50 protein-coding genes and 1 pseudogene (2 of these 51 only partly in view) are annotated in these 57,671 nt (G+C 41.0%); 20 read left to right on the plus strand and 31 right to left on the minus strand.

The window, feature by feature from the left end:
- The 5 genes from ACMH5P_RS11040 to ACMH5P_RS11060 all read right to left on the minus strand — a co-directional run.
- Nucleotides 1-359: the beginning of a histidine kinase dimerization/phosphoacceptor domain -containing protein gene (locus tag ACMH5P_RS11040; RefSeq protein ID WP_459494426.1), read on the minus strand. 1,558 nt of this gene lie to the left of the window's left edge; the window shows 359 of its 1,917 coding nt (coding positions 1-359); the start codon lies at nt 357-359; its stop codon lies beyond the left edge, outside the window.
- Between the two features lie 98 nt (nt 360-457).
- The gene (locus ACMH5P_RS11045; protein WP_459494427.1) at nt 458-1,465 is read right to left on the minus strand and encodes a LamG domain-containing protein; all 1,008 of its coding nucleotides are present in this window, start codon (nt 1,463-1,465) and stop codon (nt 458-460) included.
- Nucleotides 1,466-1,468: 3 nt separating this feature from the next.
- Nucleotides 1,469-2,461, minus strand: coding sequence for a hypothetical protein (locus tag ACMH5P_RS11050; protein ID WP_459494428.1), 993 nt, complete (start codon nt 2,459-2,461; stop codon nt 1,469-1,471).
- 11 nt (nt 2,462-2,472) lie between these two features.
- On the minus strand, nt 2,473-3,129 hold the full coding sequence (locus tag ACMH5P_RS11055; RefSeq protein WP_459494429.1) for a hypothetical protein: 657 nt from the start codon (nt 3,127-3,129) through the stop codon (nt 2,473-2,475).
- 81 nt (nt 3,130-3,210) lie between these two features.
- The gene (locus ACMH5P_RS11060) at nt 3,211-5,046 is read right to left on the minus strand and encodes a glycoside hydrolase family 13 protein (protein ID WP_459494430.1); all 1,836 of its coding nucleotides are present in this window, start codon (nt 5,044-5,046) and stop codon (nt 3,211-3,213) included.
- Between the two features lie 271 nt (nt 5,047-5,317).
- Between ACMH5P_RS11060 and glmS the strand changes: the two genes are divergently transcribed.
- A complete protein-coding gene (gene glmS, locus ACMH5P_RS11065; protein ID WP_459494431.1) occupies nt 5,318-7,153 on the plus strand; it encodes a glutamine--fructose-6-phosphate transaminase (isomerizing) in 1,836 nt (611 codons plus the stop codon).
- Here the strand turns inward: glmS and ACMH5P_RS11070 are convergent.
- The 19 genes from ACMH5P_RS11070 to ACMH5P_RS11160 form a co-directional block, all read right to left on the minus strand.
- A complete protein-coding gene (locus tag ACMH5P_RS11070) occupies nt 7,136-8,149 on the minus strand; it encodes an STELLO glycosyltransferase family protein (RefSeq protein WP_459494432.1) in 1,014 nt (337 codons plus the stop codon). The genes glmS and ACMH5P_RS11070 overlap by 18 nt on opposite strands.
- A gap of 4 nt (nt 8,150-8,153) precedes the next feature.
- Nucleotides 8,154-8,885, minus strand: coding sequence for a glycosyltransferase (locus tag ACMH5P_RS11075; protein WP_459494433.1), 732 nt, complete (start codon nt 8,883-8,885; stop codon nt 8,154-8,156).
- Between the two features lie 219 nt (nt 8,886-9,104).
- Nucleotides 9,105-10,001, minus strand: coding sequence for an NAD-dependent epimerase/dehydratase family protein (locus tag ACMH5P_RS11080; protein WP_459494434.1), 897 nt, complete (start codon nt 9,999-10,001; stop codon nt 9,105-9,107).
- Nucleotides 9,982-10,815, minus strand: a complete 834-nt coding sequence (locus ACMH5P_RS11085; protein WP_459494435.1) for a galactosyltransferase-related protein — start codon at nt 10,813-10,815, stop codon at nt 9,982-9,984. The genes ACMH5P_RS11080 and ACMH5P_RS11085 overlap by 20 nt, the downstream gene beginning before the upstream one ends.
- A gap of 27 nt (nt 10,816-10,842) precedes the next feature.
- On the minus strand, nt 10,843-11,934 hold the full coding sequence (locus tag ACMH5P_RS11090) for a hypothetical protein (RefSeq protein WP_459494436.1): 1,092 nt from the start codon (nt 11,932-11,934) through the stop codon (nt 10,843-10,845).
- Nucleotide 11,935: 1 nt separating this feature from the next.
- Complete coding sequence (locus ACMH5P_RS11095) at nt 11,936-12,640, minus strand: FkbM family methyltransferase (RefSeq protein ID WP_459494437.1); 705 nt, start codon at nt 12,638-12,640, stop codon at nt 11,936-11,938.
- Nucleotides 12,641-12,648: 8 nt separating this feature from the next.
- The gene (locus ACMH5P_RS11100; protein ID WP_459494438.1) at nt 12,649-13,797 is read right to left on the minus strand and encodes an adenine nucleotide alpha hydrolase family protein; all 1,149 of its coding nucleotides are present in this window, start codon (nt 13,795-13,797) and stop codon (nt 12,649-12,651) included.
- Nucleotides 13,794-14,504, minus strand: a complete 711-nt coding sequence (locus tag ACMH5P_RS11105) for a HisA/HisF-related TIM barrel protein (RefSeq protein WP_459494439.1) — start codon at nt 14,502-14,504, stop codon at nt 13,794-13,796. Before ACMH5P_RS11105 ends, ACMH5P_RS11100 begins: the two co-directional genes overlap by 4 nt.
- Nucleotides 14,505-14,507: 3 nt before the next feature.
- Nucleotides 14,508-15,098, minus strand: coding sequence for a glutamine amidotransferase-related protein (locus ACMH5P_RS11110; protein WP_459494440.1), 591 nt, complete (start codon nt 15,096-15,098; stop codon nt 14,508-14,510).
- A complete protein-coding gene (locus ACMH5P_RS11115; RefSeq protein ID WP_459494441.1) occupies nt 15,095-15,991 on the minus strand; it encodes a glycosyltransferase in 897 nt (298 codons plus the stop codon). The genes ACMH5P_RS11110 and ACMH5P_RS11115 overlap by 4 nt, the downstream gene beginning before the upstream one ends.
- A 44-nt stretch (nt 15,992-16,035) precedes the next feature.
- Nucleotides 16,036-17,016, minus strand: a complete 981-nt coding sequence (locus ACMH5P_RS11120; protein WP_459494442.1) for a glycosyltransferase — start codon at nt 17,014-17,016, stop codon at nt 16,036-16,038.
- Nucleotides 17,016-18,092, minus strand: coding sequence for a glycosyltransferase family protein (locus ACMH5P_RS11125; RefSeq protein ID WP_459494443.1), 1,077 nt, complete (start codon nt 18,090-18,092; stop codon nt 17,016-17,018). The genes ACMH5P_RS11120 and ACMH5P_RS11125 overlap by 1 nt, the downstream gene beginning before the upstream one ends.
- A complete protein-coding gene (locus ACMH5P_RS11130) occupies nt 18,089-19,228 on the minus strand; it encodes a DegT/DnrJ/EryC1/StrS family aminotransferase (protein ID WP_459494444.1) in 1,140 nt (379 codons plus the stop codon). The genes ACMH5P_RS11125 and ACMH5P_RS11130 overlap by 4 nt, the downstream gene beginning before the upstream one ends.
- On the minus strand, nt 19,203-20,222 hold the full coding sequence (locus ACMH5P_RS11135; RefSeq protein WP_459494445.1) for a Gfo/Idh/MocA family protein: 1,020 nt from the start codon (nt 20,220-20,222) through the stop codon (nt 19,203-19,205). The genes ACMH5P_RS11130 and ACMH5P_RS11135 overlap by 26 nt, the downstream gene beginning before the upstream one ends.
- Nucleotides 20,223-20,226: 4 nt before the next feature.
- Entirely contained in the window at nt 20,227-20,667 is a 441-nt protein-coding gene (locus ACMH5P_RS11140; RefSeq protein ID WP_459494446.1) for an acyltransferase, read from the minus strand.
- The gene (locus tag ACMH5P_RS11145; RefSeq protein WP_459494447.1) at nt 20,664-21,479 is read right to left on the minus strand and encodes a hypothetical protein; all 816 of its coding nucleotides are present in this window, start codon (nt 21,477-21,479) and stop codon (nt 20,664-20,666) included. Before ACMH5P_RS11145 ends, ACMH5P_RS11140 begins: the two co-directional genes overlap by 4 nt.
- A gap of 340 nt (nt 21,480-21,819) precedes the next feature.
- A complete protein-coding gene (gene glf, locus ACMH5P_RS11150) occupies nt 21,820-22,917 on the minus strand; it encodes a UDP-galactopyranose mutase (protein ID WP_459494448.1) in 1,098 nt (365 codons plus the stop codon).
- Nucleotides 22,907-24,160: an oligosaccharide flippase family protein gene (locus tag ACMH5P_RS11155; protein ID WP_459494596.1), complete on the minus strand. Its 1,254-nt coding sequence runs from the start codon at nt 24,158-24,160 to the stop codon at nt 22,907-22,909. Before ACMH5P_RS11155 ends, glf begins: the two co-directional genes overlap by 11 nt.
- Before the next feature lie 34 nt (nt 24,161-24,194).
- Nucleotides 24,195-24,740: an ArsR family transcriptional regulator gene (locus tag ACMH5P_RS11160; RefSeq protein WP_459494449.1), complete on the minus strand. Its 546-nt coding sequence runs from the start codon at nt 24,738-24,740 to the stop codon at nt 24,195-24,197.
- A 169-nt stretch (nt 24,741-24,909) separates the two neighbouring features.
- Between ACMH5P_RS11160 and ACMH5P_RS11165 the strand changes: the two genes are divergently transcribed.
- The 5 genes from ACMH5P_RS11165 to ACMH5P_RS11185 are packed head-to-tail and all read left to right on the plus strand — an operon-like array spanning nt 24,910 to nt 29,900.
- Entirely contained in the window at nt 24,910-26,487 is a 1,578-nt protein-coding gene (locus ACMH5P_RS11165; protein WP_459494450.1) for a hypothetical protein, read from the plus strand.
- 31 nt (nt 26,488-26,518) lie between these two features.
- The gene (locus tag ACMH5P_RS11170) at nt 26,519-27,427 is read left to right on the plus strand and encodes an ABC transporter ATP-binding protein (RefSeq protein WP_459494451.1); all 909 of its coding nucleotides are present in this window, start codon (nt 26,519-26,521) and stop codon (nt 27,425-27,427) included.
- The gene (locus ACMH5P_RS11175) at nt 27,424-28,269 is read left to right on the plus strand and encodes an ABC transporter permease (RefSeq protein ID WP_459494452.1); all 846 of its coding nucleotides are present in this window, start codon (nt 27,424-27,426) and stop codon (nt 28,267-28,269) included. The genes ACMH5P_RS11170 and ACMH5P_RS11175 overlap by 4 nt, the downstream gene beginning before the upstream one ends.
- The gene (locus ACMH5P_RS11180; RefSeq protein ID WP_459494453.1) at nt 28,269-28,907 is read left to right on the plus strand and encodes a hypothetical protein; all 639 of its coding nucleotides are present in this window, start codon (nt 28,269-28,271) and stop codon (nt 28,905-28,907) included. Before ACMH5P_RS11175 ends, ACMH5P_RS11180 begins: the two co-directional genes overlap by 1 nt.
- A gap of 42 nt (nt 28,908-28,949) precedes the next feature.
- A complete protein-coding gene (locus ACMH5P_RS11185; RefSeq protein WP_459494454.1) occupies nt 28,950-29,900 on the plus strand; it encodes a phytanoyl-CoA dioxygenase family protein in 951 nt (316 codons plus the stop codon).
- 449 nt (nt 29,901-30,349) lie between these two features.
- Here the strand turns inward: ACMH5P_RS11185 and ACMH5P_RS11190 are convergent, their stop codons facing one another.
- Nucleotides 30,350-31,261, minus strand: a complete 912-nt coding sequence (locus ACMH5P_RS11190) for a sugar phosphate isomerase/epimerase family protein (protein WP_459494455.1) — start codon at nt 31,259-31,261, stop codon at nt 30,350-30,352.
- A 78-nt stretch (nt 31,262-31,339) separates the two neighbouring features.
- On the opposite strand from ACMH5P_RS11190, the gene ACMH5P_RS11195 reads away from it, so the two are divergent.
- The 5 genes from ACMH5P_RS11195 to ACMH5P_RS11215 all read left to right on the plus strand — a co-directional run bounded on the left by ACMH5P_RS11195 (nt 31,340) and on the right by ACMH5P_RS11215 (nt 36,804).
- Complete coding sequence (locus ACMH5P_RS11195; protein WP_459494456.1) at nt 31,340-31,633, plus strand: MmcQ/YjbR family DNA-binding protein; 294 nt, start codon at nt 31,340-31,342, stop codon at nt 31,631-31,633.
- A 375-nt stretch (nt 31,634-32,008) separates the two neighbouring features.
- Nucleotides 32,009-32,512: a transposase gene (locus tag ACMH5P_RS11200; RefSeq protein WP_459494457.1), complete on the plus strand. Its 504-nt coding sequence runs from the start codon at nt 32,009-32,011 to the stop codon at nt 32,510-32,512.
- 341 nt (nt 32,513-32,853) lie between these two features.
- Complete coding sequence (locus ACMH5P_RS11205) at nt 32,854-33,909, plus strand: glycoside hydrolase family 130 protein (protein WP_459494458.1); 1,056 nt, start codon at nt 32,854-32,856, stop codon at nt 33,907-33,909.
- 367 nt (nt 33,910-34,276) lie between these two features.
- The gene (gene gloA2 / locus ACMH5P_RS11210; RefSeq protein ID WP_459494459.1) at nt 34,277-34,660 is read left to right on the plus strand and encodes an SMU1112c/YaeR family gloxylase I-like metalloprotein; all 384 of its coding nucleotides are present in this window, start codon (nt 34,277-34,279) and stop codon (nt 34,658-34,660) included.
- Nucleotides 34,657-36,804 (plus strand): DUF4954 family protein, encoded by a 2,148-nt coding sequence (locus ACMH5P_RS11215; protein ID WP_459494460.1) that lies wholly within the window; start codon nt 34,657-34,659, stop codon nt 36,802-36,804. The genes gloA2 and ACMH5P_RS11215 overlap by 4 nt, the downstream gene beginning before the upstream one ends.
- A 498-nt stretch (nt 36,805-37,302) precedes the next feature.
- Here ACMH5P_RS11215 and ACMH5P_RS11220 read toward each other — a convergent pair whose 3' ends face one another.
- Nucleotides 37,303-38,901: a M28 family peptidase gene (locus ACMH5P_RS11220; protein ID WP_459494461.1), complete on the minus strand. Its 1,599-nt coding sequence runs from the start codon at nt 38,899-38,901 to the stop codon at nt 37,303-37,305.
- Nucleotides 38,902-39,006: 105 nt separating this feature from the next.
- On the opposite strand from ACMH5P_RS11220, the gene gcvP reads away from it, so the two are divergent.
- The 4 genes from gcvP (at nt 39,007) to rocD (ending at nt 47,287) form a co-directional block, all read left to right on the plus strand.
- Complete coding sequence (gcvP, locus tag ACMH5P_RS11225) at nt 39,007-41,883, plus strand: aminomethyl-transferring glycine dehydrogenase (protein WP_459494462.1); 2,877 nt, start codon at nt 39,007-39,009, stop codon at nt 41,881-41,883.
- 178 nt (nt 41,884-42,061) lie between these two features.
- Complete coding sequence (locus tag ACMH5P_RS11230) at nt 42,062-44,464, plus strand: 3-hydroxyacyl-CoA dehydrogenase/enoyl-CoA hydratase family protein (RefSeq protein WP_459494463.1); 2,403 nt, start codon at nt 42,062-42,064, stop codon at nt 44,462-44,464.
- Between the two features lie 2 nt (nt 44,465-44,466).
- On the plus strand, nt 44,467-45,642 hold the full coding sequence (locus ACMH5P_RS11235) for an acetyl-CoA C-acyltransferase (protein WP_459494464.1): 1,176 nt from the start codon (nt 44,467-44,469) through the stop codon (nt 45,640-45,642).
- Between the two features lie 427 nt (nt 45,643-46,069).
- Nucleotides 46,070-47,287, plus strand: a complete 1,218-nt coding sequence (rocD, locus tag ACMH5P_RS11240) for an ornithine--oxo-acid transaminase (RefSeq protein WP_459494465.1) — start codon at nt 46,070-46,072, stop codon at nt 47,285-47,287.
- Here rocD and ygiD read toward each other — a convergent pair.
- Nucleotides 47,284-48,093, minus strand: coding sequence for a 4,5-DOPA-extradiol-dioxygenase (gene ygiD, locus ACMH5P_RS11245; protein WP_459494466.1), 810 nt, complete (start codon nt 48,091-48,093; stop codon nt 47,284-47,286). The genes rocD and ygiD overlap by 4 nt on opposite strands.
- A 1-nt stretch (nt 48,094) precedes the next feature.
- Nucleotides 48,095-49,243: pseudogene (gene rho, locus ACMH5P_RS11250) on the minus strand (transcription termination factor Rho); the annotation flags it as partial.
- 659 nt (nt 49,244-49,902) lie between these two features.
- Here rho and ACMH5P_RS11255 point away from each other — a divergent pair.
- The 3 genes from ACMH5P_RS11255 to bioA are packed head-to-tail and all read left to right on the plus strand — an operon-like array spanning nt 49,903 to nt 52,928.
- Nucleotides 49,903-51,057, plus strand: coding sequence for an aminotransferase class I/II-fold pyridoxal phosphate-dependent enzyme (locus ACMH5P_RS11255; protein WP_459494467.1), 1,155 nt, complete (start codon nt 49,903-49,905; stop codon nt 51,055-51,057).
- Nucleotides 51,050-51,655 (plus strand): dethiobiotin synthase, encoded by a 606-nt coding sequence (gene bioD, locus ACMH5P_RS11260; protein ID WP_459494468.1) that lies wholly within the window; start codon nt 51,050-51,052, stop codon nt 51,653-51,655. The genes ACMH5P_RS11255 and bioD overlap by 8 nt, the downstream gene beginning before the upstream one ends.
- Nucleotides 51,633-52,928, plus strand: a complete 1,296-nt coding sequence (bioA, locus tag ACMH5P_RS11265; RefSeq protein ID WP_459494469.1) for an adenosylmethionine--8-amino-7-oxononanoate transaminase — start codon at nt 51,633-51,635, stop codon at nt 52,926-52,928. Before bioD ends, bioA begins: the two co-directional genes overlap by 23 nt.
- On the opposite strand, the gene ACMH5P_RS11270 is transcribed toward bioA, so the two are convergent.
- Nucleotides 52,917-53,315, minus strand: coding sequence for a nuclear transport factor 2 family protein (locus ACMH5P_RS11270; RefSeq protein ID WP_459494470.1), 399 nt, complete (start codon nt 53,313-53,315; stop codon nt 52,917-52,919). The genes bioA and ACMH5P_RS11270 overlap by 12 nt on opposite strands.
- A 127-nt stretch (nt 53,316-53,442) precedes the next feature.
- On the opposite strand from ACMH5P_RS11270, the gene ACMH5P_RS11275 reads away from it, so the two are divergent.
- Nucleotides 53,443-54,021, plus strand: a complete 579-nt coding sequence (locus ACMH5P_RS11275; RefSeq protein ID WP_459494471.1) for a HupE/UreJ family protein — start codon at nt 53,443-53,445, stop codon at nt 54,019-54,021.
- Between the two features lie 45 nt (nt 54,022-54,066).
- On the opposite strand, the gene ACMH5P_RS11280 is transcribed toward ACMH5P_RS11275, so the two are convergent.
- Nucleotides 54,067-55,047: a ribonucleoside-diphosphate reductase small subunit gene (locus ACMH5P_RS11280; RefSeq protein WP_459494472.1), complete on the minus strand. Its 981-nt coding sequence runs from the start codon at nt 55,045-55,047 to the stop codon at nt 54,067-54,069.
- 91 nt (nt 55,048-55,138) lie between these two features.
- Nucleotides 55,139-55,711, minus strand: coding sequence for a hypothetical protein (locus ACMH5P_RS11285; RefSeq protein WP_459494473.1), 573 nt, complete (start codon nt 55,709-55,711; stop codon nt 55,139-55,141).
- Nucleotides 55,712-55,840: 129 nt separating this feature from the next.
- On the opposite strand from ACMH5P_RS11285, the gene uvrA reads away from it, so the two are divergent.
- Nucleotides 55,841-57,671 carry the 5' portion of an excinuclease ABC subunit UvrA gene (gene uvrA, locus ACMH5P_RS11290; RefSeq protein WP_459494474.1) on the plus strand. It continues 992 nt past the right edge of the window, so the window shows 1,831 of its 2,823 coding nt (coding positions 1-1,831); its start codon is at nt 55,841-55,843; its stop codon lies off the right edge, out of view.

A 57,671-nucleotide genomic window follows, 5' to 3' on the forward strand; every position in this document is an offset into this window, starting at 1 on the left:
TCGGGAACATGCTTTTTATTCCGAAATAAAAACTCAAGAAATGGCAGGCCCTGGGTAAATTTAGCCTGATTGTGATAAACCATCGACAAAGGAATCGCCGCTTTGACCATCAAATCAACCTCATTTTTCTTTCGAGCGGACGCCCAATGCGTTTCTAAGATTCGCTCTAAATCGCCGACATTGGCATAGGAAAAATAATTGGCCTCCTTACGAAAAGCATCATCCCATGTTAACCAGAGAAACTGGGGATTTCGATAACGAATATCACGCGAAAACTTGGTCGGGACAAAGGAATCATCAGCCCGTACCCCAAGGGACAGCAACAACCAAAGACCTAGTAAGGGCCAGAAGCGTTTCATTTGATATCAATTAGAACTAGGGCCTATTCAGGGCTTTGTAAATCCAAGATAGTCGCTTCCAATTAAATTTCAAATGTCAAGGCTCGAATTCCGAAACTTTATAAGCTATAAAGCGTAGATACCTCAGCTTGGGAAATGACGCGGTTATAAATTCTTAACTCATCGATTGATCCATTAAAATATTCCCTCACATCATTCGCGGCTAGGTTAACGACCCGAGCACCGATCGATAAAATAGTGGGATTGACGAACAAAGGACTTGCTGGATGTGACCAGGTATTGATCAACTGACCATTCAGATAATAACGCTCCGTGGCACCGTCATAGGTAATAACGACATGTGTCCAGGCATTTGTATAAAGGTTTCGAGTGAGGGTGAAATCTAAATTCCAGTGATAATGCAACAAACCCGCTGATGGCATCGTCTTCATGTAATTACTTGCGGCTGGAGTACCCGAAGGGCCATAACCAAAAATAGCCATTTCCCTGTTCCACACATTGGCTTTAAACCAAACAGAAATCGAATAGGCTGAGTTATTACTTGGCAAGTTCCTCGGTGAGCTTAAGGTCAAATAACTATTCGACCCATTGAACGCATAAGCTGAATTTCTTACTCCTGTACGTCCAAAGGTTTTCACCGCATTACCCGTCAGATTATTCCCGGTACTTGAATAGTCCTTCGAATCCTCATTCAGGGGCAAATAAGTCACCAAACCATTTGATAAGGATGAATTGCTCGAAGTAAAGAATTCCCGCTGATCGCCATAGGTATAATTACCATTAATTTTAGCAAAGGCACGGACATAATATTTCCGACCCGGTAGCAAATCAAAGAGGTTCACGGAAGCAACATTGACATTGGTTAGGATACTCAAATTATCGATGGTAGGATTTGAATTTAATCCCCAGCAAATCCCCCGCTCTTGTACAACATAGGTCGGCGATAGGTTAGAAATACTAATGCCCGTGGTCGCACGCGTATCTTGTACATTCGTTACGGAACTTGTCGCAACATTGACGAAATTACCTTTTCCTACTGGAATTTCAGGATCCTTCTCGCAAGCTATCAACACGAAAACCAACCAAACAAGAAAGCTATTTCTCATATCTTAAAAATTTAATCCAAAACTTAACCAAACGTCTGAATAAGCTTTGGTATCAGCGGATTTTAAAAGGCCTAAATAATTAATACCTGAGGCAATATGGATTCGTTTGAATATTAAATTAATCCCCCCTTCAAGTTCCAAACCGGATAAACTCGCATAAGAATTTTTAGCCCAGATACTACCTGTTTTCGTTCCGGCAAAATTAAACTCATCCGCTGCCCAGTACAAGGAACGAGAACCATAGCCCATACCCGCTCTCAGGTAAATGTGCTCATTCATTCCATACAGAAAAGAAGGAATGACTGAAAGACGAGTGGTTTTCGTTTCCTTGGTGAATTTATAGTTCGAATTGGGTGTTGTGTATTTATCGATCAAGGTTCCCGTGGCGGTATAATTTGTGGAAGGAGCCCCTTCCAAACCATAAAGCACCGTTAATCCATAGCCCCAACCTCCTTGAATTTTTCCGACATGCGCCGATAACGTTAAATTCGATTGCTCGCCTCCCGGTGAAAACGGACTAATTCCTAGGGTGGCATAGGTCAAATTTTGTTCAATCGGCTTAATCAGTTGGATGGGCTTCCTAGGAACCTCCTCTACCGCAACTTTGACATTCGAACTATCCACCTTTTGAAACTGTCCCCGTTCTAATAAAACCGTAGGTGTTAACTGAAAAACATATTCAGTAGGTGCTAACGTTAAATCGCCAGTCTCCACCTGGAAATAATAATTATAGCCCGCCTTCAGCCCTTTCAAACTTAAACCATGAATTTTAGAGGGATCGATTTGTTTACGAGCACCTTCCGGAAACTCCTGAATATAAAGTCGCAAATCCACCTCCTTTTGAGAAGGTACATCTAAATCGAAATAAACCTCAAAGCGCTTAATGGCCGGAACGTAACCCACCTGTAGATTGGATATTTCCTGAGCCTGTGCGTAATAAGTGCCAACGAGTAGCAGTAAAACGCAACCAAAAAAATGACGACATAAATAAGACATCTTGTTCCGTCTTAAGGTTTTGGAACAACCACACGCTCCGTACGGATTCGAGCACCTAATACATTCACTTTGGCATCCGCATTCTGAGTCCAGACACCCCACTTATTATTGACTAAATATTTAGGGCTAGCAAATACATCAATATCAGGATTCTGATCAACTAATTGATAATTCATCTCATGCATCAAGTTCTTATAAGCGATGTTGTTCCATGTGAGATTATTGACAAATCCAGTTACAGGTAAGGCTATCAAACAAGAAACGCCATAACTAAGCTTGTAGTCATCATAACTTTTAGGTTTATCCTTTAAACCAACATATTTTTGAATCTCATCACCCAATAACAAAGTAGATCCAAGTAAAGTTAAAATTGGGAAAATTCGGGGAACACGACCTAATTCAACGCCATTAAAACGAAATACAAAACCCGTTTTATTTTTGGCTGCGTTACTACTTGTATAAGGAATTCCCATGATAGCATTTCCAGAGCCCGAAATTTCCGGCAACCGCTTAATGTCATATTCCGAGGAATTTCGATTTAATGAAATGTCCGCAAATCCACCCATTCCTGTTTTGATTTGATGGCTACACCCCGAAAACAAGAATGAAGAAAAAATAAATAAGGATGCGATGATAGCACCACCAAAACGAGTAAAGACCTGTTGCATAAAACTATTTTTAGAAACGATACTGTTTCAAAAATAGCCCTACAACAGGTCTCGGAAAAAAGATACTTATCTAACGGTCAATTATTTTACTTCAAACACTAATGCCGACTTCGCTGGTACATCCAACTGACTGCCAAGCACTTGCGATTTCCCCGAAATAACTTCCTGAATCTGCGCGCCCGGCTTAACCAACTCCGCAAAACGATCCATATTCAAATTCATCGTCTTCGCATTCTTATTCATCACCACCATCACTTTCCCCTTCTCCGAATGACGGAAGTATACATAGACCCCATTTTCAGGACCAAAATGCGTCAATTTACCCTCATGAATCACCGCGTTGTTTTTACGCCAGTTCAACAATTTCTTGAAGAAATCTTGCGTACTTTTCTCATCCTCCGTAAATCCGCGCTGCGTTACCGCATCTTTGGCATCGCCGAGCCAACCGCCGTAAAAGTCCCCACGAATCTCCCCATGTTCATTGCTCTTCGGATTCGACATCAAAATTTCGGTTCCATAGAAAATCTGTGGAATTCCACGCGTTGTCATTAAATAGGTAATTCCCATTCGGAATAAAGCCTGATCATGTCTTACCTGCGAATAAAAACGCGACATGTCATGGTTATCTCCAAAGACCACCAAATTATCCGGATTCGCATAAATCAAATCATTCGAAATCACCGAATAAATCTTATTCAAACCTTTGCCCCATTCCTGATCATTCTCGTTCATCGCCTCCGATAAGGCATTCTGCAACGGAAAGTCCATCAAGGCCGGCAAAGACGATTTAAATCCATCGCGATTCACCTTACCCTTTTGCCAGTAAGACGTAATGATCGGGTTCGAAGACCACTCCTCGCCCACCATGTTTAAATTCGGATATTCATCCAATACCGCGTCCGACCATCTGGCCGCAAAATACTTATCCGAATATGGATAGGTATCAATGCGAATGCCGCCTAAATGCGCATATTCAATCCACCAGATCGTATTTTGAATCAAATAATTCGCCATAAATGGATTCTTTTGATTCAAATCCGGCATGGCAGGAACGAACCAGCCCTCCGACTGCATTTTTGCGTCAAATTTAGATACGTGTGGATCCTGAACCGTCTCACGGCGGTGGGTCGTTGAGACAAATTTGCCATCAAAATTGATCCAATCCTTGAACGGAAAATCCTTCATCCACCAGTGACCATCCCCACAGTGATTCAAGACCACATCCATGATAAGTTTAATACCCTTTTGATTCGCTTTCTCAGCTAACTCCTTGTATTGTTGATTCGTCCCAAAACGCGGATCAATCAAGTAATGATCCGTAATCGCATAGCCATGGTAACTCTCCTTCGCTTGGTCATTCGCCATGACCGGCATATTCCAAATCGCCGTAAAGCCCATGTCATGGATGTAAGGCAAACGATCAATGATTCCTTTTAAGTCCCCACCATGCCGACCGTACATTTCATTTCGCGCGGGATTCGGTTCACGGTATCCCGGTTTTGCATCATTGCTCGGATCGCCGTTTGCAAAGCGATCCGGCGTGATTAAATAGATAACATCCTTCGTGCTGTAGGATGGACGATTCGCAGAATTGGGTGTACGCGCCTCAAGTTTGTAATCGATGTGATGAATGACTTTATTATCCTTTTTGATATCTAAAGGATATGTTCCAGCCACCGCATTAGAGGCTACCTCACAATCCACAAATAAGTAATTCGGACTATCTGCTTGATGCACTTTAAGTACCTTTAAGCCCGACTTAGCGGCAATGACATCGGAACCTTGGAGATCCTTTCCGTGAATGAGTAATTGCAATTTGGGGTTCTTCATGCCCACCCACCAGTTCAAAGGCTCCACGCGTAAATCTTGCGCTTGTAAGCTCCATCCTAATAATAGGAATAATATAAGTTTCTTCATGATTTTAGTGTGTTTTTAGCAGGTTGTCGGGGACAGAACCCCAACAACCTAAGCGGCAAAAATAGGCAAAAAAAGAGTGAAAAAGCGCAGAATATGGGGGATTTAAGCGAAAAATATCAGGTTTTAGGTATTGAGACTGGTGAAAAATCTGTTTTTTGCGTAACGCTTTCGGGGGGCAAAACCTCGGTAGCGTTTACCCCCACCACCTTGCATATCCAGCGATATTTCGAGATATTTGTACCCAATTAACGCCCTAAAAACAAGCAATACTATGTGTGGAATCGTCGCCTACATCGGCTCTCAAGCCGCTTATCCCATCATTTTAAAAGGTCTTAAGCGTTTGGAATACCGTGGTTACGATAGCGCAGGTATCGCACTTTATGGCAAAAACATCACCAATTTCAAGAAAAAAGGACGCGTTTCTGAGCTGGAAACGTGGTCGGACGAAATCACCCTGACGGCGTCTGTCGGGATCGGACACACGAGATGGGCGACGCACGGCGAGCCATCCGATGTCAACGCACACCCGCATAAATCGAATTCAGGAAAATTGACTTTGGTGCATAATGGCATCATCGAAAACTATGCTTCGTTGAAGCAGGAGCTGATTCAAAAGGGCTATACGTTTGAAAGTGCGACGGATACGGAGGTATTGGTCAACTTCATCGAAGAGATCCAACAAAGCAACAACTACTCCCTCGAAGAGGCCATGCGCATCGCCTTGAAACGCGTGGTGGGTGCCTATGTAATCATCGTGATGGAGGAAGGATTCCCTAACCGACTGATTGCTGCCCGAAAAGGAAGTCCTTTGGTGATTGGCGTGGGCGATGGTGAGCATTTCTTGGCCTCTGACGCCTCCCCGATTATCGAATATACCAAGAAAGTCATCTACGTGAATGACTATGAATTGGCCATTATTTCCGAAGATGAGATCATCTTGAAAAACCTCGGAAATGAGCCGATTACCCCTTATATCCAACAACTCGACATGGAATTAGCCCAAATCGAAAAGGGTGGCTACGACCATTTTATGTTGAAGGAGATTTTTGACCAACCGGCTTCCTTGACCGATTGCCTACGCGGTCGTTTGGATAGTGAATCCATGACGCTGACCTTGGCGGGTGTCGAGCAACACCTATCCGTTTTTGCGCAGGCAAAACGCATCGTCATCGTGGCCTGCGGAACGAGTTGGCACGCTGGTTTAGTCGCCGAATACATGATTGAAACACTCTGCCGCATCCCGGTGGAAGTGGAATACGCCTCAGAATTCCGTTACCGCAATCCGGTCATCGGACCTGGTGACATCATTATTGCCATTTCCCAAAGCGGGGAAACGGCTGATACGCTCGTAGCGATTGAACGCGCGAAAGAACAGGGAGCCTTTATCTTCGGTGTGGTAAACGCGGTGGGATCATCCATTGCCCGCATCTCACACGCGGGTGCTTACACACATGCCGGACCGGAAATCGGTGTGGCGAGTACGAAGGCATTCACGGCGCAATTGACGGTTTTGGCAATGATGGCGATGAAGATTGGTAAAGCGAAGGGAACTTTGGCGACGGGAGAATACGACCGATTAATCGCGGAATTGGCCTTGATTCCGGAAAAGGTTAAGACGACTTTGGCGACCCATGAGGCCATCAAGGAAGTAGCGAGGCATTATGCAGACGCGCGGGATTTCTTATTCTTGGGCCGTGGCTATAATTTCCCGGTGGCCCTGGAAGGCGCATTGAAACTGAAGGAAATCTCTTATATCCACGCGGAGGGTTACCCAGCCGCGGAGATGAAACACGGACCAATTGCCTTGGTGGATGAGAACCTGCCGGTTTTATTCATCGCGACCAAAGACGCCTACTACGAAAAAATTGTGAGTAATATTCAAGAAATCAAGGCACGCAAGGGCATGGTCATTGCGGTGATTTCGGAGGGAGATACCCTGATTCGCGACATGGCGGACCATGTGATGGTTGTGCCGGAGGTGGATGAATTACTGGCGCCGTTGATCAGCGTCTTGCCGACTCAATTACTCTCCTATTACATCGGCGTATTGCGCGGCTTGGATGTGGACAAACCCCGTAATTTAGCTAAATCAGTGACGGTTGAATAAAGCCTGCATGTCTTGGATCCAACAATCCAAGAGGGCTAATTCTTTGGCATCCACCACCCCTTGACGTACGAGTTCCTCATAACATAAAGTAAGGTTGGTGTAGATATTTTCTACGCCGTCCAATAGGTTCAATGCGTTCAAGCCCTTCATGATGCTTGAGTTATTCAAATAACCCGGGATTTCATCCTCAAAATCCTTCATAATGTTATGTTCATTACGGATTTGATAGACGGTCGCGTTGTGGAAAAGAATGGACCATCCGCATGTCCAGGCGATACGTTGCGCCACAAAAGAGCGCCAAATATCCGTCATGCGGAAACTGCAATACGAAGGCAGATACAACAGCGGAAAGGCCTCCTTGAACCAAGTGGTATTTTGGCTATTGAATGGGCAGATGGATTGATTCGCCAAGGCGATCGGATCTCTTTCCAAAAATTTGATGGGTAATGGCAAGACCATGCGGTAGATGGCATCTACATCCGGATTATCATCGGCCAAACCTTGTTGGATTGGACAAGCCACCGTATCCGCCTCAGGCTTGGGTTTCATGGATTCCAAGACTTGATCCAAAGGAAAACCTCTCGGCCAAATATTCGTCTCACTGAAATATTTATAGACATTGACCCAGCCATGATCCTGAAGTTTGTTTGCTTGAACTTCGGGTGTACGTGGGTCCCAAAAACTTTCGTAGGGAATGTTATCGTCGTCCGTTTCAATGATTACCTCAGCCCCTTGTTGGAGCGCAATCAAATACCCAATATTCTTCCGCGCATAATGCTTCACGGGAATTTCGCGTGCCAAGGTATGGGGTAATTGCAACTGTTTTTCGATGGAGTAGAAATCGCAACCCGCCAACTGGAAATCGTTGGGACTTTTGACGTCACCGATGACGATGAAGGGAACACCTTTCGCTTGGCAGGCGGCGGCATATTGATTTAACACGGGGTGTTTATCGTCCGCGATGGAGGTAATCACGAGGAAGGGGCTTTTCGACATGGCTTTACGAAATACGAGTGGATTGAAAGCTAATCCGTTTTAAGAAGTAATGAAAAAGTACTTGAATCGAATTTTTGATGGCCTTTTGGGATACGCTGGGCGAAGGTGCTTTGTAGTGTATCGGTATTTCGACAAAACGGGTATGGCGTAATAGGTAACGCAATTCGGTTTGGTAGAAATGGGCCTTGGAAAGCAAGGGATAGTGTGCGAATTTCTCGACCACATCGCGGTGGAAACCCTGGAAACCAGATGTCATATCAAACATGCGGGTACCGAGGAGGATATTGGCCAAAATGGTACCCACTTTGGAGAGTACCGTACGCTTCCAATTGGAGTCGGTGATGGAACCGCCATTAATGAACCGACTGCCAAAGGCGCAGTGGTTGCCTTCGTTTAGGACACGCAGAAAAAGCGGAATGGCGCTGGGATCGTGAGATAGTCCGGCATCCATTTCGATGATGATTTCGTGCTGATGTTCGAGCGCGACGCGGTAGCCTTTGATGTAGGCATCGACCACATTTTTATTTTCGGGGGACCAAACCAGCTGAAAGCGCGGGTCTTCTTTTTGCAGATTTTCACAGAGTTCGCGGGTATTGTCGACGGAGACCTTGTCAACGATTAGGTAGACTTTTCCTCCAGGTGTTTCATCCAGCACCTCTTTTACTTTTTCGACAAAAGGGATAAAGTCTTGCTGTTCGTTAGCCATCGGTACAATGACCGCGTAATCATGTTTCATGCAAAATGTATTTACCAATACTAGGATGAGCAGCGCCCAAGTAGTAATCGTTTGGAGTCGAGTAATTGTTATATTAAAGCAAAAGTAGTTTTTTTTGCTGTCTTTTCCATACACCGAGAATATCTACTTAGTTAAAGGCCGGATGGGCTAGGGATAATGGGCTGCGGATTCCAGCCAAAATTGTGACGAGCGAGGGAGAGGATAATTCTAGAGCAAGAATTATTTAAATGATTCAAATGTAAGTTTCAAGCCATCCTTCGCTTTAACTGGGAGACTTTTACCTAAAGCATCGACGAGCTTTTTATTGGAAACGACGTAACTTTCCGTCAACTTAGTTAAACGCTCCGTATTTAATGGCAAGTGTATCTTATCGCCCAATCTGGCGATCATTTGAATAATGAAACGAGGAATATGCCAAAATAAGGGCTTTTTACCCATAGATTCTCCCAATATTTCGATCACCTCATTAGTTGAGAGAGGCTCATCATCAGCAACATTGTAAATGCCCGATGGAATGTCATCGCGCGTGATTAACTCATTAATGACAAAGCAGATATTTTCAACGCTACAAAATGACCGTTTATTCTCAAAAGCTGCAAGCGGCCAAGGCAAACCCCATTTGGCCAATTTATAAAGTAAATTAAGATTACCCTTGTTCCCTGGCCCATGAATCATACAGGGTCTAAGGATATACACGCGCTTTCCAGCAGGAATCTTTTTGGAGTTTATGTAGTACTCAGCTAATAATTTACTTTTCCCGTAATGGGTTTGGGGTAAAGGTTCAACACCCTCAGTTAATGGAATGTCAATAGAGTCTGCAACCGCTTTTACTGAACTTATCGTGATAAATACTTTCGCTTTTGACTTTAAAAAAGAATCATAAAGACGATTACTGAATTTTTCGTTTACTTCATAATAATCGGAGGGTTCTGATATGTTTTTTACATCATGAGCTTTTCCTGCGAAATTAATATATGCATAAATATCTGACTCAAAAGTTAAAACTTTTGTGCCTTTGGGAATCTCATTTATATTATAACCACCTTTTAGAAATTTAATTAAATTAAACCCTAAAAAACCAGTAGAACCAAATAAATTAATTTGAAATTTTCTCAAAATTATATTGGGTAATTCTAGCTAATGTATATGAATTATCTTCAAATCTTTTATTGTCGAAAAACCATCCCCATTTATTAAAATAATATATCGAAGATTTTAACATACTTTTTAATGTCACCACGTTAAAAATCGACTTAAAACTATGATTATGGATAACATCAATATATGGAACAATCACAGTTCTAAAACTTTTAGATCTAACTTTCCTGCAAATATCAATATCTTCAAAATACATAAAGTAATTTTGATCAAATCCATTAATCATCTCAAATATTTTATTGGGAAATATCATAAAACAACCACTCAGAAATGGTACATCCAATATGAAATTATATTTGTAATAATCTAAGGTATAATTATCAATAAGAATATTTAAATAGGGAATTCTCCTAGCTAATAATGTTAGTGGAGATGGCAATAGTTTAGCTAACCTCTGATTTCTACCATCTGGATAAAAAATAGATGGCATAACAATACCAATATCAGAATTCCTAGATAAGTAATCTACCAATTTTTCTAAGTTTTGTGGACTAAACTGAATATCTGGATTACAAACCAAAAAATATTCTGAAAGCTTCCCAAAAACCTTAAAATTATTATTATGACCAGTACCAAAACCAGGATTGGAGGGGTCGTGGTAGTATTGAAAAGGTAATCCGTCGAATATCGTCAAATCATTCATTCTAAATTTTGAATGGTCTCTAAATACAAATAAGTAGTCTCCATCAAAATTAATGAAAGGGCTTATAAGCTTCTTTAGTAAAATAAACTCAGGATTAAATAAGATAACAGAAATTATAACACGAGGCATACTTACTTTGATATTTTTGAGTCAAAATTAAATTCTATTATTAACCCTTAAAATCAACGATTTAATAAAATAAACAAATACTTTAATTAAATATAAATAAATTAACCACTTCCAAAAAGTGAACGGGCTCATTTTAATCATCAAAATTAAAAGTGTGAATTGAAGAGCGAAATCAGCCTTTTTAAATAAAAAACCAACTAATCTTAAAGAAAAAATCAAATAAAGAACCAAAAGAATTGCTCCAAAATACGAGAGCTGAATAAACTGAGAAACTAAATAAAAGCCCCCCATCGGATAATAATTTTCGCCTAGCTTTTGATTGATTAAAAGTGTATCAAAATGGCTAGTATCCAAATAAGTTGAGTAATTTAAATAAAAAATTAAATATTTGGGAATCACTAAAAATGGCTGAAAAAATGAACTAAATGAGCTAAATAAAGCGATATCTATTGGGGTCTTTGCTGATAAAATTTGTAATGAGCCAAGTGATCCATTTATTCCTTCACCTACAAAACCAAACAAAAATAATGACTCAAATAATGAGTTAAAGTTAAAAATATCACTCCTTATTGATGCAACTAGAAAAATACAAATAGTTCCCATTGAAATCATCCAGAAGTTAAATTTCTCTCTTCTAAAAAAATGAATTAAAAAAATTGCAGCAAAAGTACTTCTACTACTATCAATAAACATTAGAAAAAAATTTAGAATTAAAAATTTATAATCCTTTTTTGAGCCATCCAAAAAACTAATTAAAATAGAAAACCAAAGTAATCTTAAAAAACCAGCAAATTGCGCCATAACTGATTCTCTATCTTCCACCCAAGGAAAGAAGAAAAAAACTATGCAGCAAATCAAAAATACGAAATAAACAAAAAAATGATTCTGCCTTTTATGTGATACATATCTAGCTTCGATTGAATACCTAAACTTACTTAACTCGAATAAAAAGGCAATAATTATTGAAAAAACCTGGAAAATAATGTAGTCATTAAGAACAAAATCATACTTTAAATGGCCTAATTCAAATATTCTAATATAAAAGAATGAAGAAACGCCATAAAGTATGAAGCCAAAAATTAGGGTAAATGTTAATTTGAATTTTTTTAAAAATATCATGTCAGCTGATTTGACAGAATAAAAATTCATTTCCGGAATTACTTATTGCCATTAAGGTATATCCTCTAACTTTAAAAAGTTTTAAAATTTTAAAGTAACTTGGAATTCCATTTTTTACAAATCTTGGATGCATTTCAACACAAATTTGGGAGGGCAAAACACTGCTATTCAAAATATCTGGTAACACTTCAAATTCCACCCCTTCTACATCCATTTTTAAAATATCAACCTTATCAATTAACAAATCTTGACAAATAGTGGTCCAATTTTTAAAATCCGAGTAATAAAATTCATTTGAGGTATTTTCATGTTTTACCAAACTATGAGAAATATGATTTTCATTAAGAGGTTTATAGAATTTCGCTTTTTTGTTTGAGGTAAATATTCCAATAGGATAGAAATGGAAATTTCTGTCCAAATTTAAATTAGAAATGTATTCGGATACGCTTGAAGTTGGATCGAACATATAAACTTCACAATTAGTCAATCTATTTAATTCAGAATCAAAAGAAATATCATCACCAATACCAAAAGAAAATACATGTTTTATATTTTCAAGGTTCTTTGTATTTATGTAAAAACCTCCATACTCTGAACCAATAAACTTAATGTATCTAGACTTTTTGTTTAACTTAAATTTTATGAAAATTATTACTCTTACACAAAACAGGTAAAAATAAAACAAACGAAATACAATTTTTTTCAAGATTATGACTAAAACCATTTATTTTTTAAAGCTATAATTTTATTAACAAATAATTCATTTGGATATTCTGAATGTTCAACTCTTGGTTCTGCCAAATACAAAATAAATTCACTTTCTGTCAGTGAAAGTTTATTTAAAAAAAAGTTTAAATCATGAAGTAACTCTTTTCGAGTATAAACAGGGGTATTTAATAATTCAACACCTTGACTCCTAGATATTTGATTTGAAGCGATTAAAGAAGAGATGTGAGACTTTCTTTTATCTATATTGAATTTTATTGGTAGTATTAATCGCTGATAAATTTTAGTAATTAGAGACTCTTCATGCTTACGTTTGGGGGGTGAATAAGCAAAATTTTGAACTAAGAATTTTTCAGCATCACTTTTATTGTAATCAAAATAGTCTAAAGCTGAAATCCATTTTATTCCGAAAAAATTTTTATTAATTATCACTTCAAGAGTACTCATGAATGGATAATTTAAATTTGAGTTTTGATTATACTTTTTTACAATTGATTTTAAATTTTTTGCGTCGTGCTTAAGATATAACCAACTTTCTGGCATTATATTTTCGCTTGATAAATTAACACCATGAAAAATCGGCAAATTCCCGAGACGACGGGATTCTTTAAACATGGTTGCAAAAATTGCATGATCAGATGCCCCCTCTAAATCAACAACATTAGCTTTCATCAAAGAAAGTTGAAGCATCTTAAAAGAATTCCAATCTAATACTTCGTTTTTAAATTTTAGTCCTAATAAATTTACTAGGTTAAATATATTTTTTGAAGCAAGCGGTGAATTCCAATGATTATCCAAGTGAATAGAATTCAGAGTTAGACCATAATCAGAAAGCAAATATGCTAAATAAGAGCTATCTACGCCTCCCGAAAGTCCAACTAATATTTCATTTTTATTTTTTTTGAGTTTATCCAAATAAATAAAAAAATCTTTTTTAGAATTTTCAATTCGTTGCTTATTTGTACTGATTTTTTCTATTGCATTATGACAATGATTACATCCATCAATTGTAAAAACAATATTTGAATCTGTATCATCCATTAAACATCTTTTGCAAACGTTTTTAGGCTTAATAAGATGATTCAAATCTAATTCATCAGAATTTAAAAAATTATATATATCAACTATTTTACTCACCGTGAAAAAGAATTGTTTATTAGTTTTTGACTACCATTTAAAATTGTGCTAGAAGCCGTAAATATTGTTGTAGAGTTTACACCAAATCGCTTAAGTGTATCAATATCGTTCAAATCTCTTACCCCTCCACAATAATTAATATTTGTTTTGATTTTTTTCTTTTTTATCAAATCTAACAGTTCAAGATCTGGACCCATTAAAGTGCCATTTAAATCAATGTTATTAATTAAAAGTTCACCCGGCAATAGTTCATCTTCTAAATCAAACTTCTCGAGTGATATAACTGATCTCCCCAAATATTGGATAAAATAATTGTTGTCTTCTTTCTTTATATCTAAACACAAGGTTACTCCTTGTCGTCCCAAGAATTTCAAAATATTAGAATATTCAATCCTATTCTCGAAAAAAAGATCCCTTATACTAATTCTTTCAAATCCAATTTCTATAATTGATTTTGCTTGTGACAATAATTTAATTCCGCCAGCATAACATTTCGGTTTCCAAGAGGATTCTGAAAGTGATTTTAAATATATCATTTCAAAAGAATCTACAAACCTAGAATTATTAACAATTAGGATCTCGTCATATTCAAATTGATCAAAATGATAAATTGAATTCATAGGACAACCTAAATATAACTTTTTATCAAATTTATATGTAGTAAATGAAACTTTATCCTCAATATAAACACCGCAGTTAATTCTCATTGATTATAATTTTGAAATAAAAAAATTACGCCATTCTTGATGACTTTTTTCTGGGTGAAATTGAAATCCAAATATATTTTCATTTTCAAAATAAGCTAAAAATGATTGCCCGCTGGACAATTCAACAACTAAACAATTCTTAAAATCTGCTATGGAAAACTGCGTTATACCATAACCATGGGAAAAATACGCTCTATCAGAGATATTCAATCCGGGAATTAGTAATTCTCTATATCCAATAAATGTTTTTGTAAATTCAGGCTCAAAATCAAGTTTTTGAACATTTCCATTCAAAAAACCCAGTAAATCATTAGAGGATTCTTCAGTATATGAAAAAAACATTTGCATTCCAGCACAAATTCCTATAATCTTCACATTTCGTTCATTAAGGCCCGATAACCATTTTTTTAAACTTATCATATATTTCTTGTCATCCAATGATAAGCCTGAAACACCACATATAACCAAGGTAGAGGTGGTTACTTCCTCATTGAGCGAAACTTGAATCGAACCTATATCATTTTGTGCAAGAAAATTTTCAAAAGAGCCAATATTTGAAACCGTTGGATTAAATAAACTCACTAACTTTTTCATAACATAGTTTTTAGTTTATCTGATAAAAATTTGATGTCCAACAAAAAATTATTTTGTGAGTATTCGTTCAATATTTCTTTTCTAAATAGTTCTATTCGTTTCAATAAAAAGGAATCCTTATTGTGAAGTAAATTAATAAGATTAACTAATTCAAGATGATTATTGAACAAAATTGGGTTGGCAGTTATTTGCTTGTTACCGACTGTATTCATTAAAAAAACAGGGATCCCCAAGGTTGCTGCTTCTATAACTACAAGAGCAGCCCCTTCATAATGAGATGGTAAAACTATTAAATCATTCAAAGAAATATCATTATAAGGTGACAAAGATGAACTTCGAATGATTACCCCACTTCTTTTTATTCGTAACTCTAAATCTTTTGACCGACACTCACCTATCAAAAATATTTCGTGTTGTATTAATTTTTTCAGCTCTATAAAAAAACTAACATTTTTCTGTTGGTCATCGACTCTTCCAACATAAAAAACCCTCATTTTCTTAGAGTATACATTACTCGCACATAACGAACTATTTAATACAATATTCCTAATTACAAAAACCTCTTGTTTAGGAAATCGAATTTTTAAATAAGATTTTTGCTCTAGTGAACATGTAATAAATGAGATGTTATTCCTGGATAACAAAAATTTATAAACGAAATTTTTTACTCGAGGAAATTTTACTTTAAAATAATACAAGTCAAAGCCAAATGGCGTGTAAACAAGAACATTTTTAGCTATTAGAGAAACACCAAATATAAAAAATAAATTCTGCCTAGGTGACCCTGCACTAACAATTACAGTGCCATTTAAAAACCTATAAAAAATATCTAAACTAAATTGATTAACAATTAATTTAGTTTGTTTAAACTCCTCAAATATCTTTTTGAACATATACTCGTGCCCACTAATTACATTTGAGTTTAAATAAAATATTGTCACGAAAACTCTTTTTTTATAAAATAACCTAATTCAGACCAAACAAATAAATTTGAAATACTTAGATTGGACTTAGGCAATACTCGATTGTTGTTACTAAGTACAAAATCTAAATTACAATTTTCCTTGGGATCAAAATATTCAACATTTAATCCATAAAATTCCTTAAACACATCAATATCACTAGCATAGGCTTTATCTGAAAAATAAAGTGATTCAATTATAGGAAGTCCAAAACCTTCACATAATGAAGGCATAATTATTCCTCGAGATTTCATTATAAACTCTACCATTTCATTTCGCGAATCCAATCTTCCCTTGATTTCGATATTATTCAATTTTTTTTTTGTGCTTATATCAGAAATGATTTTCAAATTATAGTCCCGATTTTGATTGAAATAATTAATTAAACTATCCAAATTTTTATGTTTCCTGTTATTACCAACATATAAAAAATAATCCTCTTTAGTTCTATTTCCAATTTTAGATGATTCAAAAATCCCATTTGGTATTACATATGCTTCCCTATTAAATAGTTTTTTAACATCTCCCGCAACTGAATAAGATGGGGTAATTATAAAAATGCTTTTCCGACTACATAAATTGTATTTCAACAGATTGAATAAAATTCTAGCCTTTATAAATGAGAACCTACTAAAAAAATAATTAGATTTATTTATTGCCATTAAATCATGTACAATGGTATATATCTTGATATTGGAAGGAATAAAAAAAGGGATAAAATAATGTGGAATAAATATTACATTTGGCTTAGTTCGCAATAAAAAAAAGTAAAATCTTAAATGATCTAAGATATTATAATATGAACTAAATTTAAATTGATAATCCTCATTGGTACATTTACCGTATTTAATTAAGGAGACAGAGTTTAATTTTAATAATTCAGAAAGATATTTATTTGCCACCTGGCCAATTCCTGTATAATTATCACTAATTGTTAAGTCAAAACAAATTTTCATTAATTATTTTTATTTGTAAGTCTTATATAATTATTATATAGACGATCTAATATTCTCTCGTAAGAAAAATCTAAATTATCACTAACAATTGGTCTATTTAGTAAATCATTTATTTTTTCTGAGATGGAAAAAAGATTAAAATTGGAGATTAAGCTTATCTGCTTTGACTTCAAATGACTTGTATCTTCACCTAAATTTAAAATAATGTGTTTATTGAATTTTAATGCTTCAAAAATTGAAGATGTGGATTTTGGCCAAATGTGAATATTTATTTTACTATATAGATAATTTAATTGTTCAAAATTCAAATAGTTTTCATAGTGCAAGATTCTATTTTCTTTCTCTATAATTCTTTTCAATTTAACATTTTCAATGGGGCCTATAATTAGTAACTTTAACTTGTAGCTATTTCGGCAACTCAATAAAAAACCAGCAATTATTGATTCTAAATTTTTCGAAGTATCAAAATAACCCGAAGTCATAATATAGTATGAACTATTCTCTATTATGAATGGTAAATTAGAGTCTAATTTAAAATTACTCGAGTACCCAAGGTGCTCCATATTAATTTTTTCAACATCAACCTTATATATGCGATTTAAAAGGTTTAACGCCGCAGGTGTAACAATTCGAATTAAGCTAGACTTTTTTAAACTGTATCTAATAAATGGATAGGTGAGCAAATAAAACCTAAGTTTACCTAAAAAAGATTCAGGAATTTTTTGTAATTCATGGTCATAAATAATTGGTATTTTCGATTCAGAAGCCCAATATATTGCTAATATGGATACTAGCTGTTGTGCATCAAAAACATGAACAATATCAGGTGAAAATCTAATTAACTCCTTTAAGTAATTGATAATAACAATGTCTTTATATTTAAAGAGGGGCCTAAATCTTAAAACATTGTATTTCCCAGAATCACTAATTTTACTCTTATTTTTCTTTTGTGGCAAATTACAATTAGACGTAAATATTATATGATCAGTTCCTTTATTTTTAAGATAATCTACATAAGCATGCTCTCTATAATAAAACGTTTCGTCAAAAAAACCTGTAATTATTGCTACTTTCAAAATTCGTTATTTCTAAAAAAATCAACAATCAGATTAATTATTATTTCTTGATCTTCCTGAGTTAACTCTGGATAAAGTGGGATTGAGATAATTTTCTTAGAAAATTCCTCCGCCATTGGGAAATCACCCTGCTTATAGTTCAAATGATTATATGCTGGAACAAAAGGCAATAATGTAGGATAGTGAATTGCAACTTGGACACCGTTAGCTAGTAGATATTCTTTAAGCTGATTTCTATAACTTGTCTGCAAAACAAATAAGTGAAAACTATGACTGCAGTTATATCTTATTATTGGTAAAATTAAATCCCCAACATTATTTAGTTTTTGAGTATAATATTTAGCCTTTTCTTCTCTCAATCTTGTCCACTCTGAAATATATTTCATTTTGACAGACAATACCCTTGCCTGAATAGCATCAAGTCTACTATTTAATCCTTCTATATTATGAGCATGCTTAACAAGAGAGCCATGATTTGCAATCATCCTGCATTTCAAAGCTAAATCTTCGTTATCTGTAACTATACAGCCGGCATCCCCATATGCACCTAAATTTTTACCAGGATAGAACGAAAAAGATGAAGCAATACCAAAAGTACCCACATTTCTACCATGATATTTAGTAAAATGTGATTGAGCACAATCTTCGATAATAAATATATTATTAGATCGCGAAATTGAGATAATTTCATCTAATTCACAAGATTGTCCATATAAATGAACAGGGATAATTGCCTTCGTCTTGCTATTAATTTTGTTCCTTAAATCATCTACAGACATTGTATATGTTAGTGGATCTATATCTGCAAAAACTACTTTTGCTCCAGTCAAAGAAATCACCTCTGAACTTGAAATCCAACTATTACAAACAGTGATTACTTCATCCCCTGGTCCAATACCTAATGCTTTCAAGATAATGAACATGGAGTCTGTTCCATTACCTACACCAATACAGTGAGAAGCTCCAAGCTGACTTTTAAATTCTTCTTCAAATTTTCTAATTGATGAGCCTCCAATAAAATCAGTGTTTATTAGTGCCCCCAAAACTGCATCGTCAATTTCACTTTTAATTGACAAATACTGGGATTTTAAATCTACAAATGGTATCAAATTAATTTTTGGGATTTCGTATAACATTATAAATTTTTTCAATCAATTGTATTGACATATATCCATCAAAGGCACTGGCCTCAATAGGAGCATTATTTTCAAGAACATCAATTATATTTTTGTAAACTAAATCATGATTCGACATTGAACCGACATAATTACCATAATTATTTGGCGAATTCCCCTTGGGTAAATTTTCTATCTGAATACCTTCAATTGATTGATATTCCAATTCATTCAAATATTGACCACCTATTTTCACTGTACCTTTCGTCCCAAAAATTGTTAACGATCCCTCCATATTTTTCTTGAAGGAATTAACGGTGTAATTTATAGTACCTAGAGCACCATTCTTAAATTTCAAACAAACAACACCGGTATCTTCAAACTCAATATTTTTTTTGTGGACAAAACTATCAGAAAAGCCAAACACTTGACTGATATCACCGGCAAACCAATATAGCAAATCTATGAAATGACTAAATTGTGTAAAAAGTGTTCCTCCATCCAAATCGTTTGTGCCCTTCCAAGAATTTTTGTAATAATCTTCATTACGATTCCAGAAACAATTTAATTGAAAATTAAAAATATCGCCTAGGGAACCATTATTTAAAAGCGATTTAACTGCTGCAACTGGTGGATTAAACCTATTTTGTTTTACTACAAATAAGCGTTTGTTGTTTTTCTCAGCAGATTCCAACATTTTGCCCGCATCAATTACATTTAATGCTAAAGGTTTTTCACATAATACATTATAACCGTAATTGAGGCATTCAATTGACATTTGAGCATGCAAACCATTGGGAGTACAAATAGAAATAACATCAATTTCTAAATGATCATTAAGCAATTCAATTAATGAAAAATAAATATGTAAATTTTCTTTCTCATCTAAATCATTAAACACCGAAATATCATTATCACAGACGGCCACAAGATTACCTAATTTTCTTATTTGCTCAATATGTCTTTTGCCAATTCTTCCACATCCAACTACAGCAAATTTTAATTTTGATTTCATTAGCTTAAATTTTTTTTAAGAGTTTTGCTGGATTCCCAACATATACACCTTTTACATTTATGTCTTTTGTTACCACAGAACCAGCTCCAATTACTGTACCAGAACAAATTCTTACAGGTAAAATAGTGGCATTACTACCAATGGAGACATCATCTTCAATTAATGTATTTAACCATTGTTTTTTATCACCCATTGCAGGTGCATTATATTTAAATTTATCATTAATAAACATCACTCCATGACCTATAAAAACGTTGTTCCCAATATTAACATTTGAACAAACAAAGGTATGACTTTGTATTCGAGAAGAGTTTCCAACTACAACATTACTTTGTATTTCAACAAAAGGTCCTATCATAGTGTTATCTCCAATTTTGCAACCATATAAGTTTACCGGTTCATAGATTAAACAATTTTCTCCAAGAACAACATCAGATTTGATCATAATTCTTTGTTAAATATTTTTTTTAGTGAAAAACAATATTCCTCAAAAGTGGGTAAATAAGGTTGAATATCATTAATGTTTAAACCTTTAAAATCTTCAAAATCACTATAAACGATTCCACATTTTTTTTTATTAATTAAGCTCTCGACCACAAGTGAATCTCCAGCCTTTACCACAGGGATTACTCCCGCAATCAAATATTCGTAAAATCGATTCGGAATGTTAAATTTATCAAAATATGATACATTTTGTCCGGATTCGTAATTATGTAGAATACCGAAATCATATTTACTTAAAATGGTATAAGAATCACTTGGATGATTTTTGAAATCCAAAATTCCTTTAATTTTAAATAACCCCCTTGATTTTACTTCAAGTTCATGATACAAATTCAAGCCTTTTGATGTAGGTATTATTTCAGCTGTATAGAGATCTATACAATATCCTTTGGATATAATTGATTCAATCAGTTTAATATAATATTGTCTCGCTCCACTCCTAATATTCCCTAATTCAGAAAATACCCTACCCGATAGAATAACAAAATGTTTGTTATTTGACTTGAGGGAATATTTCTCATCTTTTCTAACGTTACTGACGTAATTTTTACCCCTCCAATCTTCATCAAGGTCGAAATAAATCTCTTTTTTACTTAAATCAACAGAATATTTATTATTGAAGAACTCAAGATTAAACCTTGAATTAAAGATAATTGCATTTGACTTATTCAAAGATTGTATTTCTGGGTACCTGAAATTCTTTCTAGTTTCTTTTACAGCCCTTAGTAAAATCTTGTTTTTGATAAATGGCAATAGAACTACCGTTAGGTGATCCGACCTATCGTAGTCATTATAGCTAGAATATACAAATTCACATTTAAGGTTATTGATTTTATATAGTGTGTAACAATTGAATAGTCTAAAAATAAAAATTAATATATTGTACAGAAAAATTTGGTTTATAAATTTCTCTAACAATAAAAACATTAGACCATTAACCTTATTTTTTATACTTCCATATTTGGAAAAGCTAATTAGTTCAACCCAATCATAACTATGGTCAACTATATCATCCCTTTGAATTAAATAAATACGTTCGAAAACAGATCTACTATCTTCCCATCTTGAAGACGGCCAATCAAAATTTCCAATTTTAATTAAGTCCATTAATTATTTCTTTTGATTTTTTAAGAGCAGATTCAATTATTTGATGCATATCGAAATACTTATACTCCGCTAGTCTACCACCAAAAATTACATTTGAAGTCTGACGAGCCTTCTTTTCATATTTCAAATATTTTGAATTATTTAAAGAGTCATTAACTGGATAGAAAGGTTCGCTTATTTTGGGGTTATATTCAGTTGGATATTCCTTCGTAATCCAAGTTGATGGAGTGTTAACATTTTCAAAATGTTTGTGTTCAATTATCCTTGTATAAGGAATGTCAATATCGGTGAAATTCATCATAGCTGTACCTTGAAAATCAGGAAGATATTTTAATTCATGCTCAAACCTGGTAGTTTTATACTCTAACTCCCCAAATTCATAGTTAAAAAATTTGTCTATTGGTCCAGTATAAATTAGTTTTTTAAACTCAGGTAACTCCGATTCAAAATAATCTGTATTTAACAAAAGGTCTACACCTTTTAACAATTTTTCAAAAATTTGTGTGTAACCACCAATAGGAATACCTTGAAATTTATCATTAAAATAATTGTTATCATAGGTAAATCTAACTGGTAACCTTTTGATAATTTCAGGTGGTAGCGTTGATGCAGATTTTCGCCATTGCTTTTCTGTATATCCCTTAATTAGTTTGTAATATACATCTGACCCAACAAGAGAAATTGCTTGCTCTTCCAAATTTTTAGGATTAACAATTCCTTGTGACTGCTTCTTTATTATTTCAATGGCTTGATGTGGCAAACTTATATTCCACAACTTTGAAAAAGTCCACATATTAAATGGAAGAGAATAAATTTCACCTTTGTAATTAGCAACAGGACGAAGAGTGAAATTGTTAAAAGAAACATATTTATTTATCCATTCCCAAATTTTTTCATTTGATGTATGAAAAATATGTGGACCATATTCATGGATATTAATGCCATCTCTTTTTGATGTAAAACAATTTCCACCAATATGATTTCTAGCATCTATTACACATACATTAAATCCTGCATCAGTTAATTCTCTAGCACAAATTGAGCCATAAAAACCAGATCCAACGATTAGAAAATCATATTTCATGAATTATTTTTTTTGAATATAAGAAGCTTGAAACACCTATAAATGACTCAACTATTAACAAAGTCGCTAATAATGATAATAAGTTAAACAAACCAAGTTTTATTAGAAGCAATGTGATGAATAGGAAAATTGCTCCTCCAATAAAAATACTTCGGTTAAATTTTTTAATTCCGCCATAAACAGGAGTAAATAAAACACCAAAAGTATTGCTCATTGCAACAAAAGGTAGGCTAAGTGAAAGCCCGAACAATGTAAGTAGAATTTCGGAAACATCTATTCCGTGATAAAACCATGAAAAATTAAATAGTGAAAAAGTGAAAAATCCCAAACATAAAATTATTAAAACCTGAATTTTTAATATTTTTTTCCAATAAGCATTAATCTCATTTTTAGACCTTGATGTCATTTTTTTAATCCCCACTGAATTACTAATCGCACCCAAAGGGGATTTTAAAACATTAAACAATTTATCAGAAAAATCGTAAATAATTATTTTATCCTCAGGCAAATAAATTCCTAAAAGTATTCTTGTAAGTTGTTGATATGAAAATGATCCTAAATTTCCTAAGTGGATATGGAACAAAACTTTAAGTGTAGATATTTTAATCTTATTTTTAAGAATTGACTCACCCTTAAATCTTTTAATAATATAAATAACAACCAATGTAGAAGAAAAAAAATAAGGTAACGCCAAAATAATTGGATAATAGACATCTTTCACATCCTTGACAAAATATAAACCCAAAAGAATTAACACAGTCAAAAATTTATTAGAGATGTTGACATATAAAAAGTATTTATATGAATTAAAAGCTTGAAATATCCAAAGTTGTATAAATTGTTCATTTAACAAAAGCCAAATGCTACATAGAAAAAAATATAATCCATAACTTTTTATAATTATGCTAATAATCAAAACTAAAATTAGAGAAATCAATACAAGAAGAGACTTAATTTGCAACAACTCCAAAAATGTATTTTTTTTCAGAATTTGACCTTTCTGACTCTTAATAATTTGAATTGCACCAGAATTATATCCAAAATTGAATAAAAATAAAATCAAGTTTATTATGCTAAAGTAAAAAACCGATTTTGAGTATAGAGAGGTGCTAAATAAGTTAAATATCAATGGGATAGTTGCTATCGGAGCAACAAAATTCAACATTGAAGACAAAAAAATTAAAACAGAGTCTCTGTTGAAAATGATTAGATTATTGTATGTTGATTTAAAAAAAATAATAATAAGTCTTTATATTAAAACAAGTACTGAAATTAATTTAATAAGAGTTTTCCATCATCTTCATCCACTTCCCACTCCCCATCATCATCCCCTCACTAAACTCCTCCCGCCCAAAAACCCCTACGCGTACCTTTTTCTGTATCAAGGGCTCCACCTTTTCGATCAACTGATATAAATACGGACGATCCACATTCCCCACCAGCACCAAGTCCACAAAAGGCGAATTCTTTCCTTCTGCCAGCTCCCCGGTCAGATATACCTGATCCAAATTACCTAATTTCTTGATGATTTGGTCCACAATCTGATCCAAACCCACAAATTGCAGAATTATTCCCCGCAAGGTCTGGAACATCGGATGCGCCTGATTCACCACATAATGCTTCACCTTCGCATTTTCCTCCTCCTCCTGCACCTGAATCAAATGCATCTCCTGCAATTTATTCAATTCCAAACGTACCGTATTGCTACTCACCCCCAAATCCCGCTCCAAACCCCGTAGGTAGACCCTACTCGCCGGGTTCAACAGCAATTTAGTGAGCAAAGCCACCCGAATCTTTCCCGAAAATAAACGATCTAATACCAATGCAATTCGCCTAATACGGCTTCGCCCTCCTGAGTCACACAGAACCCAAGGCAGACTGATACAATTTTGAGTAACAAAATTACGAATTATGGCCTAGGCTACAAGTTTTTTCCACCCGAATTATCCAATGGTAAAAAAGTTTCCCAAAACATTTCGATAACTTGCCACCATGAACGCGAGACTCTTCAGCAATTGGCTTCTTGGCAGCGGAATCATCCTGCTTTTTACTTGGCAAATCCTCCGCCTCAGCCACAACAGCCCCTTCCTCGACGACGTCAATTTTATCGATTTCGTCAACCAAATCGCACAAAAAAATCTCAGCACTACCCAATTCCTGCGCAGCCTATTCATGGTGGACAACAACCACATGGCCGTCATCCCCAAAATCGGACTCAGCATTCAATACCTGCTCTTTCAAGACATCAACTTCCAACGGATCCTGCTCATCAGCCTGGCCCAACTCACCGCCATCGCCTGGCTCCTTTGGAAACAAACTCAATCCCATTCATTAGCCCCGTGGAAAGCCCTGCCCATCCTGCTACTATGGTTCCAACCGCAGTATTATGAGGTGGCCAACTGGGCCATGACCGGGATCCAACAAAGCTCTGTCATCCTCTTCACCCTAGTCGCCCTGCACTTCATCGCCCAACCCGGCCCAAAAAATCTGGCTCTAGCGATCTTTTTCGCGGCCATGGCCTTTTATTCCTTTGGAAGCGGAGTTTTGGCCTATGTCGGCATCGGGTATTACCTGTTGGCCAACCGACGTTTCAAGGAGATCATGTGGTTGGCACCCAGTTTTGTCCTCCAACTCGCCAGCTACCTCTACATGTCGAAAATCGGGAGCGTCGTGCAACCCGCCTCCATCGAAATCAGCCACGCCATCCCCTTCTTCCTCAATCTCGTGGGAACCCTGGCCATGTTCATCCAATGGCATCCGGCTGAAATCGCCTGGGGCCTCGGGTTACTCTTCGTCCTCCTTGGGCTTCGAGGACTTTGGAAAATAGACTATAAATCCCAAAGCGCCACCTTACTACTCATCTTGCTCGCGAATTGCCTACTCATCGTCTCCAACCGCGATGGCTCCGGCCTCGGTATGATCAGTCGTTTCGCCTGCCTCAGCCCTCTCATCGCCATCGCGCTCTACCTCATCTACCTACCCAGCCTAAGCAAAGGGAAAATCCTTGGCATCATCGGTTTGTCAGCTGTTTTTTGGGCCGGGTCCTACATGCAGTACTTGCCGGCGATGTACCAGCAAAAACACGATGCGATTGCTGAGAGAGCCAACTGGGATAATAACCGCCGCTGGCTTTATTGTTCCAATCAATTCCAAGACAACGCTGCGGCCTATTTACGCCCCAGCTACGAGCAAGGAATTTGGCAGAGTGAAAACAGCCTCATCGATCGTTCACATTTCAATCAATGCCTCACAGCTCCCCTGCTCCCCGTAAAATTGAAAATCCAAGATCAGACGATTGAAATTCAGGATTACCCGCTGATCATAGGTCTCAATCAGCCCCATTACCTACTGTTTTACCGGAGCGACAAGAGTCCCAAGATGTATATCAAAAACATTCCTTTCCGACCAAATTCCAAGAAAAACATCCTGCTGGGGCAGACATGGGTGCTTCCCAACAGCTTTCTAGACCTACACACAACTAGCCTAGAATCAGGCGATTACCAGCTCTTCCTCTATGATGCTGCGAAGAAGCAGTTTTGGAAAACAGCCTACCGCTTTCAGCGCCCTTAAAACATTTTTCTTCAAATGGCGTTAGGAATACATGCCTACTCCCATTGTTCAAATCCGCCACCTCTCGAAACATTTCGGTGATTTTCACGCCGTGAAGGATGTCAACATCACCGTGAATACCGGCGATGTCTATGGTTTTCTGGGCCCAAACGGCGCCGGAAAAAGTACCACCATGCGTTGCATGCTTTCCTTGATTCAAGCGGATCAAGGTAGCATTGAATTATTTGGGCAGTCGATCACGCAACATCGAAGCGAGATTTTAGCCCGCGTAGGCAGCCTGATTGAAAAACCTGATTTTTACAAATACCTATCCGCCTATAAAAACCTCCAGCTCTTTTCACGAATCTCCGGCAAACCCTCCAGTTCGCAGGAAATCCGCGAAATGCTGGACTTCGTCGGACTTGCCGGTCGGGAAAATGACCGCGTTGGAGGATTCTCGCACGGCATGCGGCAACGCCTCGGAATCGCTCAAACCCTCTTGCATCAACCCGACCTGATTGTGCTCGACGAGCCTACCACGGGCTTAGATCCGCAAGGAATCATCGACATGCGAAACCTGATTTTACGCCTCAAAAACGAGCAGAAGAAAACGATCATTCTGTCCTCGCACAATTTGAGCGAGGTCGAACTCATCTGCAACCGAATGGTTATCATCCACCAAGGAAAAAGCATCGTGGAAGGCAATGTGGCAGAATTACTCAATGAGGACGAGCAGATTATTCGCATTCAGACCGACAGCCTTTCGATGCCGAAACTCATTCAATTGCTTCAAACAAATTACCAGCCGCTGCAGGTCAACGAACAATTCGTCGAAATCAGCCTACTCAAGGAAAACATCCCGGCATTAAACGCGCAAATCGTTGCCGCCGGTCTTCCTATTTTTGCGATCGAGGCAAAACGTAAACTCGAAGATTACTTCATTAACTTGTTGGCCTCATGATTTTCCTATACAGCACCTACAACGAACTCATCAAGATTGCCTTGAAACCCCGAAGTTATTTGGGACTCGCGGCAATCACCGGACTTGTGGCCATCATCCTATTTGCCCTCAAAGTAGACGGCATGTCGATGATCTCCTTCGTGACCTCCTCTTTTGAGCAGACCTTGCGATTCGAGGGTGATGTCTTGAATGGCAATTTAGTGGCCTTCATCATCCTACAAATGTTGATCGTTCACATCCCCTTGTTGGTCGCCCTCGTCACCGGCGATCTAATTTCCGGGGAAGCCGCCATGGGAACCTTGCGAATGCTAGCGACCAAACCCATCTCGCGTAATCAATTATTGGGTTCCAAATTCCTCGCTGGCAGCCTGTACACCTTGTTGATCGTCGTATGGCTCGGATTCCTAGCGGTCATCGTTGGTCGCTGGATGTTTGGGTCAGGCGATTTAATGGTTTTGAATTCCGATGGACTGGTTATTTTGCAGGAACAAGATATTGTTTGGAGATACCTAGGTGGTTTTTGCGTAGCCTATTTGGCCCTATTAACCATCAGCTCCCTGTCCATTTGCCTATCCTGTTTCTCGGATAATTCGATTGGACCCATTGTCTCCACCATGGCGATTATCTTGTTATTTACGATTATTGGGACCTTGGATGTTCCCGTTTTTGACCCCATTCGCCCCTTGTTGTTTACGACGCACATGGCTTCTTGGCGCTCCTTTTTTGAGGATCCCTTGCCTTGGGAACAGATCAAACAATCCATTTACATACTGATTGCGCACAATGTGGTGTTTGTCGGCGTCGCGCTCTTCAGTTTTCACCGAAAAGATATCACGGTCTAATGAAATACCTACTATTCCTCTTATTGCCTTTTTTGTCTTTGGGCCAAAACTCGAATGCCACCTGGCAGCGTTTGATCAAGAAATTCAACCAAGTAAAATCCTACGAGGTCAAAGCCACCATCAAGCCGAAAATCGCCTCCATACGGATGTTACCAGTCAAAGCCACGGTACAATTCAACTACCCATCGAACTTTAAAATGAAGTCGGCCGGAATCTCCATCCTCCCCAAAAACGGATTTTCGGAATTGCCCCTTTTGTTCAGCCATCCCAATCAATTCACGGCAATTTCGTCGGGGGTAGACCAAGGCACCGAGGTGCTGACGCTCTTACCAACTGATAACGAGGCAGACATTGTGTTGGCCAAGATTTGGGTAGATACGAAAGATTACGTGGTGACAAAGTCTCAAATAACGAGTCGGACGAATGGCACTGTCACCTGTGAATTTGATTATGCGGAGGAGCGAAATTTGGGCTTACCATCCCGCATGAAATTCCAGATTGATATCAAGAAATTCAAGATTCCGAAGGGCGTGGCAACGGATATCAATCGGACGAGTCGGCCAGAAGAAACGGGCAAAACCAATTCCAAAGGCAGCATCGACATCGAACTGCACGACTATCGAATTCAACGGAATTAAAAATATCTGTATATTTGGCTGATTATTCAAACGGATACGGTCATGCATGCAATGAATTTACCTTGGGTGGAGAGTCCTTTCTTTCACCAGATTTTACCTTCAAAAAATCTAAGTTCCGAACAGGCAAAATTAGCCACGGATTACCATGAAAATGGCTATGTGGTGGTTCAGAACCTATTCACGGAGGAGCTCATTGAGGAAATCAAAAAGGATATGCTCGAGAAAGGCTTCAACCCGGATTATCCGATTGATACCTTTCGAAATGATATTCGTATTCAAGACCTTTGGCAGAAATCACCCGCTGTCCAACAAATGGCGGCGCACCCGGAGATTATCAAGGTTTTGGAGATGTTGTACGATCGCGAGGTGATACCCTTTCAAACCTTGAACTTTAAGGTAGGGTCCCAGCAAAAAGCACATTCGGACACCTTGCACTTTAGTTCCTTGCCAGCGCGTTACATGTGTGGGGTTTGGGTGGCCTTGGAAGATATCACGGAAGATAATGGGCCCTTATTCTATTACCCGGGTTCACACAAAACGACGGAATATAATTTCAGCCATTTTAAAAATTCGTTGGCAGACACGTCCTATGACAACTATCCGGAATACGAAACGTTTATGGAGGCAATGATGGAGGCCTCACCGTATAAAAAAACGAAGTTTTTGGCCAAAAAAGGGGATGCGCTGATTTGGTCATCCAACATTGTCCATGGAGGTAGCGCCGTGAATGACCCGAATTCCACCCGCTTTTCTCAGGTAACCCATTACTATTTCAAAGATTGTGTTTACTACACCCCAATGTTGTCAAATAGCGTAACGAACGAATTGTTCCTACGTCGTTTCTTGACCAACATACGTAATGGTGAACCCGTGAAAAACTCCTGGAATGGCCACGAAACGAATTTCATGCGGACAAGGGATCAATTGTACACGATCAACAATCACCTGAATCTGAATAAATACCTTCGCTGGATTGCAGCGAAGTTGAAGTAGAGACGCGATACCTCGCGTCTTGTTAAACCACCCCTGTAGAGACGCGATACCTCGCGTCTTGTTAAACCGCCACCGTAGAGACGCGATACCTCGCGTCTTTTTAAACCACCCCTGTAGAGACGCGATACCTCGCGTCTTGTTAAACCACCACCGTAGAGACGCGATACCTCGCGTCTTGTTAAACCACCCCTGTAGAGACGCGATACCTCGCGTCTTGTTAAACCGCCACCGTAGAGACGCGATACCTCGCGTCTTGTTAAACCACCCCTGTAGAGACGCGATACCTCGCGTCTTTTTAAACCACCCCTGTAGAGACGCGATACCTCGCGTCTTGTTAAACCACCTGAAAACCACCAAAGACGCGAAGTATCGCGTCTCTACAAAAAAACAAAAACATGCGAAGTATCGCGTCTCTACAAAAAAACAAAAACATGCGAAATATCGCGTCTCTACAAATATTTTCGCAACAACTCCACACTCTTCTTAACCCCTACCGGACCCGGTTCTTTTCCTTCAAATTCAATGGAAATATAGCCTTGGTAATTTGCTTGCTTGAGCATCTTAATGATCCGTGCATAATCCAAATCCAAACTATACCATTCGCCTCCGCCATAATAGGTTTTGGCCTGAACAAAACTGGTTTTGGACACGATCTTCGCTAATTTATCATAGGGATTCTCCAAGAAGTTTCCGGTATCCATCAGTAAACCCAACCAAGGTGAATTCACCGTGTCATGAATGCGCAACATCCCCTCGGGCGTTGAGCCTAGGCCCCAATGATTCTCCAATGCCAATAATACGCCGCATTCCTCCGCTTTTTGCAAGCATTGTTGGATCCCATCCACGCACCATTTATAGCCATCGTCTTCCGTATACCCAGGCAAAATCGGCTCGATTCCGCGATTTGCCATCAACTCATCAAAACTCTTAATTGTATTCCACCGACCCGTGTTCAAGCGCAAACAAGGTATACCCATTTTGTAGGCAAGCTCGATGCAATGATTCGTATGGTCCACATGCTTTTTCAGCTCCGCTTTGTCGGGCGTCACAAAACCCTGGTGAATCGACAAACAAGTCATGGCAATGCCATTCACAAAAGCATGTTTTTTCAATTTTTGGAGGTAGGCATTGTCTTCACTTTCCATTTGTCGGTGCAATACATCAATCCCATCCAATCCCAATTTCGCGGCTTCATCGATGACCTTTTCGATGGGAAATTTATCCCCTTTAAAATGCCAATACGAATACGAGGAAACGCTTAATTTGATTTTGGGTTTGAGTTCAGGGGCAGCGGGTGCCAACGAAACTGCGGGTGCGGCCGAAGCGAGTGCTGCGGCTGAGATAAAATGACGTCTATTCATAGGTTTGAGGTTTTCCTTGCTAACTTACACAATATTAGATGTTTCTGTATGTACTTAGACGAAATTTGCGACTTCTGTATGGGGCTGCCCTTAGTAGAGGAGACTCAGCCTTTTGGCCCAGACCACATCGTGTATAAAATTAAAGGGAAAATGTTTCTGCTCGTGGGAATCGAGGAAAGCCCCATTCGGTTTAATGTCAAATGCAATCCCGAACGCGCCATTCAATTGCGCGAGGAATACCCACACGCCGTCCTACCCGGTTATCACATGAATAAAAAACATTGGAACACCGTCGTCATGGGCGAGGGCCTCACTCGTGCCCAATGCGAGGAAATGATTCGGCATTCGTATGAATTGGTCGCCAGACTGTAGAGACGCGATACCTCGCGTCTTGTTAAAAAAAAACCTGTAGAGACGCGATACCTCGCGTCTTGTTAAAAAAAACCCTGTAGAGACGCGATACCTCGCGTCTTGTTAAAAAAAACCCTGTAGAGACGCGATACCTCGCGTCTTGTTAAAAAAACCCGTAGAGACGCGATACCTCGCGTCTTGTTAAAAAAACCCTGTAGAGACGCGATACCTCGCGTCTTGTTAAAAAAAACCTGTAGAGACGCGATACCTCGCGTCTTGTTAAACCTCATTTAAACCTCCCCAGACGCGAAGTATCGCGTCTCTAGAATAAAATCCAACTTTTTGGTAATCTATAAAATGAATAGGATTACAATTTTCAACAGTGAAAATTGAAGAATGAAAAAGAAAATAGGCCTTAAAGAACTAAATAAATATCAAATAAAATCAATTCGAGCGAATTGGTGGGATTACGCATCAAATGGCAATTATTTTATCACAATCTGTACTAAGAATATGAATCAATTTTTTGGTAAAATTAGAAATGAAAAAGTGGAATTAAATGAGATTGGGAATATCACAAAAAGGAATTGGGAGAACATTTCAACCTATTTTCCTTTTGTATCATTAGGGCCGTACATTATCATACCCAATCATTTACATGGTATTATAAAAATTGATAAATCATTGCAACCTGTCATTACTGATGAAGCAAAATTTGGCCCACAATCGGAAAACCTAGCGTCAATTATGAGAGGTTTCAAATCATCGGTTACAATAGAAGCACGAAAAATTGACCCGAATTTTTGTTGGCAAGCTCGATTTTATGACCGAATCATCCGAGACGAAAAAGAGTTACAAAATATCATCGAATACATTTACGACAATCCTTTAAAAGGGTAAGTATTCAGTAGAGACGCGATACTTCGCGTCTTGTTAAACTACCGAAACACCACCCTAGACGCGAAGTATCGCGTAAAAACAAAACACTGTAGAGACGCGATACCTCGCGTCTTGTTAAACTACCGAAACACCACCCTAGACGCGAAGTATCGCGTCTCTACAAAAACAAAAAGACGCGAAGTATCGCGTCTCTACAAAAACAAAAAGACGCGAAGTATCGCGTCTCTACAAAAACAAAAAGACGCAAAGTATTGCGTCTCTACAAAAACAAAAAGACGCAAAGTATTGCGTCTCTACAAAAGCATAAATTTGCTAGCTTTACTATCGTAATAAAATCCCCCATGAAAAAAATCCTCCTCTTCCTCTTGTTGCCTTTGCTCGGATTTTCCCAAACCAAATCCTGGGAATTGGCTGGATTTAAAAAGGCCGATAGCGAAAATCCGATCATGAAGCCGGATACGAAGGCGAGGTTTTTCTGCCCGATCCAACAAAAATCAGTCGGCTGGGAGAATAAGAATGTCTTAAACCCGACCGCCTTGGTTTACCAAGGAAAGGTTCACTTACTCTACCGAGCACAGGATTCCTTGGGCACTTCCCGCATCGGCATAGCGATATCCACGGATGGCATTCATTTTACCAAACAGCCGAAGCCCATTTTGGCACCTGGAAATGACGCCTTTAAATCCTTCGAATGGCCGGGTGGAATCGAAGACCCGCGGGTCATTGAAACCGGTGATGGACAATTTTTATTGACTTATACTTCCTACGATGGTAAAACGGCTAGACTTTGCTCGGCAATCTCGAAAGATTTGATCAACTGGGAAAAGCTCGGACCCATGTTGGCCAGCCCCAAATACATCAACCTCTGGTCGAAATCCGGTGCGATCGTCGGCAAGGAAATCAACAGCCGCATCATCGCAGACAAAATCGACGGTTATTATTGGATGTATTTTGGCGATACCGATTTATTCATGGCCAAATCCAAAGACTTGCGCACCTGGGAGGTCTGTGAAAATGCCGAAAACCAAAACCGAATTTCCGTATTACATCCCCGAATGGGCTATTTCGATTCTAGACTCGTTGAACCAGGACCCTACGCCCTCTTGCGAAACGAAGGAATTCTGTTAATCTACAACAGCAGCAATGCCGCGAATTTCAATGAACCAAATTTTCCCAAATTCACCTACGCCGCCGGCCAAGCGCTCTTCGACAAATCCAAACCCTACAAACTGATTGATCGTACGAATCAGGCATTCATTTGGCCCGACAAAGACCATGAACGCGTCGGGGAAGTGAACGAGGTCTGCTTCGTAGAAGGACTCGTCCATTTTCAAGGCAATTGGTTTTTATACTACGGTACGGCGGATTCGAAAATCGCGGTAGCGGTCAAAAAGTAGAGACGCGATACTTCGCGTCTGAAAACAATGTAGAGACGCGATACCTCGCGTCTGAAAACGATGTAACGACGCGATAATTCGCGTTTGAAAACAATGTAACGACGCGATACTTCGCGTTTGAAAACAATGTAACGACGCGATAATTCGCATCTGAAAACAATGTAACGACGCGATACCTCGCGTCTGAAAACAATGTAGAGACGCGATACCTCGCTTCTGAAAACAATGTAGAGACGCGATACCTCGCTTCTGAAAACAATGTAGAGACGCGATACCTCGCGTCTAAACTTATAAAAGACGCAAAGTATTGCGTCTCTACAAAAACAAAACGCACCACGGATTACCGAACCAACAAAAAAGAAAAATTATGATCCTCGGCATTCACCACATCGCCATTATCTGCTCCAACTACGAAGTATCCAAACACTTCTACACCGAAATCCTGGGCTTCCAAATCGTGCGCGAAGTATACCGAAAAGAACGAGATTCCTACAAATTAGACCTGGAAGTCAATGGCTTATACCAAATTGAGCTCTTTTCATTCCCAAATCCACCCGCTCGAACCTCCCGTCCCGAAGCCGCTGGCCTCCGCCATTTGGCCTTCGCCGTAGACAATTTAGAAGCAATCGTCGAACAATTAAATCGGCAAAATATTGCATCTGAACCCATCCGATTCGATGAATTTACAGGAAAACGCTTTACTTTTATAGCTGATCCAGATGATCTACCTATTGAATTTTACGAGAAATGAATCGAATTGATAAAAAACCCTTGGCGGATTTAGGTTATGGCTTTGTTTCGGCCGACTACCTGCCAAGTGGTTCCAATGAATACCTATACCGCAATACAAGCATTAATACAGCTGATTATCGCCAACTGACTTCACGCGAAATCAGCATTATGGAGGCCAACCTGAACGAGGCCGAAAACTGGAAAGACATTTGGGTAAAGGAGGGTTTCAATCCCTACTTGGTGAAAAACTGCCGCTTTTTTGGCATGATCCGCATCGGGGTTTTGGAATCCTGTTATTTGGAATTCAAGAACCTTCGCATGCCCGTAGGTATTTACAATTCAACCGTTATTTCCAGCGATTTTGGCGATAACGTAGCCATTGATCGCGTGAATCTCCTCTCTCATTTCCAAATCGGAAATGAGGTGATGATTCTGCAAGTGAATGAATTAGCGACCACCCCGACTGCCAAATTTGGAAACGGTATCGTGAAAGACGGCGAGGAAGAGCGCATTCGTATTTGGCTCGAATTAGGTAATGAAAATGGCGGACGGAAAGTCGTTCCGTTCATCGGCATGCGCCCAGCAGATGCCTTTTTGTGGACGCAAGATCGAGAGGACAAAGCCTTACAAAAAGCCTATTTCAACCTAACACAAGCTGAATTTTCGACCCAACGAGGCTACTATGGTCAAATCGGGGATCGAACGGTAATCAAGAACACGGGCATCATCAAGGATGTCAACATGGGTTCGGATACTTACATTAAAGGGGCCAACAAACTCAAGAATTTGACAATCATCTCCTACCCACACGCCTCCACGCAAATCGGCGAGGGCTGTGAAATCGTCAATGGAATCATTCACGAGGGTTGCCGTATTTTCTATGGGGTGAAGGCCGTTCGTTTTATCTTGGCTGCGCATTCACAGTTAAAGTATGGAGCGCGTTTGATCAACTCGTATTTAGGAAGTAATTCGACCATTTCTTGTTGCGAGGTGTTGAATGCCCTGATTTTTCCGGCGCATGAACAACACCACAATAACTCCTTCCTGTGTGCAGCAATCATTCATGGTCAAAGCAATATGGCAGCTGGAGCCACCTTGGGATCGAATCACAATTCCCGCGGAGCGGATGGTGAATTACAAGCCGGACGTGGATTTTGGCCAGGATTATCGGTGGCCTTGAAACACAATTCCAAATTCGCAGCTTTCAACTTGATTTCCAAAGGAAACTACCCGGCGGAAATTCATAATCCAATTCCATTCTCCTTGCTTGGTAACGATGACGCCACTGGCGGCTTATTGATCATTGCCGGTTATTGGTTCCAATACAACATGTACGCCATCGCACGTAACGCTTGGAAATTTGCAGCCCGTGACCAGCGCGTCGAAAAAAATATGCTGCTGGAGTTCGACTACCTCGCCCCAGACACAGTCAGCGAAATGCTTCAAGCGCGCGAATTATTCTGTCAGTGTGTCGGCGATGCACTAGGCAAAGACGCAGCAGCGGGCAAAGCGTGGCTGGAGAACCCAGCCAATGAGCATGAAAACCTGGTCGTTTGGGCTACAGGTATCGAAAATTCGAAACGCAAAACACGCGTGGCAAAGACCTACCGCGCTTATCATATTTTTGGGGATTTACTGCAATACCATGCCGCCAAAGAATGGGTGGCAACGGCAGCTCGTTATCCGGATCAAAAACCAATTGACTTGCTTCATAAAACGCTAGCGAATGCGACAGCCATTCAGACCTGGGATAATATCGGGGGCCAACTCATCCCTTCGGGCGCGGTGGCGGATTTAAAGTCGGCCATCAAATCCGGTCAAATTTCCCGCTGGTCGGAGGTACATCATTTCTACGAAAACCAAGCCGCCCTTTACCCGGATCAAAAATTCGAAAATGCCTTGAATGGTCTGTTAAAGGTCAAAGCGGATGCGATTGAAAATATCCCCGCATGGCTAAACAAGGCCGTGGAAACGGCGCGCTACCTGACAGCGGGCATCGAAAAATCACGTTCCAAAGATTACCAAGACCCATTCCGTTTAGCCATGTTCGGCAATGCCAAGGAACTCGAGGCGGTGATTGGGGATTTGAATGATAATGAATTCATCCAACAGTCGAAGCTGATTCAGCAGGTGTTTGAAGAGAAAATCAAATCCTTGTTGTAGAGACGCGATACTTCGCGTCTAATTACCCAGTTACATGTAGAGACGCGATACTTCGCGTCTATTTACCCAGTTACATGTAGAGACGCGATACTTCGCGTCTATTTACCCAGTTACATGTAGAGACGCGATACTTCGCGTCTATTTACCCAGTTACATGTAGAGACGCGATACCTCGCGTCTATTTACCCAGTTACATGTAGAGACGCGATACCTCGCGTCTAATTACCCAGTTACATGTAGAGACGCGATACCTCGCGTCTATTTACCCAGTTACATGTAGAGACGCGATACCTCGCGTCTATTTACCCAGTTACATGTAGAGACGCGATACCTCGCGTCTAGCCAAACCACCTCAAAACCACCAAAGACGCGAAGTATCGCGTCTCTACAAACCACCGAAAAACCACCAAAGACGCGAAGTATCGCGTCTCTACAAAAAAAGCCCCAAGCAATGCTTGGGGCCCTCCAAAGTCCAACGACTAAAGTCCAAAGTCTACCCTACGGTTTGTTCGAATCCACCTTCAATCTTTCCTCACGATTCGAGATCTCCCATGCCATGTAGAACACCAAACGGCCTACCTTCTGCACTTGATCAAATTCGATTTTCTCAACATCATCACCTGGCATGTGATAATCATCATGCACGCCATTGAAGAAGAAGGCTACTGGAATGCCATGTTTGGCAAAATTATAGTGGTCGGAACGATAGTAAAAACGATTCGGATCATTCGGATCATTGAAACGGAAATCCAATTCCAAGCCAATATGCTTCTTATTTTGATCCACTAAAATATCCCGTAAGGTCGACGATAATTTATCCGATCCAATCTCATAAATATAATCCGGCTTACCCATGTGCTCATCATCGTAACGGCCTGTCATGTCGGTATTGATATCACAAACCGTGTTGGCCAATGGAAACAAAGGATGGTTTGAATACCACTCGGAACCCAACAAACCCTTTTCTTCACCCGTCACGGTCATGAACAAAATGCTCCGACGAGGTCTTTTACCTTCTGCAGCCGCCTTACCGAAGGCCTCCGCCAATTCCATTATCGTCACCGTACCCGATCCATCATCGTTTGCACCGTTATTAATCTTTCCATCAAACGAAATACCAATGTGGTCATAGTGAGCCGTCAAAATAACTACCTCATCTTTCTTATCGGTTCCTTCCAAATAACCCACAACATTATACGTATCCACCGGCTTCTCCGTACGCTCAATGGTCAAGCTGACCGAAGATGCCTTAAACTTCGAAGGCATTGATTTTTTGGCAGCTGCAACGGATGCTTTATAGGCCAATAAATCTGCCTCGGTCGTACCTAAAATTTCCGCAGCCATGGCTGAAGAAATCAATAAGACAGGTGCCTCATTCGGTGACGCCGCGACATCCGCAAAAACCATACGCTCATTTCCGAAACGCTGCATCATCACCTGACGTTGACGCAATTGATTTCCGAAATCCTTTTCAGTCTTATCGGAAATTAAGATTAAACCTTTGGCGCCGGCACCTTGTGCGCGCTTCAACTTCTCTTTCCAGCCATCTCCTTTACCAAAAGCCGAGGGATCCTTCGTCCCCGAAAGCACATAATTACCTGCTGCATCTTTGGCTTCGCCCTCGAACGCAAGGACATATTTTCCTTTCGCATTTAGCTTATCAAAATCCGTGAATCCCGCTTGCTGAACACCAAAGCCCGCAAATACGACCGTAAACTTAGAGTCCGCCGCAACAGGTGCCAAGGCATTCGCCATGAATTGGCCTAAATAATCATAGGATTTACCTTTGATGGTCAAGCCAACTTGGGTCCATGAACGATTCACCAAATCCACCTTTTGGAAATAGGAACCATTGACAGGGGCTAAGCCCGACTTCTTAAAATGGTCTGCGATGTAATTCGCTGCGACCTTCTGTTCTGCCGAACCGGTATTGCGACCTTTTAGGCTATCTGACGCGATAAAAGTCAAATGCTTTTTCAAATCTTCGGCCTTAATCGTATAGGCATACGGGACCGGATTTGCTTGAGCGAATGCACCCAAGGAAATTAAATTAGCGAACAGAACAAGCGCTAAAACATAGTTTGTTGATTTTTTCATCGATTAAAACAAATTTAAAGAAAGCGAAGTTAAGGAATCAAAAATAAATCGCTAAAAAAAGCTTACTTTTGTGGCGATTTTTCCATCCAAATACATAAGTATTTTATGACCCCAAATTTCAAATATCGGGAAGATTTCTCCTTGCGTCACAACAATGTAGAACCTGCCGACGTAGCCGCCATGTTAAAAGAAATCGGCGTTGCTGATTTAAACACACTCATCAATCAAACTGTACCTGAAAAAATTCGTTTGGCACAAGGCCTTCGCCTACCGGCACCGAAAACGGAGTTTGAATTCTTGCGGGATTTCAAACAAATCATGGGTCAAAACAAAATCTTCAAAAGCCACATTGGTTTAGGGTATTTCGACACCTTTACGCCTACGGTTATTTTACGTAACATCTTGGAAAATCCATCTTGGTACACGGCCTACACGCCCTACCAAGCTGAAATCGCGCAAGGACGTTTGGAGATGTTATTAAACTACCAAACGATGGTCATCGAATTGACCGGCATGGAATTAGCAAATGCATCCTTGTTGGACGAAAGTACCGCAGCCGCCGAAGCCATGACGATGTTATATGGCCAGCGTCCCACAGAACGTAACAACGCCGAAACTCTTTTTGTGTCATCTTTATGCTTGCCACAAACCATCGACTTGTTGATGACGCGTGCAGAGCCAATCGGCATCGAAATCGAGGTGGGAGATCATACCAAAATCGACTTAACTGATCCGAAATATTACGGAATCGTTTTACAATATCCAGCTGCGAATGGCGAAGTCTATGATTACAAGGATTTCGTGAGCGCTGCCAAGGAACAACATTTACAAGTTGTCGTTGCGGCCGACCTATTGGCACTAACCTTATTAACGCCTCCGGGTGAATGGGGAGCCGACGTGGTCGTGGGAAGTTCACAGCGTTTCGGGGTACCGATGGGATTCGGTGGTCCTCATGCGGCTTTCTTTGCAACTAAAGAGAAATACAAGCGTAGCATTCCAGGTCGGATCATCGGTGTTTCCGTTGATGCGGAAGGTAACCGTGCGCTTCGCATGGCGCTTCAAACGCGTGAACAACACATTCGTCGCGAAAAAGCAACCTCAAACATCTGTACTGCTCAAGTACTCCTGTCTATCATGGCAGCGGCTTATGCCATCTATCACGGACCGGAAGGCTTGAAGAAAATCGCGGAACGCGTGTATGGATTAACGGAATTATTAGCGGCTGGCTTAAAGAAACTGGGCTATACCCTAGAAAACACTCAGCACTTCGATACCTTGACAGTCTTAACCGGAACACAAACGGACGAGATTCGTGAATATGCAGAGGAGTCGGAGCGCAACTTTAGATACTACAAAAACGATGCAGGTAAATTGAGCATCGCATTGGACGAAACGACATCGGAGGATGATGTGATTGAGATTTTAGCATTCTTCCAGCGTGCTCAAGGCCAACGAATTTTAGGCGACGAATTGACGGTAGCATGGACGATTCCAGCGGCCTTAACGCGAAGCACACCGTTCATGACGCATGATGTGTTCAATCGCTACCATTCGGAACATGGTATGTTGCGTTATTTAAAGACCTTAGAGTCAAAGGATTTATCGATGGTACATTCGATGATCTCTTTGGGATCTTGTACGATGAAATTGAATGCGACAACGGAAATGATTCCGGTGACTTGGCCAGAAATGGGCAAGATGCATCCTTTTGCTCCGGCATTTCAGACACGTGGGTACCAACAAATGATTACCGAATTAAGTGCTTGGTTATGTGAAATCACTGGATTTGCGGCGATGTCCATGCAACCAAACTCGGGGGCACAAGGCGAATATGCTGGATTGATGGTGATTCGTGCTTACCATGCTTCACGCGGAAATTCACATCGTAACATCGCGCTTATTCCATCTTCTGCACATGGCACGAATCCTGCCTCTGCTGTGATGGCGGGCATGAAGGTAATTGTTACACCTTGTGACGAAAATGGAAATATTGATGTGGATGCTTTGCGTGCCAAGGCAGAAGAACATAAAGATGATTTGGCATGCTTAATGGTTACGTATCCAAGTACACATGGTGTGTTCGAAGAGAGTATCATTGATATTTGCGCGATGATCCATGAGTTTGGCGGTCAAGTATACATGGATGGTGCGAATATGAATGCACAGGTAGGATTAACTTCCCCGGCGCGCATTGGAGCAGATGTATGTCACTTAAACTTACACAAGACCTTCTGTATTCCACACGGAGGTGGCGGACCCGGCATGGGGCCGATCGGGGTAGCTCCTCAATTGGTACCATTCTTACCAGGACACGTGATTACGGATTCGGTGGAAGCTCCCGCCCATGGAGCGGTTTCAGCAGCACCGGTGGGATCCGCTTCGATCTTGGCTATTTCATACGCCTACATCGCGATGATGGGTGGTGCAGGATTAACCGAGGCAACTCAAACGGCAATCTTGAATGCAAACTACATCAAAGCCCGTTTGGAAAAAGAATTCCCAATCCTGTACACAGGTTCGCAAGGTCGTTGTGCGCATGAGATGATTGTGGATTGCAGACCATTTAAATTATCTGCCGGCGTTGAAGCGGAAGATATCGCAAAACGCTTAATGGATTATGGTTTCCACGCACCTACCCTATCGTTCCCGGTAGCAGGTACCTTGATGATTGAGCCGACCGAGTCGGAAAGCAAAGAGGAATTAGATCGTTTCTGCGACGCCTTGTTGAGCATCCGTGCGGAGATTCGTGCGATCGAAGAAGGAAAAGTGGAGAAGACTAATAACTTGCTGAAGAACGCACCGCATACACAATCGCGTGTTTTGACGGCCGACTGGGATAAGCCTTATACACGTGAAGAAGCGGTATTCCCACTTCCGTATGTGAAGGCGAATAAGTTCTGGCCTACGGTGTCACGTATCGACTCAGCTTACGGCGATCGTAACTTGGTATGTGCCTGTGAACCGGTATCAAGCTACGCTTAATTTATCAGGCTATTCATATTTTTTATCCCCCTGGTAAACTCCAGGGGGATTTTTATTGATAATTTAACTAGTATGCTTGCATAACATTTTGTTTTTTCGGTATATTTACGACGGTAGAAGCTGAGGGGGTCAACGGACCGCTTTGCCTTACCCAAAAAATCATCCCAAACTTTTTAACATGAATCGTTCCATCAAACGCGTAGCCATCTTAGGCTCTGGAATCATGGGCTCTCGAATAGCCTGTCATTTCGCAAACATTGGCGTTCAGGTATTGCTTTTGGACATTGCGCCCAAAGAACTGAGCCCCGAGGAACAAGCAAAAGGCTTAAGCCTCGAGCACCCATCCGTGAAAAACCGGATCGTTAATACGGCATTTCAACAAACTATACAGGCAAAGCCCGCATCGCTTTACAGCAGCGGCTTTGCCAAAAACATTAAACTGGGCAACTTCGAAGATAATCTACCGGAGATTGCACAGGTCGATTGGATCATGGAAGTTGTCGTGGAAAATTTAGCGATTAAAAAATCGCTCTATGACCGCGTCGAGCAATTTCGTCAACCCGGCACACTGATTACATCGAATACCTCCGGTATTCCAATTCACTTAATGGCAGAAGGTCGTTCGGAGGATTTCCAAACACATTTCTGCGGCACGCACTTTTTCAATCCGCCTCGTTATTTACGTTTACTTGAAATTATCCCTACCCCAAAAACAGATCCGAAAATCATCGATTTTCTGCTTCAATTTGGGGAGACTCAATTAGGTAAAACCACCGTCCTTTGTAAAGACACGCCTGCCTTCATCGCGAACCGCATTGGGGTGTATTCGATGATGCAAACCATGAAAGTGGTGGAAGAGTTAGGGTTAACAGTTGAGCAGGTCGACAAGCTAACCTCAAAGGTCGTTGGCCGACCGAAATCAGGAACCTTCCGTTTATCCGACGTCGTAGGTTTAGACACCACCGTTCATGTGGCCAACAATTTGAAGCAGGCTTTGACTAACGATGAAAGTAAGTCGATTTTTGAATTGCCTAACATGCTTCAAAAACTCATGGAGAACAAATGGTTCGGAGATAAGACGGGTCAGGGATTCTACAAGAAGACGAAGGAGGGTGGCAAAACGGTGATCTTGAGTTTGGATCTTCAGACATTTGAATACCGCCCGTCGCAGAAGGTTTCGTTTGAAACGTTGGAGCGCACGAAAGCCATCGATAAGCTATCGGATCGTTTCGCAGTCTTATTGGCCGGCAAGGATTTGGCAGGTGAATTTTACCGCAAAACCCTTTTGGATGGTTTCCGCTACGCATCTATGCGCGTTCCGGAAATCGCAGACGATTTTGTCAAAATTGACCAAGCCATCTGCGCCGGATTCGGTTGGGAAATGGGAATCTTCGAAACCTGGGACGCCATCGGTGTTCAAAACGGCATCGAGCTCATGGCAGCCGAGGGTCATACCCCAGCCGCCTGGGTCAACGAAATGGTTCAAGCGGGTCATACTAGCTTCTACCGTGTCGAAAATGGCGAGCGTCAATACTATGACATTCATCAAAAGAAATACCTAACCATACCTGGATCGAACAAGCAGATTAATTTGCAGATCCTAAAACCAACGAATACGATTTACAAAAATGATGATGCAAGTATTATCGATATCGGTGATGGCATCATCAACTTGGAATTCCATTCGAAGATGAATACGATGGGCCAAGGCGTTTTGGAGGGTATTCAAAAGGCGATTGATTTGGCCGAAAAAGATTACCGTGGATTGGTCATCGGAAATGAGGGTGTTGAGGCATTCTCGGCCGGGGCGAATTTAGGTATGTTATTTATGTATGCGGCCCAACAAGAATTTGATGAGGTCAATCAGATGATTGCCATCTTCCAAAAAACCATGATGCGCGTTCGTTATTCGTCCATTCCGGTGGTCGTAGCGCCGCATACCCTAGCACTTGGAGGTGGTACTGAGATTAACTTACATGCCGACAAAATCGTAGCACATGCGGAATTGTACATGGGCTTGGTGGAAGTAGGTGTGGGACTTATCCCGGCCGGCGGAGGAACCAAGGAGATGGCTTTGCGGATGGGCGATGCCCGTCGGAAAGGCGACGTCGAACTCAACCGTTTGCAAGAAGCCTTCATGAACATTGCCACTGCGCGCGTGAGTACTTCGGCGCATGAGGCCTTGGAAATGAATTACTTACGCAAAGAAGATCGCATTGTATTGAATCGCAGCCAATTGATTTCAGAGGCGAAGAAAGAGGCGATTGCATTGGCGGAAGCGGGTTATGTGATGCAACAACCACGCAGCGATGTGTGGGTGGAAGGCAAGCAAGGGCTAGCCTTATTTAAAGCGGGAATTCAAGGTATGTTGATGGGTAAATACATCTCGGAACACGATGCCTTGATTGCTAATAAATTAGCCTACGCAATTTGCGGGGGAGATTTAGATGCGCCTCAATTAGTTACCGAGGAATACATGCTTGACTTGGAGCGGGAGGCATTCTTGTCGTTATCTGGAGAGCGCAAAACATTGGAACGAATCAGTAGCTTATTAAATGGAGGTAAACCTTTAAGAAATTAATCATGAACGCATATATCATAGCAGGTTACCGCACGGCGGTGGCAAAAGCAAACAAAGGTGGATTTAGAACCATGCGACCAGATGATTTGGCAGCAGAGGTAATCAAACATTTAATGGCCCAGGTTCCTTCAGTGGATCCGGTATTGGTCGAGGATTTGATCGTCGGCAACGCCATTCCCGAAGCAGAACAAGGCATGCAGATGGCTCGTTACATCTCCTTATTGTCATTGCCAAAGAGCGTGCCAGGATTCATCATCAACCGTTATTGCGGATCAGGCTTAGAGGCGATTGCCTTGGCGTCTTCCAAAATCGCAGCTGGCATCGCGGATTGCATCATAGCGGGGGGAACGGAATCGATGAGTATGTTACCGATGATGGGACATAAAACCGTATTGAATTACAACATCGCATCGGAGCATCCGGATTATTACATCGGGATGGGCTTAACGGCTGAGGAGGTTGCGAAGAAATATGAAATTTCCCGGGATGACCAAGACGCATTTGCCTTGGCATCGCACCAAAAGGCCCTCGCAGCACAAGCTGCTGGACATTTTGATGTATCCATTGTGCCCATCAACGTATCTGAAAATTATTTCGATGCGGCGTCTGGGAAGAAGAAAACAAGAACTTGGACAGTCAGCAAAGACGAAGGTCCGCGTGCGGATACAACCATCGAAGCCTTGGGAAAATTAAAACCTGTATTTGCGATGGGTGGAACCGTTACGGCGGGAAATGCCTCGCAAACCTCAGACGGAGCGGCTTTTGTTTTGGTCGTATCTGAAGCCTTCGTAAAGCAACATAAACTCGAGCCGATTGCCCGCATGGTGACATATGCTACGGCGGGTGTAGAACCTAGCTTGATGGGAATTGGACCGGTGGAGGCGATTCCATTGGCTTTGAAGAAGGCTGGCTTGAAACTGAATGACATCCAACAAATCGAATTGAACGAGGCCTTTGCAGCACAGTCGCTTGCCGTTATCAAAACATTGGGCATTGACCCAAGTATTGTGAATGTGAATGGAGGAGCGATTGCATTGGGTCATCCTCTAGGATGTTCCGGAGCGAAACTATCCATTCAGTTGTTCGACGAAATGAAACGCCGCAACCAGAAATACGGTATGGTAACTGCCTGCGTAGGTGGTGGCCAAGGCGTGGCTGGGATTTACGAGCGACTTTAAAATGTAGAGACGCGATACCTCGCATCTTAAATATGTAGAGGCGCGATACCTCGCGTCTTAAATATGTAGAGGCGCGATACTTCGCGTCTTAAATATGTAGAGGCGCGATACTTCGCGTCTTAAATATGTAGAGGCGCGATACTTCGCGTCTTAAATATGTAGAGACGCGATACTTCGCGTCTTAAATATGTAAAGACGCGATACCTCGCGTCTTAAATATATAGAGGCGCGACACCTCGCGTCTTAAATTAATGAGACGCGAGGTATCGCGTCTCTACAACAAAAAACAGACGCGAAATAAAGATTCCGCAAAAATTAAAATGAGACGCGAGGTATCGCGTCTCTACAACAAAAAACAGACGCGAAATAAAGATTCCGCAAAAATTAAAATGAGACGCGAAGTATCGCGTCTCTACCTGATCAACAAATGACATCAACCGATTACATCCGCCTAGAATCTGAATACGGTGCCCATAATTACCATCCCATCCCCGTTGTCTTGAGCAAAGGCCTCGGAGTACATGTGTGGGATGTGGAGGGTAAGAAATACCTTGATTTTTTGTCGGCCTACAGCGCCGTCAATCAGGGTCATTGCCACCCTCGATTAATTCAAGCCATCAGCGAACAGGCTCAAAAACTCACCCTGAGTTCACGCGCTTTTCACAACGACCAATTAGGCCAAACCGAAAAGAAGCTCGCGGAAAAATTTGGCTACGATAAGGTCTTGTTGATGAATACGGGAGTGGAAGCCGGCGAATCTGCGATCAAACTCGCGCGCAAATGGGCCTATGAGGTGAAGGGCATTCCCAATAACCAAGCACAAATCATCGTGGCAGAGGGCAATTTCTGGGGAAGGACCATCGCAGCGATTTCCTCTTCGACGGACCCCAGCAGCTACCACCATTTTGGTCCCTATGCACCTGGATTTATTAAGATTCCCTATAATGATTTAGCTTCCTTGGAAGCGCAAGTGAAGAATCCCGATGTTGCCGCCTTTATGGTGGAGCCCATTCAAGGAGAAGCAGGCGTCATTCTACCCGATGCCGGTTACCTCAAAAAGGCATCGGAACTTTGTAAGAAACACAATGTTTTATTCATCGCCGACGAGATTCAAACGGGCCTTGGACGGACGGGGGCTTGGTTAGCCTGTCACCATGAATTCGTACATCCCGATATTTTATTATTGGGCAAAGCCCTATCGGGAGGTTTCATGCCCGTTTCTGCAGTCTTGTGCCGCAATGAAATCATGTTAACTATTAAACCCGGCGAGCATGGTTCAACGTTCGGTGGAAACCCTTTGGCCTGTGCCGTGGCTAATGTAGCCATCGATATTTTAGGGGATGAAGATTTGATTGAAAACGCGGAAAAGCGAGGCCAACAATTGATGAAATTCCTTCAGACCTTACAAGCGAAAACGGCACTCATCCGAGAGGTACGCGGCAAGGGTTTGCTTTGTGCCATTGAGATAAATACCGATGAAGACAGTCCGGTAGCCTGGGAAATCTGCCTAGATTTCATGCGCGCGGGTCTTTTGGCGAAACCGACACATGGCAACAAAATCCGTTTAGCGCCACCATTGACCATTTCCAAAGTGGAGATGGAACAGGCCTGCGAAATTATCGAGAAAGTATTTTTTGGCTATTAACGAATCTCGAAGCAACGCATCGAAATGCCTCCATAAACGAGTTGTTCGTAGGTCGTATGCACTTGCTCGTCGGCGCGCGCTAAAGCCAAACTGTATAAGAGCGGAATGTAATGATCCGGCGTAGGGACCGAATAACGGCCACCCGGAGCACGTTCGTAATCCAAGAGTCCTTCGACGTTTTTGTTGGCAATTAAATTCGCCGACCACGCATCAAATTCCTGTGCCCATTCGTAGCCAAAATTCTCTTGACCCGAACTCAGGTTGGGGATACTCGCCTCTAAATTGTGTACGATATTTCCACTACCGAGAATCAACACCCCTTTTTCGCGCAAAAATTGCAATTCACGTGCTAAGGAGATATGATAGCCCAATGGCCGAGAATAATCGATGGAAAGTTCAAAGCAAGGGATAGTATGCTGCGGAAATAGGTGACATAAAACGGTCCAGGCACCATGATCTAAGCCCCATTCGGTGGTAGGTTGGACCGACTTCACTTCATCCGCCAAAGCCAAGGCAAAGAATGGGCTTCCGGGAGCCGGATATTGGTATTGATGCAATTCTCGAGGGAATCCCCCAAAATCATGGATCGTTTCGGGATTCGGAGAAGCCTGGACGAAGCTGCCTCCGCGGGTCAACCAGTGTGCGGAAACCACCAATACCGCTTGAGGCGGGGCGATAGAAGCGCCTAATTGATTCAAGGATTGTGTAAATGGGTTGTCCATTAACGCATTCATCGGACTGCCATGCCCGATAAACCAAACGGGCTGACGATCCGATGAACGTAATTCAATAGGTAAAATCGACATCTTAGCGATTCATAGAAACCAAAAACTCCTCGTTGTTTCGCGTACCTTTCATTTGCTGTTGCAAGAATTCCATCGCCTCGACGGAGTTCATGTCCGACATGTGCTTGCGCAAAATCCATACGCGTTGTAGAACCGCAGGATCCATTAATAGATCCTCGCGACGCGTACCCGAAGCCGTAACATCAATCGATGGGTAAATACGGCGATTGGCCAATTTACGATCCAATTGTAATTCCATGTTACCCGTTCCTTTGAATTCCTCAAAGATAACCTCATCCATTTTCGAACCGGTTTCAATTAAGGCCGTCGCGATAATGGTTAATGAACCACCATTCTCCACATTACGAGCCGCCCCGAAGAAACGTTTCGGTTTGTGTAAAGCATTAGCATCCACACCACCGGATAAAATCTTACCTGACGAAGGAACGACAGTATTATAAGCACGCGCTAAACGCGTGATTGAATCTAATAAAATCACCACATCGTGGCCACATTCCACCATGCGCTTTGCCTTCTCCAAGACAAGATTCGCCACTTTCACATGACGCTCCGCTTGCTCATCGAAGGTAGATGAAATTACCTCCGCACGCACCGAACGTTGCATATCGGTTACCTCCTCTGGACGTTCGTCGATCAACAAGATAATCAAATAAACCTCGGGGTGGTTACGCGAAATCGCATTGGCGATGTCTTTCAGCAACACAGTTTTACCGGTCTTCGGCTGAGCGACAATCATACCACGTTGGCCTTTACCTATCGGCGCAAACAAGTCCAAAATACGCGTCGAATAATTATCCGGCGTCGAAGACAAGTTTAATTTTTCCTCTGGGAATAAAGGTGTCAAATACTCGAAATTGATCCGATCACGAATCTCATCGGTAGTCTTCCCATTCACGGACTCTACCTTTAACAAGGCGAAATACTTCTCCCCTTCTTTCGGAGGGCGAATTTTTCCTAAGATGGTATCCCCTGTCTTCAAACCAAACATTTTGATTTGAGAGGGTGACACATAAATATCATCCGGTGAAGCTAAGTAGTTGTAATCCGATGAGCGCATAAAGCCATATCCACCCTCTTGCATGATCTCCAGCACACCTTCATTATCGATCAAACCATCCAATTCTTTGATAACTTGGTTGTAGTTATTACGATGTTGGCGATGTTGATGCTGATGGGATTGAGCAGGTGCATCTTCTTTCGGAAGCGAATTGACATCCACCGGAGCGTCCGTTGGAGAAACTTTATCAGCTGCCAGCGGCGCATCACTTGTCACAAAAGAAGTATCAACTTCCTCGGGTTCAATGATGCCATCGACTTCAATAGGCGCTTCCTCAGCAGCAGGCTTTCCTTTGCGAGGACGAATGTTACGTGCTGGCTTTGCGGGAGCTGTTTCCTCCGAAACAACAGGAACTGATTCAGCCACGGGGCTTTCTCCCATCGGTAATAAGGGAGCTTGTTCTTCAGTCGGTTTTTGAATTCTTTGACGCTTAGGACGGTTTGATTGTGCGGATTCGTTATCCATATAAAAGGAAAAGTGTTGATATTTTGTGATGAAACAATCCCCAAACTAAATCAATATTGACCTCTTTGACATACGGTAAGCAAATCCTTTGGATTGCAGTACAAGAGCGAAATTTGGGAGAATTGTTAACAGAAACGTTTTCGACATTGAAACGTTGTGCAATACTACATTAGAGTTCGCGGATTGTCAAGGAATATTTCCTGTTTTTGACTCAAATTATCTAAAAACGCATTTTTTAATCTGTTTCGACTCGGAATTGCCCCGTCTTTCGTAGTTTTACAGCCAATATGTCAACTAAATATTCCGCTAACCAACTTCTGATCAATGCCTTAAAGGATCGCCAAAGCGCAGGGCTTTTGCGCTCATTAAGCTCAGTGGCTGGAATGGTGGACTTTTGCTCGAATGACTACTTGGGACTGGCAAAGGATAAATACTTAGCTGATCAAATCACAGCAGACCAAGCAGCCTGGCAAGCGACACAAAATGAGACGGTTCCCATCAATGGATCAAGTGGTTCACGCTTGATATCGGGTAATCATCCCTATATGGAGGCGTTTGAAAAGCAATGTGCCGAGCTTCATCAAGCGGAAGCAGCGCTGCTATTTGGCTCGGGATTTGAGGCAAACTTAGGACTTATCTCAGCCCTCGCACAGAAACAGCATGTCATTTTTTGCGATAAATTATTGCATGCGAGTTTAATCGATGGCCTACGATTAGCACCCGCTGAGCGGCGCATATTTAAGCACAACGACTTAGATGATCTGATACATTTATTGGAACAATATCCTGCCGAGACCATGAAGTGGGTTGTCGTGGAATCGGTCTATTCGATGGATGGCGACATGGCTCCTTTACAGGAACTCATCCGATTAAAACAGAAATATTCATTCGAACTTATCGTAGACGAGGCGCATGCGGGCGGAGTTTACGGTCCGCAAGGAGCAGGTCTTTGTGTCGAATTAGGCATAGAAAAGGAAATTTTTGCCAGGGTAGTCACTTTTGGCAAGGCATGGGGTAACGCGGGGGCGGTGGTATTAGGATCGGAAACACTTCGCTCCTATTTGATTAATTTCGCCCGACCGTTTATTTATTCCACAGCGCCTACGCCCCACCATGTATTGAGTCTTCAAACAACTTTATCCTTTGTTGCGAAGGCAGAAACACAACGTCAGTTGTTAAAAGAAACGATTAGATATTTCAAATCCCTGCAAAAATCTGCTGCGTGGGGTTCGAGTCAAACAGCCATCCAAACCTTTTTCGTCCCTGGAAATGAGGCCGTCCGAGCTGTCGCTCAACAAGTACAAGTAGCCGGTTTTGCAGTTAAGCCGATTGTATACCCAACGGTACCGAAGGGAAAAGAACGAATTCGAATTACGCTCACCGCGAAAACCTCGCGAGCAGATATTCAAACACTCATCAATACCCTAGAAACCCATGCCTAAACAATACATCATCGCAGGAATTGGGACAGAAATAGGTAAAACGGTCTGCTCTGCCATCATTACGAAGGCCTTGCAAGCCGACTATTGGAAGCCTATTCAAGCTGGGAATTTGACGGATGGGGATGCCTATTGGGTCCAACAATGGGTTCCGGGCACGGAGGTGCATGCCAGTAAATTTGCGTTACAAAATCCACTCTCACCCCATACCGCGGCTGAATTGGATGGAATTCGAATCGATTTAAATTCGTTTCATTTACCTAAAACAAAGGAGAATTTAATTGTTGAATTGGCTGGCGGAATCATGGTCCCTTTGAATGAAAAGGATACCAACCTAGATTTGATTGAGCGATTAGGCCTACCCGTCATCCTGGTGAGCAAAAATTACTTAGGAAGCATCAATCATACCCTAATGACTTACGAGATTCTAAAATCTCGAAGCATTGAAATCGCAGGAATCGTATTCAATGGCCAAACAAATTCCTCCGGAGAATCGTTTATCCTCCAGTACACGGGGCTTCCTGTCCTATTGCGTGTGAACGAAGAAAAAGAAATTAACCCATCCCTTATTGCTCGATATGCCGAATCATTCAAATGCTAATTTAGCCCAGCGTGATGCCGCGGTTGTTTGGCATCCTTTTACTCAGCACCACATCGAACCCTTATCGATTCCTATTACGCACGGTGAGGGAGTCTATTTAATCGATGCAGACGGGAAACGTTACATAGATGCAATCTCATCTTGGTGGGTGAGCATTCACGGTCATGCGCATCCTTATCTCGCTCAAAAAATATACGAGCAGGCACTTAAATTAGAGCAGGTGATTTTTGCGGGATTTACCCACGAACCTGCGATTGAATTATCCGAACGACTTTTAGGCCACTTACCGAATAATTTCGAGAAGGTATTTTTCTCTGATAATGGGAGTACAGCTGTGGAGGTGGGTCTCAAGATGGCCTTGCAATTTTTTCATAATCAAGGTCAAACTCAAAAGCGAAAAATCATTGCATTTGAAGATGCCTACCATGGTGATACGTTTGGCGCGATGAGCGTCGGGGCACCCAGTGCCTTCAATGCACCATTCCAGGATATGCTCTTCGAGGTGGAATTTCTACCGAGTCCTAGTGATGCGCAGGCGTGTATTCAGGCCATGCGGGAGAAAATGAAGCAATCGGCCGACTACGCTGCATTTATTTTCGAACCACTCATTCAAGGAGCTGGCGGGATGAAAATGTATGCAGCAGAAACGTTGGATACACTCATAGAACTAGCCCATAAGCATCAGATACTTTGCATCGCCGACGAGATCATGACGGGCTTCGCGCGGACAGGGAAATGGTTTGCGATGGATTACCTCATTCATAAACCTGATATCGCTTGCTTCTCGAAAGGCCTAACCGGCGGCATGATGGCGATGGGGATAACCACCTGTTCGAATGAGCTATTTGATACATTCTTGTCGGAAGACCGCAAAAAAATGCTATTCCATAGCCATTCCTTTACGGCTAATCCAATGGCCTGCGCGGTTTCTTTGGCGAGTTTAGACATCTTGGAGAAACCGGAAACCTGGGAAAACCTTGCCCGTATACAGGCAAGTCATGAAACTTGGGCGGGAACCCAAACGAATCATCCGGTCATCAAAAACCTTCGCGTAAAAGGTACGATTATTGCCCTCGAATTAGTAGACGGTGAAGAAAATGGATACATGCATAGCGTGCGGGATGATGCTTACCAATATTTCCTAAAAAAAGGGATCCTTTTGAGACCCCTGGGAAATACCTTATACATTCTGCCACCTTATTGCATCAGCAACGAGGAACTACAAGTAATCTATTCAGAGATCGAAAACTTCGCCGCAGGATTAATTCGTTAGCTTCGTTGATTGCCAAGAAACCATTTGCCAACGTCCGTCTTCGAAAACAAACACGTCCGTAAAGCGAAGCTTCACAGGAGTCTCTTTGCCATCGGCTGAAAGATTCACTAGGTTAATCACGCCGGTATTGATTCCTGTTTTTCCGTAAACTCGTGTCAACATCTCCGCAGCCTCGATCGAAACATAACTTGATTTTCCAGAGAAAATAGATGCGATATAGGATTCCTTGTTATCCGTATTTCCACCTGAATGATGGTAAACTAAATCCTTGTGTAGGACTGCTTCAAGACCGGCACGATCCTTCGCAATCATCACCTTAAATCGGTCTAGTTCGGCTGATTTCAACGATTCTACCGTTGGCTTTTGCGCAAAAGTAGCGACAGACATGCAAAAAAATGTGAGTATTAAAAAAATATTTTTCATGTATTAAATTTTAAATTAAAGTCACAAAACTTGTATAACTACTCAAAAGCATCGCGCCAATTTAATAAATTGCGAACCTAAAACCACTTACATGTCACATTTCCAAACGTATTTACTACTTGGATTTCAGCACATTATGAATTGGCAGGCCTTGGATCATATCGTATTTATCCTGGCGATTTCCTGCATTTTTGGTTGGAAAGACATAAAGCAATTGCTCTGGTTAGTCACGGCATTCACAGTGGGACATTCCATTACGCTAGCATTGGCAACCTTAGGATTAATTTCAATCAATGTGGCATGGATTGAATTTCTGATTCCATGCACCATTTTAATTAGGGCCGTTCAGAATTTACGTTTTAAAGAAATGAAAAAGCGAAAAACGAGCGCAATGCCTTATTTCACGGTAATATTTTTTGGTTTGATTCATGGTTTAGGTTTTTCCAACTATTTACAGAGCTTACTAGGAAAGGAATTATCCATTACGGTGCCACTCTTTGCTTTTAACCTTGGCCTTGAATTAGGTCAATTAATTATTGTATCCCTAGTTCTACTATTAACATCGAATATCCTGTACCTTACGAATGTAAAACGTAAACATTATGTATGGGTAGTTTCGGGTATCGTTATTGGTTTAGTACTCCCTATGCTCATTGAACGTATTCCATAAAAAAAGCCCAACGTTTCCGCTGGGCTTTTAATGAATGTATATCGACTAGAAATCTTCGTCCATCGAGAATGACATAGACTCCTTGTCCGACATAACGCCTGATTTTTGATATTCTGCCACTCGCTTCTCGAAGAAATTCGTTTTTCCTTGTAACGAGATCATCTCCATGAAATCGAAAGGATTTGTTGCATTGTAGTGTTTCTTGCAACCTAAGGCTACTAACAAACGGTCAGCCACGAATTCAATGTATTGGCACATCAATTCTGCATTCATCCCGATTAAGGATACTGGCAAGGCAACGGTTACGAATTCTTTTTCAATCTCTACCGCATTAAGAATAATCTCGTAAATGCGCTCTTGTGTAATTTTGTTTTTAATATGATCTGTGTATAACAAGCATGCAAAATCACAGTGTAATCCTTCGTCGCGTGAGATAAGCTCATTCGAGAATGATAAACCTGGCATCAAGCCACGCTTCTTCAACCAGAAAATTGAGCAGAATGAACCCGAGAAGAAGATACCTTCAACCGCCGCAAAAGAGATTAAACGCTCAACGAAGTTTGGACTCTCAATCCATTTCAACGCCCAATCCGCTTTTTTCTTCACGCAGTCAATCGTCTCGATCGCACGCAATAAACGATCTTTTTCTTTTGGATCCTGAATGTAGGTATCGATCAACAAGGAGTAAGTCTCCGAGTGGATGTTCTCCATCATTACTTGGAAGCCATAGAAACATTTTGCCTCCGCATACTGCACCTCTTTCAAGAAGTTGTTCGCCAAGTTTTCGTTCACGATACCATCCGATGCCGCGAAGAAAGCCAGGACGTGTGAAATAAAGTGACGTTCGCCGTCATTCAATTTCTTCCAGTCGGCTAAATCTTGTTGCAAATCAATCTCTTCAGCCGTCCAAAAAGAGGCTTGCGACTGTTTGTAAAACCGCCAGATATCATCGTGCTTGATCGGGAATAAAACGAAACGATTTGGGTCCTCAACTAATAGAGGTTCAGTTAAAAGTGCTTGTGACATGTGTTTAATAAATGAATTCGAAATTAAGAATTAATCGCTGAATATCTTCGTTATCTAAGACAATATTTTAGGGTAAATTGTTTTAAAAAAATTAAAAGAAAAATCCACCCACTTGTACCACAATCGCAGAGCCGTAAGGCGAGGATTTAAATGCGGAATAATTTAAATCATACAGGATATTTAAATTGATTCCAATCTTGGAACCAATCCCTATGCCAACTAATACGGGATTGGAATACGAATAGCTTGGATTCGTCAGGTCACTGAAATTTTCTACCTGAGCCGTTAAAAAACTTTGACCGAGTAATTGGGATAGAGCCGGTACATATTGACGGACAAAAAGTCGTTGACCCAATAAATTAGATGCTGTTTGGCCTCGGAATGCGAAATACTGATACGTGGCACCCACTCCGACAATCGTGGTGTTGGTTGCAGCATATCCTAACATGGGTGAGAGCCCAATACTTGTGGGGTTCCCAAAACTCAAACCCGAGATTCCTCCACCCACATGCAAACGCTGACGAAAAGTCAATTCACTCACATCAGGCTCAACATCCAAATCCCCTCTCGCTCCTTCTTCAGCTATTACAATGGGGTCCTGAGCAAAGGATTGAAAAGTCAAGCCACTAAATAGAATCACAAAAAACAAGTATATAGTTTTCATTTATCAAGTAGTTACATCAGGAAAAATTTCATTCTCTCGAACTTCGCTTTTGACCTAGCTTTGGCAATCCTTTCAGGTTTGCCAAAGCCTAGGGTTGGCTTTGTCAAAATTAAAGGATAATTTTGAGATATGAGTTCTCCTGCACCCCAAGATTTCGAAAATCTCGACCCCAAAACACACATCATTATCAAAGGTGCCCGCGTACACAACCTTAAAAATGTTGACGTTGCGATTCCCCGAAATAAATTAGTGGTTGTGACTGGCTTATCGGGTTCAGGAAAATCATCGTTGGCCTTCGATACTTTGTTTGCGGAAGGCCAGCGCATGTATGTTGAGAGTTTAAATTCCTATGCCCGCCAATTCCTCGGCCGCATGGAAAAACCAGCTGTCGATTACATCAAAGGCGTCGCCCCGGCGATTGCCATCGAACAAAAGGTCAATACCAAAAACCCACGGTCGACCGTCGGTACCACCACAGAGATTTACGATTACCTCAAGCTCCTCTTCGCACGCATCGGAAAAACCATTTCCCCCGTTTCTGGCCAAGAGGTGAAAAAAGATTCCGTTTCGACCATCGTGGATTGGATTATCTCCAATGATCAAAAAAAGGTCTTAATCCTAGCCCCCTTGCTAAATCATCCGGAAAGGACCCTGCTTGAAGAATGTCAATTGCTTATTCAAAAAGGTTACACGCGTTTAAAAGTCGATTCCGATGTGCTGGATTTGGAGGAATTGGTGGAGGATGAAGAGGGATTAAAAAAATTGACTAAAAAGCGAAATGAGATTGCGATTCTCATCGACCGACTTATCGCGAACTCCGACGAAGAAACCGTTTTTCGTTTAGGAGACTCCGTGCAGACCGCTTATTTCGAAGGCGATGGGGTCTGCTGGGTCGAAGTACAAGATCAAAAACGCAAAACCTTCTCTAATAAATTCGAACTCGATGGCATGGCCTTCGAAGAACCCAGCTTGAATTTATTTTCGTTCAACAATCCCTACGGGGCTTGTCGGAACTGCGAAGGATATGGAAAAGTCCTTGGACTTGACCCGGAGCTAGTTTTCCCAGACCATGACCTTTCTGTCTACGAAGGTGCCATAGCACCTTGGCGCAGCGAACGCATGAGCGAATGGTTGCACCCTTTATTGCGTAACGGAATCCATTTTGATTTTCCTATCCATCGTCCCTACAAGGATTTGACCGACAAGGAAAAACAATTACTTTGGAAAGGGAATAAATTCTTTGCCGGATTAACGCATTTTTTCGATCACCTCGAAAAAGAAACCTATAAGATTCAGTACCGTGTTCTCCTTTCTCGCTACCGTGGCAAAACGAACTGTCCGGAATGCCAAGGCTCACGCCTACGCGGAGACGCCGGCTATGTAAAGATTAATGGAGCCTCCATTATCGACATGGTGCTTTGGCCGATTTCCAAAGTCAAAGACTTCTTTGATCAGCTAAAGTTAAGTGAGACGGATACAGCAGTTGCCAAACGCATACTCATCGAAATCAAGAACCGCTTAGACTATATGAATCGGGTCGGTTTGGGATATTTGACTTTGAACCGACTCACCTCTACCCTGTCTGGCGGGGAATTCCAACGCATCAAGTTGGCGACATCCCTGGGCAGTGCCCTAGTAGGCTCCATGTATATCCTTGACGAACCGAGTATCGGATTGCATCCAAGAGATACCGAACGATTGATTTCGGTTTTGGAAATGTTGAAATCCATGGGAAATACCGTGATTGTCGTGGAGCATGAGGAAGACATCATGCGAGCAGCGGATCAGATCATTGATATTGGTCCGGAGGCAGGCCGTCATGGCGGAAATTTAAGTTTCCAGGGTAACCTGACCGAGGCATTAAAAGACACGACGACCGACAGCCATACGCTGCGTTTCTTGCAAGGAAAAGATACCATACAGATTCCAACTTTCCGTCGGAAGGCATTGGCGCATATTG

The organism is Aquirufa sp. 5-AUSEE-100C1 (genome assembly GCF_054558655.1).

Bases quoted from the DNA above. Each gene is read 5' to 3' on its own strand.
- ACMH5P_RS11280 (WP_459494472.1), bottom strand. From the start codon at position 55,047: ATGTCACAAGCACTTTTAACTGAACCTCTATTAGTTGAGGACCCAAAT.
- ACMH5P_RS11110 (WP_459494440.1), bottom strand. From the start codon at position 15,098: ATGAAAAAGTTAGTGAGTTTATTTAATCCAACGGTTTCAAATATTGGC.
- ACMH5P_RS11050 (WP_459494428.1), bottom strand. From the start codon at position 2,461: ATGTCTTATTTATGTCGTCATTTTTTTGGTTGCGTTTTACTGCTACTC.
- ACMH5P_RS11235 (WP_459494464.1), top strand. From the start codon at position 44,467: ATGAACGCATATATCATAGCAGGTTACCGCACGGCGGTGGCAAAAGCA.
- ACMH5P_RS11195 (WP_459494456.1), top strand. From the start codon at position 31,340: ATGGGGCTGCCCTTAGTAGAGGAGACTCAGCCTTTTGGCCCAGACCAC.
- ACMH5P_RS11215 (WP_459494460.1), top strand. From the start codon at position 34,657: ATGAATCGAATTGATAAAAAACCCTTGGCGGATTTAGGTTATGGCTTT.
- ACMH5P_RS11285 (WP_459494473.1), bottom strand. From the start codon at position 55,711: ATGAAAACTATATACTTGTTTTTTGTGATTCTATTTAGTGGCTTGACT.
- ACMH5P_RS11185 (WP_459494454.1), top strand. From the start codon at position 28,950: ATGCATGCAATGAATTTACCTTGGGTGGAGAGTCCTTTCTTTCACCAG.
- bioD (WP_459494468.1), top strand. From the start codon at position 51,050: ATGCCTAAACAATACATCATCGCAGGAATTGGGACAGAAATAGGTAAA.
- ACMH5P_RS11120 (WP_459494442.1), bottom strand. From the start codon at position 17,016: ATGAAAATTTGTTTTGACTTAACAATTAGTGATAATTATACAGGAATT.
- ACMH5P_RS11105 (WP_459494439.1), bottom strand. From the start codon at position 14,504: ATGAGAATTAACTGCGGTGTTTATATTGAGGATAAAGTTTCATTTACT.
- ACMH5P_RS11165 (WP_459494450.1), top strand. From the start codon at position 24,910: ATGAACGCGAGACTCTTCAGCAATTGGCTTCTTGGCAGCGGAATCATC.
- ACMH5P_RS11075 (WP_459494433.1), bottom strand. From the start codon at position 8,885: ATGAAACATGATTACGCGGTCATTGTACCGATGGCTAACGAACAGCAA.
- ACMH5P_RS11060 (WP_459494430.1), bottom strand. From the start codon at position 5,046: ATGAAGAAACTTATATTATTCCTATTATTAGGATGGAGCTTACAAGCG.
- ACMH5P_RS11140 (WP_459494446.1), bottom strand. From the start codon at position 20,667: ATGATCAAATCTGATGTTGTTCTTGGAGAAAATTGTTTAATCTATGAA.
- gloA2 (WP_459494459.1), top strand. From the start codon at position 34,277: ATGATCCTCGGCATTCACCACATCGCCATTATCTGCTCCAACTACGAA.
- gcvP (WP_459494462.1), top strand. From the start codon at position 39,007: ATGACCCCAAATTTCAAATATCGGGAAGATTTCTCCTTGCGTCACAAC.
- ACMH5P_RS11270 (WP_459494470.1), bottom strand. From the start codon at position 53,315: ATGTCTGTCGCTACTTTTGCGCAAAAGCCAACGGTAGAATCGTTGAAA.
- glmS (WP_459494431.1), top strand. From the start codon at position 5,318: ATGTGTGGAATCGTCGCCTACATCGGCTCTCAAGCCGCTTATCCCATC.
- ACMH5P_RS11130 (WP_459494444.1), bottom strand. From the start codon at position 19,228: ATGTTATACGAAATCCCAAAAATTAATTTGATACCATTTGTAGATTTA.
- ACMH5P_RS11090 (WP_459494436.1), bottom strand. From the start codon at position 11,934: ATGATATTTTTAAAAAAATTCAAATTAACATTTACCCTAATTTTTGGC.
- ACMH5P_RS11255 (WP_459494467.1), top strand. From the start codon at position 49,903: ATGTCAACTAAATATTCCGCTAACCAACTTCTGATCAATGCCTTAAAG.
- ACMH5P_RS11205 (WP_459494458.1), top strand. From the start codon at position 32,854: ATGAAAAAAATCCTCCTCTTCCTCTTGTTGCCTTTGCTCGGATTTTCC.
- ACMH5P_RS11275 (WP_459494471.1), top strand. From the start codon at position 53,443: ATGTCACATTTCCAAACGTATTTACTACTTGGATTTCAGCACATTATG.
- ACMH5P_RS11115 (WP_459494441.1), bottom strand. From the start codon at position 15,991: ATGTTCAAAAAGATATTTGAGGAGTTTAAACAAACTAAATTAATTGTT.
- ACMH5P_RS11175 (WP_459494452.1), top strand. From the start codon at position 27,424: ATGATTTTCCTATACAGCACCTACAACGAACTCATCAAGATTGCCTTG.
- ACMH5P_RS11070 (WP_459494432.1), bottom strand. From the start codon at position 8,149: ATGTCGAAAAGCCCCTTCCTCGTGATTACCTCCATCGCGGACGATAAA.
- ACMH5P_RS11220 (WP_459494461.1), bottom strand. From the start codon at position 38,901: ATGAAAAAATCAACAAACTATGTTTTAGCGCTTGTTCTGTTCGCTAAT.
- ACMH5P_RS11200 (WP_459494457.1), top strand. From the start codon at position 32,009: ATGAAAAAGAAAATAGGCCTTAAAGAACTAAATAAATATCAAATAAAA.
- ACMH5P_RS11085 (WP_459494435.1), bottom strand. From the start codon at position 10,815: ATGCCTCGTGTTATAATTTCTGTTATCTTATTTAATCCTGAGTTTATT.
- ACMH5P_RS11190 (WP_459494455.1), bottom strand. From the start codon at position 31,261: ATGAATAGACGTCATTTTATCTCAGCCGCAGCACTCGCTTCGGCCGCA.
- ACMH5P_RS11170 (WP_459494451.1), top strand. From the start codon at position 26,519: ATGCCTACTCCCATTGTTCAAATCCGCCACCTCTCGAAACATTTCGGT.
- ACMH5P_RS11135 (WP_459494445.1), bottom strand. From the start codon at position 20,222: ATGAAATCAAAATTAAAATTTGCTGTAGTTGGATGTGGAAGAATTGGC.
- ygiD (WP_459494466.1), bottom strand. From the start codon at position 48,093: ATGTCGATTTTACCTATTGAATTACGTTCATCGGATCGTCAGCCCGTT.
- ACMH5P_RS11180 (WP_459494453.1), top strand. From the start codon at position 28,269: ATGAAATACCTACTATTCCTCTTATTGCCTTTTTTGTCTTTGGGCCAA.
- ACMH5P_RS11230 (WP_459494463.1), top strand. From the start codon at position 42,062: ATGAATCGTTCCATCAAACGCGTAGCCATCTTAGGCTCTGGAATCATG.
- ACMH5P_RS11045 (WP_459494427.1), bottom strand. From the start codon at position 1,465: ATGAGAAATAGCTTTCTTGTTTGGTTGGTTTTCGTGTTGATAGCTTGC.
- rocD (WP_459494465.1), top strand. From the start codon at position 46,070: ATGACATCAACCGATTACATCCGCCTAGAATCTGAATACGGTGCCCAT.
- bioA (WP_459494469.1), top strand. From the start codon at position 51,633: ATGCCGAATCATTCAAATGCTAATTTAGCCCAGCGTGATGCCGCGGTT.
- ACMH5P_RS11055 (WP_459494429.1), bottom strand. From the start codon at position 3,129: ATGCAACAGGTCTTTACTCGTTTTGGTGGTGCTATCATCGCATCCTTA.
- glf (WP_459494448.1), bottom strand. From the start codon at position 22,917: ATGAAATATGATTTTCTAATCGTTGGATCTGGTTTTTATGGCTCAATT.